We start from the raw sequence: 46,602 nt of genomic DNA, 5'->3' as shown, positions 1-46,602 counted from the left end.
GGGGGGGGGGTTCTTTTTTTTTTTTTGGGGGGGGGGGGGGGGGGGGGGGGGGGTTTTTTTTTTTTTTTTTTTTGGGGGGGGGGGCCCCCCCCCCCCCCCCCCCCCCCGCCCAGCCCGTCGCACGCGCCAACCAGGGCTTTGCGCCCTTCAAGCTTCAAAAAAAACCCTCACCCCCGCCGCGACCGCCACACACTGTCACCGATAAACAGCAACAGCCCGGTCCAGATCGCCGCAAACCCGATCGCCTTGGCCGTATCAAACGGCTCGCGGAAGAAGAACACCCCCAGCAACAACCCCAGGCTCGGCGCGATGTACTGCAGAATCCCCACCAGCGACAGCGGAATCCGCTTCACCCCGTAGGCAAACCCGATCAACGGCAGCGCCGTCACCGCACCGCCCAGAATCAGCAGCGCATCGTTCTTCCAGCCCCAGCCACTGAAGAACCCGCCGCCGTGCCCGTTCTCGCTCCACACCGCAAACCCGATCGCCGGCAGGAACAAATACAGACTCTCCACCCCCAACCCCGCCACCGGGTCCACCGAAATCAGCTTCCGCAACAACCCATACAGCCCGAACGAACACGCCAGCCCCAACGCAATCCACGGCGGCGTGCCCGCATCGTAGGTCAGCCACGCCACCCCCAACGCCGCGCAGCCCACCGCCAGCCACTGCAACCCGCGCAGCCGCTCCTTCAGCACCACCACCCCCAGCACCACGCTCACCAGCGGATTGATGAAATACCCCAGGCTCGTCTCGATCACGTGCCCCGCATTGATCGCCCAGATGTACAGCCCCCAGTTGAACGCAATGGCCACGCTGCTCAGCGCCAGCGTCGGCAGCGCCCGCTTCTGCGCCGCAATCTGCTTCCACCAGCCCGTCCCCGCACTCAGCAGCAGCCAGGCCACCACCAGCACCGTGCTCCAGATGATCCGATGCGCGATGATCTGCTGCGACGGCACCGCCTGCAGCAGGTGCCAGTAGACCGGCACCAACCCCCACAGCGTGAACGTAAACGCCGTGATCGCCAGACCGCGCCGTTGCTCCTGCAGACTGTGCTGCGGCAGCGCACTCATTTCGCGCGCGTCCGGGCCAGCGTCAGCACCAGCACGCCGACCAGAATCACCACCATCGCCGCGATGTCATGCAGCCCGAAACGCTCGTGGCCGATCAACGCGCCCAGCATCACCGCGATCACCGGATTCACATAGGCATAGCTGGCCGCCAGGGCCGGTCGCACGTTGTGCAGCAGCCACACATAGGCCGTGAACGCCACGATCGAACCGAACATGCACAGGTAGGCCACCGCCAACAGACCGTTCATGCTCGGCCACGTCGTCGGCCGCTCGCCCGTGGCCACGCCCAGCGCCACCAGCATCACCCCGCCGCACAGCATCTGCCCCGCGGCCGTCATGAACGGGTTGGGCAGGTCCAGCCCGCGCGCCCAGACCGAACCGAAGGCCCAGCCGATCGGCGCGATCAGCAGCAGGATCAACCCCTGCGGCGAGGCCGTCAGGCTGCTGCCGGCGTTGAGCCAGACCACGCCCAGGAAGCCGATCGCAATGCCCAGCCACTCGCCACGGCTGGCGTGGGTGCCGCGCATCGCCCCGAACAGCGCCATCCACAACGGCACCGAGGCCACCGCCGTGGCGGCCAGGCCCGACGACACCGTGCGCTCGGCCAGCACCACCATGCCGTTGCCCAGCACCAGCATGGTCAGGCCCATGATCGCCAGGTTGCGCCACTGGCGGCGGGTCGGCGCGGCCATCCCGCGCCAGCGCAGCACCGCGTACATCAGCGACCCGGCGATGATGAACCGGGCACCGGACACCATCGTCAGCGGCAGGGCGCCGCCCTCCAGCGCCAGCCGGATACCCAGGTAGGTGGACCCCCAGACCACATACACCAGCAACAGGGCCAGTACGACAAGGCCGCTCCGGGGAGCAGCCGCTGAGGGTTCGGGCGAAGACATGGCACACCACCATCCGGGGGAACCCGAATTCTAGGCCACTGCGCTGCCCGGTTCACGAAGGAAAACGGCAAGCTGTGTCTGCTTTGGCCTGCCGGGCCCCCGGTGTCGGGCACCTGTCGTTGACGTGCGGTAGGGTAACAAGGGTGACGCACCATCGTTTCCCAGCCAGGACACCCTCCCTGCATGAGTACTCCCTCCCCCGCCGCCGTGGCACACCCCGAGCGGGCCGCGCTGCGGCGCTCGATCTCCAACACCCTCAAAGGCTCGGCCGGCAACCTCGTCGAGTGGTATGACGTCTACGTCTACTCCGTGTTCGCGGTGTATTTCGAATCGCAGTTCTTCTCGGCCGCCGACAAGAACTCCACGATGTACGTCTGGGCGATCTTCGCCGCCACCTTCCTGATGCGCCCCATCGGTGCCTGGTACTTCGGCCGCTTCGCCGACCGCTACGGCCGGCGCCTGGCGCTGACGGTCTCGGTCACGGTGATGGCCGGCTGTTCGTTCCTCATCGCCATCACCCCCACCGCCTCGCAGATCGGCATCTGGGCGGCAGTGATCCTGCTGTTCGCGCGCCTGCTGCAGGGCTTTGCCACCGGCGGTGAATACGGCACCAGCGCCACCTACATGTCCGAGGCGGCCATTCCCGGCCGGCGCGGGTTCCTGTCTTCGTTCCACTACGTCACCCTGGTGGGCGGCCACGTACTGGCGCAGCTGACCCTGCTGGGCATGCTCACCTTCTGGGACAAGCCGCAGATTTCCGAATGGGGCTGGCGCATCGCCTTCGGCATCGGCGGCATCGCCGCCATCGTGGTGTTCTGGCTGCGCCGCAGCATGGACGAATCGCTGGGCGAGGATTCCATCGAAGCGGCCAAGGAAGGGCGGGCCAAGGCGTCCGGCTCGATGTACGAGCTGTTCGTGCACCAGTGGCGTCCGCTGCTGCTGTGCTTCCTGATCACCGCCGGTGGCACCGTGGCTTTCTACACCTACTCGGTGAACGGGCCGAAGATGATCCAGAGCGCCTTCGCCGGCACCGACGTGATGACCGGTACGCTGATCAACCTGGGCGTACTGACCTTCCTGATGGTGCTGCAGCCCATTGGCGGCTGGTTGTCCGACATCGTCGGCCGCAAGAGCCTGCTGGTGTTCTTCGGCGTGGGCGGCGTGCTGTACAGCCACTACCTGATCACGGCGCTGCCCCAGCAGCAGGATCCGCTGATGGCCTTCGTGATCCTGGCGATCGGCTTTGTGATCCTGACCGGCTACACCTCGATCAACGCGGTGGTGAAGGCCGAGCTGTTCCCCACCCACGTGCGTGCACTGGGCGTGGGCTTCGGCTATGCCATGGCCAACTCGCTGTTCGGCGGCACCGCGCCCCTGCTGTACCAGGCGGCCAAGAGCAGCGATCGGGTGGGCCAGTTCGCCTGGTATGTCACCGCGATCATCGCGGTATCGCTGGTGGTGTACGTGTTCTTCCTGAAGAACAAGGGCCCCAACTGGCTGGACGGCACCCGCACCCAGCCGTAAGCCGTTGACCGTGGCGGGCCGCACACGCGGCCCGCGCTGCAATCGCCGCCGGCCGATCGCGTACCCTTCTCCGTGACCCTGCGCCGATCATGCGGCGTGGGGCATTGGATGACGCAGCAGAGGGACGTGGCGGTGCGGGGATGGATCCTGTGGATATTGATCGGGCTGGGGCTGTTGCTCCCGGCCGTGGGCGGTGCGCGCGAATGTCGCGCCGGACAGCCGGTGCCCGACCGCCACCCCAGCAGCGTGGCCCGCGCGCCTACCGCGCTGGAGCAGCAGGCGCATGCGCTGGCCTGCCAACGATTGGAGCAGCGTGACCAACCCTTGCGGCCTTGGGTGAAACCCGTGCAGCGCGTCCTGGTCTGGCTCACAGCGGGCGCAGCGCTGCTGTGTGCAGTCGCCCTGTTCCGGCAGTGGCGCTGGAAGCATCACGGGCATGCGCGGATGTACGCCTTGGTGGCGGTGCACAGCCTGTCGGTCTTGATACTGCTTGGGACCGCGCTGGCGGTGTATCGCGGGGTCGCCCTCGGCACCGGGCGTGGGCGGCCGCGTTGGCTCTGGTACGAACTGTCACCGGTCGCTTTCACCGTGCAGCAGTGCATCCAGGTAGGCATTGCCGTCGGTCTGGTGGCCCTCGGGTGGGTCCTGCTGGCGCCCACCCGCCCGCCGCGGCGGGTCAATCCGCTGCCGCGGCGTGGCGCGCGCCGCCGCTGAGGCGCCTTAGCGGCGCGAGGCTTCGCTCTGCTCGCGCACCTTGCGGAACTCCGACCCCTGCTCCCAATGCGGCCAGCGGCGGCTGTTGGCCAGCTCGGCGCCCAGGTCGTACACCAGCAGGGTATCGGCGGCATGGCCGCTGGCATCCCAGGTCGGGGTCCACGCGTCGCACGCCTGGTGGTAGCACGCGGCGAAGTAGGCATCGCGCAGTTCACGGCCCTTCTCCACGCCACCGTCGGTCATGTCCAACCCCGGCCCGATGGTGATCGCCGGCACGCCCAGACGGGCGAAGGCGAAATGGTCGGCGCGGTAGAAGAAGCCGGCCTCCAGGTTCGGGTCCGGCGAATAGCTGCGGCCGCGGGCCTTGGCCACGCGCTCCAGGTCGCCTTCCAGCGACACCCGGCCCTTGCCCCAGGACGCGATGTCACGGGTGGGGCCATCGGGGCTGAACATCTCGATATTGAGCACCGCGGCCGTCTTGTCCAACGGCGCCAGCGGGTGGGCGGCGTAGTAACTGGCGCCCAGCAGGCCCTTCTCTTCGGCGGTAAGCGCCACGAAGTACAGCGTGCGCTGCGGCTGCGGGCCCGCGGCGAACACCCGCCCCAGCTCCAGCACGGTGGCCACGCCGGTGGCGTTGTCGATCGCACCGCGGCGGATGCGGTCGCCCTTGGCATCGGGCTGGCCAATGCCGAACGCGTCCCAATGCGCGGAGAAGATCACCGCTTCATCGGCATGCGCGCCGCCGGGCAGCTTGGCCACCACGTTGCGGGTGATGACCTGCTCGCGCTTGAGCTTGAAGTTCACCGACAGGCGCGCATCGCCGAGCGCCACCGGCTTGAACGCCGGGGTCATGGCCTTGCGCTTTTCGGCGTCGAAATCCAGGCCGGCGTCGCGGAACAGCTGTTCGGCCAGGCTGCGCTGCATCCAGCCGCGCACCGGCACGTGCTGGGCCAGCGCCTGTTCGGGGGTGCGTTCGATATCGAACAGCGGCGAGGTGCCCGAGCTCTTCACCGTGGCCCAGCCATACGCGGCCGGCGCGGTTTCATGCACGATCAGCACGCCCTGCGCGCCGCGGCGGGCGGCCTCTTCGAACTTGTAGGTCCAACGGCCGTAGTAGGTCACCGCCTTGCCATCGAACGCGCCCGGCTGGTCGGCCTCGAAGTCGGCATCGTTGATCAGCACCACGGCGATCTTGCCGTGCAGGTCCACGTCCTTGTAGTCGTTCCACTGCCGCTCGGGCGCGTCGATGCCGTAGCCGACGAACACCAGCGGCGCGTCCTTGATGGCCACCGCCTGCTGCGGGCGCAAACTCTGCAGGGTCACGTCCTCGCCATTGGCCAGAGTGCGGGTGCTGCCCTTCTGGCGCAGCTGCGCACGCACCGGGCCATCGACCTGGGCGCGCACCATCGGCACCGGCTGCACCCAGCTGCCGTCCACGCCGCCGGGCTGCAGGCCGTACTTTTTGAATTCCTCGATCAGGTACTGGACCGTGCGCTCTTCGCCCGGCGTCGCCGGGGCGCGGCCTTCGAAGGCGTCCGAGGCCAGGATGCGCACGTGCCGCGACAGTGCCTGCGGGTCGATGCCGCCGCCGGGCAGGTCATTGGCCGCGTGGGCCAGACCACCCACGAACAGGCAGGACGACAGCAGCAACATGCGCATCGGATTCACGGCAGGCACCAGCACGGAAAGCAAGGGCCTGCGAGTGTAACGTGACACCTGCATGACCGTGCACCGTCAGCGGCGATCGCGATCCAGCCAGCAGGCCAGGCCCTGCGCATTGAGCTCGATGTCCATCGCCAGCACCTGGGTCACCGCCGCGTCGTCAAGCCGGCAGCCGTGCGCCTGCGCGCGCTCCAGGTACAGCGCGGTCAGCGCCGCCACCAGGCAGCGGTGGCGGTCGGGGCGCGCATCGCACTGGTGCCCGATGTGGACCATCGCATCGATCTGCTCGACCAGGTCGGCGGCCAGCCTGGCCACGTCGTCGACGCGGCCGTAGTGGGTCAGGAACATCGCCTGCGGCGCAACCGCCAGCAGGCGCGCAATCGACTGCTTCAGCGGTTCCGGGTCGAACTGCACCGGCGAGGAGGTGGGCACGATGAACGCGCCACGGTCGCTATCCAGCTCGCGGTAGGACAGCCCGAAGGTGTCGCCGGTGAACCATGCGCGGCTGCGCGCGTCCCACACGCACAGGTGGTGGCGCGCGTGCCCCGGGGTATCGATGCAGAGCAGGCTGCGGCCAGCCAGATCCACGCGATGGCCGTCGTCGGCGATGACCACGCGGTCGGGGCTGACCGGCAGGATCGGGCCGTAGTTGTGTTCGATCTGCGTCTGCCCATACACCTCGGTCGCCCCGGCGATCAGCCGGGTTGGATCGACCATGTGCGGCGCACCGCGCGGATGCACCACCAGCCGGGCGTTCGGCAGCTGCTGCATCAGCAAGCCGGCACCGCCGGCGTGGTCCAGGTGTACGTGGGTGAGGATCAGCCAGTCCACCGCGTCCACGGCCAGCCCGGCGCGTTGCAGCGCGGCCAGCATCGCGGGCACGGCCAGCCCGGTGCCGCAGTCGATGAAGGCGGCGCGGCCGTTTTCCACGACGAGGTAGGCCGCGTCGAAACTCCCGCGTTGCATGAAGCCGGTATCGATGGTGTGGATGCTGGGGTCGAACGACATCGGATCATCCCGGACGGATTACGCCCCCATCTTAGGACGATCCGTTCGTTGGCTTCGATGCGGCTTTGGTCGCACGTCCGGCCAGCCAAGAGGTGCGCAGCAGGATGGCACCCACCAGCACCGCCAGGAAGGCTCCGTAGGCGTACAGCACCGCCAGCACCTGGCGCCAGATCGGTCCGGCGTCGGATTGCACCACGCCGATATGGTGGCCCCACAGCATCGCCGCGATGCTGAGCACGAAGGCCAGCAGCAGCGCGACCGCATCGAATGTGCGCCGCGCCGCATTGCGCGGTTGCCGCGGGAACAGCCAGTAAAGCGCACCCAGCAGCACGAACCAGGGCAGGAACAACAACAACGACAACCAGGCCATCGCAGTCTCCCCTTCAGGATGCCCGCATCATGCCACGTGCCCGAACCCGGTAGCGCCGGCCGCTGGCCGGCGCCACGTACCGCCGCGATCGCCTGGTTGCCGGCCAGCGGCCGGCACCACGGATCGCGGCGGCCGGCATTATCCGCGCAGTTCCTGCAGTGCGGCCAGCACCACGTCCACTTCGGCGTCCAGCTTGAACAGTTCGCTCTGCAGCCCATCGCCGTGTTCGGTCTGCTTGAGCACGCCGATCAGCTGCCCGGCATCGCGCGGCGAATCAAAGCCCTCGCTCTGGATCAGCAGGCTGCCATCACCGGCCAGCAGCTTGAAATAGAAGCGGCCATCCTGCTCGCGGTACTGCTTGAACAGCGGCGGTGCCGCACGCGCTTCAGTGCTGGCATCACCGGCGATGTCGCCGGCGCTGGACAGGTCACGCAGGCCCACCGCATGGCGCAGCTCCTTGAGCAGTGGAATGGCGTACTGCTCGCGCAGCTGCTGGCCGCGGCGACGCAGCAGCGCCTCGATCTTTTCCGGCTCGGCCATCAGCGCCTCGTAGCGCTCGCGCAGCGGGGTGAGCTCGGCGTCGATGCGTTCGAACAACTGCTGCTTGGCATCGCCCCAGCTGATGCCCTCGGCGAACGCCTGGGCGAACCCGGCGGTCTGTTCGGCGCTGGCGAAGGCCTGGTACATCTGGAACAGGGCAGAGCCCTCGGTGCTCTTCGGCTCGCCCGGTGCACGCGAATCGGTGAGGATGGAGAACACCAGCTTCTTCAGCTCCGCACGCGGGGCGAACAGCGGAATGGTGTTGTGGTAACTCTTGCTCATCTTGCGCCCGTCCAGGCCGGCCAGGGTGGCCACCTGTTCGTCGATCACCACCTCCGGCAACGGGAAGTACGCCTTGCCATACACGTGGTTGAAGCGCTGGGCGAAATCGCGCGCCATCTCGATGTGCTGGATCTGGTCGCGGCCCACCGGCACGCGGTTGGCCTTGAAGATCAGGATGTCGGCGGCCATCAGCACCGGGTACATGAACAGCCCGGCGCTGATCCCGGCGTCCTCGTCCAGCTGCTCTTCGCGGTTCTTGTCCACGGCCGCCTTGTAGGCGTGGGCGCGGTTGAGGATGCCCTTGCTTGCGATCGCGGTGAGGAACCACATCAGCTCGGTGGTTTCGGGAATGTCGCTCTGCCGGTAGAACCACACCTTGTCCGGGTCCAGCCCACAGGCCAGCCAGCTGGCCGCGATCTCCAGGGTCGAACGCTGGGTGCGCTCGGGTTCCTGCGCCTTGATCAGGCTGTGCAGGTCGGCCAGGAAGAAGAAGCTCTCGATCTCCGACGCCTGGCTGGCCGCGATGGCCGGGCGGATGGCGCCCACATAGTTGCCCAGGTGGGGGGTGCCGGAGGGGGTGATGCCGGTAAGAACGCGGGTGGTCATAGGGGGATCATTACGGACAGGTGAACCACGCCAGTTTACCTGCCCCGGCTCAACCCCGTTGGCAACGGTGAGCCGTTCAACCTATCACCCCAACGTGGAGCCGTGCCATGAAACGCCTGTTGCTGCCCCTGCTTGCCGTGCTGGTCCTGTGCGGCTTCCGCCCGGCCCCGCTGCCCCCGCGCCTGGAGTCGGGCCCGGTCTACCTGACCGTGCTGGACCGCGATGCGGGTACCACGCTGCCGCAGTACCGCGAGGGCAGCCAGCGCTGGATCGCCGGGGAAAAGGGCCACCGCTACAGTGTGCGGCTGCGCAACCACAGCGCCGAACGGGTGCTGGTGGTGGTGTCGGTGGATGGCCTGAACGCCATCAGCGGCGAGGTGGCCGCGCCCGGCCAGACCGGCTACGTGCTCAACCCCTGGCAGACCGCCGACATCAGCGGCTGGCGCAAATCGCAGGATGAAGTGGCGCAGTTCGTGTTCACCTCGCCCGGCAAAAGCTACGCCGGGCGCACCGGCCGCCCGGACAACATCGGGGTGATCGGCATCGCGGTGTTCCGCGAAGCAGGGGCGATACTCACCACGCCCGCGCTGAAGCCCGTGCCGGGGCGCCGCCGGTTGTCCACGCAGGACGCCGGCGCGCAGGCCGAGGCCATGGCCGACAGCGCGCGCGGTTCGCCCGCCGCGGCGCCTGCACCGGCCCAGCGGCTGGGCACCGGGCATGGTGCGCGCGAAACCTCGCAGGTGCGCGACACCACCTTCGAGCGTGCCACCGACTACCCCGTGCAGCAGACCGAGCTGCGCTATGACAGCGCCCGCAACCTGCGCGCACGCGGCATCCTGCCGGTGCAGCAGCCGCGCCAGGACGGTCCGCGTGCGTTCCCGTCGCAGTACGTGCCCGATCCGCCGGGCGACGATGGCCGTCGCTGAGGACAGCGCCCGCACAAACAAAACGGGCCGCGCGATGCGGCCCGTTTCGTTTCATACACCCGGTGAAGCTGTCGCTGGCACGTGCGTGCCGGCGTCACTTGTAATCTGGGTAGTCCTTGCGAATGGCGGTTTCGAAGTCGCGGACCTCGGTTTCGGCGCGGTCGCGGGCCCAGCCATAGCGTTCCTGCAGGCGACCGGCCAGGTATTCGGCGTTGCCTTCGGCTACCTTGAAATCGTCGTCGGTGAGGTCGCCCCACTTGGCCTGGGCCTTACCCTTGAGCTGCGTCCACTTGCCGGAAATGATGTCTTTGTTCATGGGTTCGCTTCCTTGATTGCAACGGCACCTTCGCCGCACGGACAGAATGCGATGGACGACGTTCGGTGGCGGTCAAGCGCGGATGAAACGCATGCTCACGTGATTGAACAGGTGCTGGCGGGCGGCATGCGACAGACGCGAAAAAGGCCGGGAGATCCCGGCCTTTTTCGGTCCAGCCTGATCGCGTGGATCAGTTGGTCTTGGCGGCGTCTTCGACCTTCTCGCCGGCCTTCTGCACGTCCTTGCCAGCACCGGCAACGGTGTTGCAGCCGGACAGCATGGCTACCGAGAACATCGACAACAGCATCAGTGCAATAACACGCTTCATGGGGTTCTCCTGTTTAATCTACGTCGACACCGGCAATCCGGTCCCACCTGTCAGATGAACCGGCCACCGCACGGCGGCGATGGCAGATCCTCTTCCTGATCGCGGTGACGTCGTGGCTGTTTCCAGCACCGCCGCCGCGTGAAGTGCAATCTGGCGGGAGGGGCGTGCAGCGGATGTGAACGCACCTTGGCGGCGTTCAGCAAATCGTTGGCAAACCCCGGCCGACGGAGCCTCAGTCGCGCATCAACGTGGATTTTCCGAACAGGCTTTCCACCAGGTCCACGGCCAGCACGGCGGTGCTGTTGCGGTTGTCCAGCAGCGGGTTGAGTTCGACGATGTCCAGCGAGCCCATGCGGCCGGTGTCGGCAATCATCTCCATCACCAGCTGCGCCTCGCGGTAGTTCACCCCGCCCGGCACCGTCGTGCCCACGCCCGGGGCGATGCTGGGGTCCAGGAAGTCCACGTCGAAGCTGACATGCAGGTGGGTGTTGGCGTCGATGCCCTCCAGCGCGGCCTCCATGGTGCGCTTCATGCCGGCTTCGTCGATGTAGCGCATGTCATACACATCCACCTGGTGCTGCTTGATCAGCCGCTTTTCTTCCTGGTCCACCGAGCGGATGCCGATCTGGTGCACCTGCTGCGGGCGGATCGCCGGGGCATCGCCGCCCAACCGGGTCAGCGCGTCCGGGCCCAGCCCACACAGGCAGGCCACCGGCATGCCGTGCACGTTGCCCGACGGGGTGACCTCGCTGGTGTTGAAGTCCGAATGCGCATCCAGCCACAGCACGCGCAGGGTCTTGCCCTGTTCGCGGCACCAGCGCGCCACCGCGGTGATCGAGCCGATGCCCAGGCAATGGTCGCCGCCGAGCATGATCGGCATGCGACCGGCCTGCAGCTCGGCGTAGGTGGCGTCCATCAGCGCGCGGTTCCACGCCACCACCTCGTCCAGGTGGCGATAGCCCTGCACCGGCGCGGTCCACGGGTTGCGCGGGCCGTCCAGGTTGCCCAGGTCGCGCACGTCCACGCCACGCGCAGCCAGCGCGTCGCCCAGGCCAGCGATTCGCAGGGCATCCGGGCCGAGACCGGCACCGCGATGGCCCGCGCCGATGTCGGTGGGAACGCCGATCAGGGAAACCGGGGGATACGTGGCCATGGGATGCCTCCTGCAAATGCGAAAAAAGAGTCACAGTCTAGCCAGCTCCGCACAGACCCACTCGCGGCGGTGCAGCAGGGCTGTCAACGGTTGACCATGCAGGCGCACTTCCGCACTGCGCTCTCAGCCCGTTGACATCGGACGAAGGAGAGGATCATCGAGAAGAACGGGCACGCGCATGGCTCTCGCAGTGTGTGCCATCTCGGATGTCGAACCGCTCATCACCGAAATGCCGCTCAGCGACGATGCGCGTGGCGACAAGGTCGAAACTACCGTCGCGCTGGACTACAGCGCGATCGAGCTGGACGACGGCGAGCTGCTGCACGTCTACGGCGTGCCCGGGCAGCGCTACCGGGAGCTCATGTGGCCGATGGTCTGCGAGGGCGCGCTGGGTGTGATCGTGGTCGGCCAAGGAACGGTCCTGCAGGTGTCGACGATTCAGACGGGGAGTCGCGGATATGGTGCGGTCTGGCACCTCGGCAGACGGAGCGATGCGGATCGCGTCTTGGCCAGCCACGCGTTGATGGCAGCCACTCCATATCATGGTCCACGCGGCCGTGAATCCAGACGAACCGCGTTGATGTTCCCGGTGAATGCAAAAAGGCCAGCACGGAGTGCTGGCCTTTTCGTTGAAACACCTGTTTCCAAGGCGTTTCGGGAACTCCAATATGGTGCCGCTTATCCGAATCGAACGGATGACCTACTGTTTACAAGACAGTTGCTCTACCAACTGAGCTAAAGCGGCATGGTGCGTGGGAATTCTAACGCACCCGCGCGCAGTCCAGCGAGCGTTGCTGGGCTGCACCGCTGCGCTGCCGGGCGACGCTGGCATCGGCCGGGGGCGCCAGGGTCGCGTCCAGCCACCATTGCGCGCTGCCGTCGCCACCGCTGGCGATCAGGCGGGCGTTGAAGCCGGCGGCACTCAGCGCGGCCATGCGGCGTTCGGCGCCCTCGCGGTTGCGGTACTGGCCCAGGGCAATGGCGTTGGTCTCTTCCCCGTTGGCGATGATGTAGTAGTCGCTCAGCCCGGCAGCGACGATGCGCTTGACCGTGGCCTGGGCGTCCTCGCGGCTGGCCGCCGCGGGCAGGACGACCCGGTAACGGGTGGCCCCGGCATCGGCTACCTCGCGCAGGCGCGCGCCACGCAGCGTACCGCCAGCCTTGGCCTGCGCGGCCTGGGCCGCGGCGCGGTCGGTGAACGGGCCCAGGCTCACGCACTGAGCGGGCGCGGCAGGCACGGGGGCAGGAGCTTGGGCTACGGCCGCTGCGGGCGCAGGCGGCGCGGCGGCGGGCGCAGGCGCCACCGCCGTGGCGGCGGGTGATTCGGCGGCCGGTGCCGGTGCCTGGGCAGCAACTGGCGGTAGCGGCACGGCGGCCGGCGTCACGTCATCCAGCGCCGCGGCGGCGGGCGTGCTGGCAGCGGCGGTGGCAGTGCTCGTGGGCGCGTTGGCGCCGGCGGGCAGCAGCTGCAACTGGGCCACGCCGGTGGTCGGCGGCGGCGGCGCAGGCGCCGGTTCGCCCCGCAACATCCACCACAACGCCACCCCCAGGTTGAGGATGGCCAGCACGACGATCAAGGCACGGGTCAGCATGCGGCGATCCTACCGTGTGCCTGCCGGCTGATGCACGGCCCAGCGCGCCAGGCCGTCGAGCACCAGCGCGGGCTGGTAGTGCGCGTCCTCCAGCAGCGGCATCAGCGCGGGCGCGCCGCCGCCATGCACCAGCAGCGCCGGCACGTGTCCCAACAGCCGGGCCGCCTGCGCGCGGCTGCGTTCAATCAGGGCCACCGCTGCACCGTCGCAACCGGAGGCGAGCGCGTCGGCCGTGTCATTGGCGAACTCGCTGTAGTCACCGCCCGTGGGCGGCAGCTGCACCGCGCGCGCATGCAGCGCTTCGCGCATGGTCGTGGGCGATGCAGCGATGCGGCCGCCGTGATGCAGGCCATCGGCATCCAGCAGGTCGATGGTCAACGCGGTGCCCACCCCGGCCACCACCACTGCTTCGCCGCGCTCGGCGGCGGCCAGCAGCGCCAGGAAGCGGTCCACGCCGAACTTGTCCGGGTCGGCATAGGCCACCTGCACACCCGCGCAGCGGGCCTGGGTGCGCGCCACCCGCACCTCGCGGAAGCGGCCCTGCAGGATCGCCAGCATGCTGCGGGTGAGGGTCGGCGCGGCGACGCTGGCCACGTAGGCGACGTCGCCATTGGGCAATGCCTGCAACTGCTCGGCGGGCATGGTCTCGGCCCCGTGCGGCCAGGCCTGCACATCGCCGGCGCGCACACCCTGCAGCGGCGCGAACTTGAACCGCGAATTGCCAAGGTCGAACAACCAGTCGCTCATTGCGCCCTCACGCTGACTTCGCCCGCATGCACCTGCTGCTCCACGCCGTCGATGCGCACGCGCAGCGCGCCATCGTCGGCCAATCCCAGCGCGGTACCTTCGCGCCATTGCCCGCCCTGTTCCACGCGCACGGTCTGGCCGCGCAGCAGATCCAGTTCGGCATAGCGCGGCAGGAACGGCGCCAGGCCCTCGGCGTCGAACGTCTCCAGCGCGGGCAACAGCCGCGCCAGCACCGCCGCGACCACCGCATTGCGGTCCACCGGCGCACCGGCCAGCGTGTCCAGGTCGATCCAGGGCTGGGTGATCTGGTCGGCGAAGGCGGCCGGCATGTGCACGTTGATACCGATACCGATCACCGCCCGCGCGGGGCCGGCATATTCGCCACCGCCCTCGGCGAGCAGCCCCACCAGCTTGCGCCCGTCGACCATGAGGTCGTTGGGCCACTTCAGCCGTGCCTGCACATAGCCCAGGTCGTGCAGCGCTTCGGCCACCGCGATGCCGGCCACCAGGCTCACGCCGCTCAGGCGCACCAGCCCGCCGGAGAACAGCCGCAGCACCGACAGATACACATGCGCGGCCAGCGGCGAGGCCCAGGTACGGCCGCGCCGACCCCGGCCGCCGGTCTGGCGCTCGGCCAGCAGGACGCGAACGCCCTGTTCAGGCGCGCTGCACCGCAGCAATTCGGCGTTGGTCGAGTCCACCGTCCACGCCACCTGCAGGTCGCGCACCAGGCGCTGGGCGTCCTGCGGCAGGCCGGCGCGGATCGCGTCGGCGTCCAGCGGGTCCAGCGGCCGGGTCAGGCCATAGCCCTCGCCCGCGCGTCCGTCCACTTCGACCCCGGCGGCTCTAAGTCCTTGAATCCGCTTCCAAATTGCGGCCCGGGTCACGCCCAGCTCATGCGCCAGGGCGTCGCCGGACAGGCGCCCGGCGCCCAGTTTGGCCAGCAGTTGGCGGTCGTCCACAGCAGCTTCCATCAGGTGATCGGCAAAAGTATGCGGGAAAGCCCCGCCGCTTGCCTGCCGGGAGGGGTTCCAATCACGGCCCTGAATCGGGCTAGAATCGAAGACTGACCCGTTCTTCCGGATGTCGACGATGCGCCCGTTCGCCCATTGCCTGATCCTGCTGATGGCCCCCTTGGCCGCGCATGCTTCCGATGCGCTGACCAGCACGGGGCGGGGCGGCTGTGTGTATTCCCCGGCCGAAAGCGAGCGCACCGCACCGGCCGCGGCCCCTGCCGCGCGCGCACCGGCCGTGAAGCCGAGCGCGGCCAGCGGCACCAGCAGCGGGGGTGGCGGCGACGACGACGTATTGCCGCGCCTGCGCGCGCCGAAATGGCACAGCTTCCTGCCGGGCATGTTCCGCTGATCGAACGTATGTGGGGTTGGCTGCGGCGCACGCCGCGCGCGATTGATCCGCTCCTGTGGCAGCGCAGCTGTCAGCGTGGGCCGTGGCTGCAGGGACTGGACGCACAACGCCGCGACCGGCTCGCCGGCCTGGCCGCGCGCTTCCTGCATGAGAAAACCATCAGCCCGGTGGGTGGCCTGGTCCTGGATGACAGCGATGCGGTCCTGCTGGCGGCCCTGTGCTGCCTGCCGCTGCTGGAACTGGGCGAGGTGGGCCTGCGCGGCTGGTCGCAACTGATCGTCTATCCGGACGCGTTCCGCGTCCAGCGCAGCCATGTGGACGCGGCCGGCGTGCTGCACCAGTGGGACGACGAACTGATTGGCGAATCGTGGGACAGCGGCCCGCTGATTCTGTCCTGGGCCGATATCCAGGCCGACATCGCCGATCCGCATGCCGGCTACTGCGTGGCCGTGCATGAGATGGCGCACAAGATCGATGCGCTGGACGGTGCGATCGACGGCACCCCGCCGCTGCCGCGCGAATGGCAGCGCGAATGGGCGAAGGATTTCCAGGCGGCGTATGACACGTTCTGCGCCCAGGTGGACCGTGGCCGGGAGACGCTGATCGACCCGTATGCGGCTGAAGCGCCCGAAGAGTTCTTCGCGGTGGTCACCGAATACCACTTCTCTGCGCCGGACCTGCTGGCGCAGGAGATGCCGGGCGTGGCTGCGCATCTGCGGCGGTTTTATGGGGTGTCGCCGGGGTGCCGGGTACCGACCAACGGTCGGCACCTACCCTTGCGCGGTGATCGTTGTGCGTACCGACCCGGGGATTGGCGCGGCGATCACGGCCCCGGCGGCAGCTTCACTTCGAACCGCGCACCACCCAGCTCGGGCGAGCGCTTGACCTGCAGTTCGCCGCGGTAATCCTTGATCAGATCCTGCACGATCGACAGGCCGATGCCATGGCCCTGCACGCGCTCATCGCCGCGCACGCCACGCTGCAGCACCTTGGCGATGTCTTCCGGGGCAATGCCCGGGCCATCGTCGTCCACCGACAACACCAGCCCGGCACGGCGTGCGCCCGGCGCCGGCAACGGCTTGGCGGTGAGCAGCACGCGGCGCTTGGCCCACTTGAAGGCGTTTTCCAGCAGGTTGCCGAGCAGTTCCTGCAGGTCGCCCGGCTCGCCGTGGAAACGCGCGCCTTCGTCGATATCGAATTCGCACAGCACGCCCTTGCCGGCGTAGACCTTCTCCAGTCCGCGCACGATTTCCTCGGCGTTGGACTCGATCGGCAACGGTGCCGAGAACAGCTTGTGCCCCGACGAGGCCGCGCGCGCCAGCTGGTAGGACACCAGGTTGTTCATGCGCCGCAACTGCACATCGAACTCCTGGCGCAGGTCCTGGTCCTGCGCGCCGCTGTCGAGCTGCGTACGCAGCACCGCCAGGGGCGTTTTCAGGCTGTGCGCAAGATCGGCCAGGGTGTTGCGCTGGCGCTCCAGGTTCTCGCGCTCACTTTCAATGAAGGCGTTGATGCTGTCGGTCAGCGGTTCCAGCTCGCGCGGGTGGCGCTCACTCATGCGCTCGGTCTCGCCGCGCTGGACCTTGGTCAATTCGGTGATCACGCGCCGCATCGGGCGCAGGCTCCACTGCAGAATCACGGTCTGCAGCATCAGCAGGATCAGGCCGGCGCCGCCCATCCAGAACCAGACACGGCCGCGGAATACGCGCAGCTGCGCGCCGAGGGCGCGCGAATCTTCCATCACGTAGATGGTGTAGGGGAATTCGGTGGCCGGGTCGGCGTCGGCATCCCACACCAGGCCCAGCCCGTAGCGGTACACCGAGCCCTGGCTGCCATCGATCTGGATCATCGGCAGCGGGCCCTCGAACACCTCCTGGCGCGGGGCCAGCAGGCCACCGCCCACGGTGGGCAGCATCGGGCCTTCGGCGGACATCGAGTTGCCCTTGCCACCGGGCATCACCACCTGCAGGTACAGACCGCTGCCGGGCACGTCGAAACGGGGGTCCGGCGGCTGTTCGCGGATATACAGCGAGCGGTCGCGGGTGAAGTCGATGCCGGCCGCATAGGCAGTGGCATAGTTCTTCAGCCGCTCGCGCAGGTTGGCACGCGCGGTGTCGGCGAATGCCGCATCCAACGCATAGCCGGCGATGGCCAGAAACGCCACCAGACCGACCGAGGCGGCCAACAGCTGGCGCGCCTGCAATGAGCGCGGCCGCCAGCGTTTAAAGAACCACAGACGGCCTGACATCATCCCTTCGCCCGACTAGCGGCTCAGCCCTCGTTGCGCGGAATGGCGAAGCGGTAGCCCCGGCCACGCACGGTTTCGATCGGCTTCAGTTCGCCGTCGGCATCGAGCTTCTTGCGCAGGCGGCCGATGAACACTTCCAGCACGTTGGAGTCGCGGTCGAAATCCTGCTGGTAGATATGTTCGGTGAGGTCGGCCTTGGAGACCAGTTCACCGGCATGCATCATCAGGTATTCCAGCACCTTGTACTCGTAACTGGTGAGGTCCACGTTGCTGCCGCTGACGCTGACCGTCTGCGCGGCAAGATCCAGCGCAACCGGGCCGCATTCCAGCGTGGGCTTGCTCCAGCCAGCGGCACGGCGCAGCAGCGCGTTGACGCGGGCCAGCAGTTCCTCGACATGGAACGGCTTGACCAGGTAATCGTCGGCGCCCTGCTTGAGCCCTTCGACCTTGTCCTGCCAGCTGGAGCGGGCAGTGAGGATCAGCACGGGGAATTTCTTGCCCTCATCGCGCAGCGCCTTGATCAGTTCCATGCCCGACATCTTGGGCAGGCCCAGATCGATGATGCCCACGTCGAACGGCACTTCGCGGCCCATGTACAGACCTTCCTCACCGTCCTGCGCAGCGTCGACGGCAAAACCTTCGCGCTTGAGCCGGGCGGCCAGGGTTTCCCGCAGCGGGGCTTCGTCTTCGACCAGAAGGATACGCATGAACTCTCCCTAGTGTCCTGGGTATGGCCGGGGGCCAGTGGAATACAGTTGATTACGACAACTATCCCTGTTCAGGGGTTATCGCCGCGTAGTGAAGACATATCCGATCGCGGTGCGCGGGGCTGTGAACGCGCCGGCGCGGGGTCGTCCATGTAGCGGACCCGACCACGGTCGTCCATGTATTTGACCCGGTTGATGTCGCGGCCGTCGTAGGGCACCCGTTCGGCGCCCAGGATGTGGCCGCCGGTGGTGCGCTGGACGCGGCGGACCGCATCGGACAGCGAACGTTCCGGCGCTGCCCCGCGTGCGGCCCGCACCATGCCCTCACCGCGCGCTGGATCCGGGGTCGGTTCCTGCGCCGACACACTGCCGATGGCGGCAGCGGCGCCCGTCGCCAGCAGGGCGAGGACGGCAAGACGGCGTTGGCGGGTCACGGAGAGCATCGGTTTGATCCTAGCGGAGCGCAGCGAAACGTTCAAAAGTTGTGAATCGGAGCCGCCGACCTGGGCCGGCGCTTTACGAATCTTTAGCGAATTCTTGGTTTTACGCAGTGAATCCGGTCTGAACTTTTCCGGTCGCACCTCGGCGCCGTTCATCTAAGTGAACATTGGCGGCTAAAGTGGGTGCCTTGTCAAGCCGACAAGGTGACGCGCCTCACGCGGCGACGCGTTCGGCCTGGGCGCGGGTCACCGCCAGCGCCTGCTCGATCAGCGCCCAATCGGCGCCTGCGCGGTGCGCGCCTTCGCTGAGCACCTGGCGGAACGCGCGGCCCCCGGGCTGGCCGTGGAACAGGCCAAGCAGGTGGCGGGTGATGTGCTTCAGGGCCAGGCCGCGGCCCAGCTGCGCCTCGATGTACGGGCGCATGGCACGTAGCAGCGCCTCGCGTGGCTGCAGGGCCGCACCGGTCTGGGCGGCCTCCAGCTGATGCAGCACGTAGGGGTCGTGGTAGGCCGCGCGGCCCAGCATCACCCCGTCCAGCGCCGGCAACTGCGCCTGCGCCGCCCCCACCGTGGCCAGGCCCCCGTTGAGCACGATCTGCAGCGCCGGACGGTCGGCCTTGAGCCGGTGGGCCCAGTCGTAGCGCAGCGGCGGCACTTCGCGGTTTTCCTTCGGCGACAGGCCTTTCAGCCACGCATTGCGGGCGTGCACGATGAACATCGCACTGCCCGCGTTGGCCGACTGATCGACGAAGTTACGGAAGGTTTCGTAGTCGTTGTCTTCATCCACGCCCAGCCGGCACTTCACCGTGACCGGGATATCCACCGCCGCGACCATGGCCCCCACGCACTCGGCCACCAGCGCCGGCTCGCGCATCAGGCAGGCGCCGAAGCGCCCGGCCTGGACCCGGTCGGACGGGCAGCCGCAGTTGAGATTGACCTCGTCGTAGCCCCAATCCTGGGCGATGCGCGCGGCCTGGGCCAGCAGCGCGGGGTCGCTGCCGCCCAGCTGCAGGGCCAGCGGATGCTCGCTGCCGTCGAAGCCGAGCAGGCGCTCACGGTCGCCATGGATCACCGCGTTGGCGTGCACCATCTCGGTGTACAGCCGCGCACCCGGGGCCAGCAACCGGTGGAATACCCGGCAATGGCGGTCCGTCCAGTCCATCATCGGGGCGACGGACAGGCGCAGGGAGGCGGCGTAACGCGCGGCGGCGTCGGTGGCGGGCAGGGTCATCGGGCGGAGCGTCGGATACTGCTGGCATTGCCAGCGCAATCAATAGTTTACCTGCTTGGAATGAACGTTGCCCGAGGGGGGTCCCTTGGCCGGAGCCGAATCCCGCGCTGCCAGGCACCCGCGCGACCGGCGCCTCGGGGAGAATGCACGCTCCTGCACTGCCAGATGCCCGATGACCCTGCCCCGCCCCCGAGCCTTCGACCCCACCACCGAGCAAGGCGTGCTGCGCCTGTCCATCGCCGCCTCGCTGGCGATGGCGGCCGTCGCTGTGGTGTTCGGCTTCCTGGCCAACTCCTCGCTGATCATCTTCGACGGCATCTACGGGTTGATTGACGTGGTGATGACCTGGCTGTCGCTGCTGGTGGTGCGGCTGATCAGCCTGTCGACCAACGTGGACACCCTGCAGTCGCGCTTGAACCAGCGCTTCACCATGGGCTTCTGGCACCTGGAACCGATCGTGCTGGGGGTGAGCGGCACGCTGATGATCGGCGCGGCGTTGTACGCGGCGGTCAATGCGGTGGATGCGCTGATGTCGGGCGGGCGCGAGATCGCGTTGGGGCCGGCGATCCTGTTCGCGGTGCTGTCGATCATTGCCGAGATCGGGCTTGCGGTGTTCATCCGGCGCGTCAACCGCAGCATCGGCTCGGAGTTCATCGCGCTGGACGGCAAGAACTGGGTGGTTTCGGCCAGCATGTCGGCGGCCTACCTGGTCGCCTTCATCGGCGGCTGGCTGCTGGGCGGCACGCACTGGGCCTGGCTGGTGCCCTACATCGATCCGGCCATCCTGCTGGTGGTGTGCCTGTTCGTGATGGTGGCGCCGCTGGGTACGGTGCGCCAGGCGCTGTCGGACATCCTGCTGATCACGCCGGTGGACCTGCAGGCGCACGTGGACGCGGTGGCGCGCGACATCGTGGCCCGGCACGGTTTCCTGGAGTACCGCAGCTACGTGGCCAAGGTCGGGCGTGGCGAGCAGATCGAGTTGTTCTTCGTGGTGCGCGCCGACGATCCGCCGCGTGCGCTGGTGGAGTGGGACCGGCTGCGCGATGAGATCGGCGAGGCGCTGGGCGAGGAATCCACCGACCGGTGGCTGACGATCATGTTCACCACCGATCGGGAGTGGGCGATCTAGGGCGAGTAGCGCCCGCCGTCAGGCTTTTCGCTTGCGCAGGAAGATCAGGAAGCCGTCGCCGGACACCGCCGCCTGTGCCGATGCCACGATCCGGTGGGTGATGACCATGTCGGCAGGAAAATCGGCCATGACTTCGGTCTCAATGCACGAGATATCCTCGCGCCAGTCCTCAACCGACGGCGCATCGACGAAGAACACCAGTTCGAACGCCGTAACACCGTCAGGCTGGCAAGCCACGCCGACCAGCGCGGGGAACACCTCGCCCAGCAGAGCACGGTTGACGCTGAGGATGATCTGCGCGCGTAGGCTGCTGTACATCGCGTCCCTGCCTTGTCGATTGGATGGCTGCACGGTCATGTTACTCACGCAATGCGGGCAGTCGCCGCGGCCTGCTTCCACTGCCGCGGCGACTGCCCGGTCTGCGCCTTGAAGGCGCGCGACAGCGCCGCTTCGCTGCCATACCCCACATCGATGGCAATGCGCTTGAGCGGCTGCCCCTTGCGCAATGCCTGCTGCACCAGCCGCGTGCGCCAGCCCTGCAGGTAATGGCCGGGGGTGCTGCCGATGGTATCGCGGAAGCTGTCGGCGAATGCGCTGCGGGACATGCCGGCACGCTGCGCGAGCGATTCCAGCGTCCATTCGTCGGCCGGTGCCTCGTGCATGGCCACCAGCGCGTGGCGCAGGCGCGGATGGGCCATGCCGGCGAGCAGGCCCACGCGCAGCTGGCCGCTTTCCATCAGTGCGCGCAGGATCTGGATCAACACCACTTCAAACAGGCGGTCGAGCAGCGCCTGGCGCCCGCAGCGCTGGGCGAAGGCTTCTTCGAACAACAGCGACAGGATGGGTTGCCCGCCGTAGAGCTGGTCCAACGGCAGGCAGATGACCGGTGGCAGCGCGCTGGCCACCGGGTTGTTGCCGGCGCCCTCGAACTGCAGGTGGGCGCAGGCGAAGTCGGCGCCGCGCCCGGCATCGGTAACGAAGCGATGCGCCAGCGGGCGCGGGTACAGCAGCACGCTGGGCTGGTCGATCTGCAGCACGCTGCCGTCGGCGTGCTCGACGCGGACCTGGCCCTCGCGGATGAGATGCAACTGGCCGCGTTCGCCCTCGGCGGGCAGGTCGTTGATGCCGCACAACGGACCGGCGTGGAAGACCTCGGCGGTGACCGCAAAGCGGCTGAGCAGGGATTGCAGGCGATCGACCATTTTGGACTCCTGGTCAAGTTTGACGGACGAAATGTAACCCAACGTACTCCGAGACCGGTCAAAGTACACCTGCCATCTGGCCCACCCCTTTCACGCCACAGGAAATTCCCATGTCCATCGAAAAGGTTCTGTACACCGCCACCGCCACTGCCACCGGCGGCCGCGAAGGCCACGCCACCTCGTCCGACAACGTGCTGGACGTGCAGCTGTCCACCCCGCGTGAGCTGGGCGGCGCGGGCGGCCCGGGCACCAATCCGGAACAGCTGTTCGCCGCCGGCTACTCGGCCTGCTTCCTGGGCGCACTGAAGTTCGTGGCCGGCCAGGCCAAGGTTGCGCTGCCGGCCGAGACGGCAATCACCGGCAAGGTGGGCATCGGCCAGATCCCGACCGGCTTCGGCATCGAAGTGGCGCTGGAGATCAGCGTGCCGGGCCTGCCGCGCGAGCAGGTGGAAGAGCTGGTGCAGAAGGCGCACATCGTGTGCCCGTATTCCAACGCGACCCGCGGCAACATCGACGTGACGCTGACCGTTGCCTGACGCCCCAGGTGCCGCGCCGGTGCACGGTCGGCACCGACCGCACGGATAAAAAAATGGGCGGCTGCCTGGCTCGATAGCCTGGCAACCGCCCATCCCACCGCGGTGGCTCCCGTGGGTGCGCCCACGGGATGCGTCTGGTATGGCGGCAACGACCCACGGTCGTTGCCTACCCGTTCGTGTTCGGGGTCATGATGTTGCCGGCCAGCGACCGGCACCACCCGTTATTTTTCGTTTGCGATCAGCTGCACGACGCTGGAGAAATCCAGTTTGCCGCGGCCGGCCTGGTGGTTCATCGAGTACAGGTTGCGGGCCAGTTCGCCGAGCGGGATCGACGCGCCGACGCTCATCGCCGCTTCCACCGCCAGACCCATGTCCTTGAGCATCAGGTCGCTGCCGAAACCGCCGCTGTAGCCGCGCGAGGCCGGCGCATTGTCCAGCACGCCCGGCCACGGGTTGCATACTTCGGTGGCCCAGCTGCGGCCGGTGCTGACCGCCATCATCTGCGACAGCACCTTCGGGTCCAGTCCGTGCGCGACACCAAGGGCGATCGATTCGCCGGTGACGGCCATGATCACGCCCAGCGCCATGTTGTTGCACAGCTTGGCCACCTGGCCGGCACCGCTGGCGCCCACGTGGAAGATGTTCTTGCCCATCGCCTGCAGGATCGGGCGCGCACGTTCAAGCGCCTCTTCCTCGCCACCGACGATGAAGGTCAGGGTGCCAGCCTGTGCACCGGCAGTGCCACCGGAGACCGGCGCGTCGAGCATCTGCAGGCCACGCGCCGCAGCCGCTTCGGCCACTTTGCGCGCGGTGGCCGGTGCGATGGTGCTGCAATCGATGACCAGCGCGCCGCCGGGAATGTCGCCAAGCAGGCCGTCATCGCCCAGGTACACGCCTTCGACGTGGCGGCTGGCCGGCAGCATCGAGATCACGATCTCCGCATCGGTCAGGGTGTCCAGCGCCGAATGCGCGGCGGTGGCACCGGCATCGACGGCGGCCTGCACGGCGGCAGGCACCAGGTCGAACACGCGCACGGCGTGGCCGGCCTTGGCCAGGTTGGCGGCCATCGGGCCCCCCATGTTGCCCAACCCGATGAATGCAATACGGCTCATGCGTGGCTCCTTTCAGGGACAGAGGTGCCAAGGTCGGCCAGCGGATGCGCGGCATCCGACCACGGCGAAACGAAGAAGGTATGGGCCCATTCGGCAGTGGCGTCGGCCAACGTACGCGGCTGCCACTGCGGCGTGCGGTCCTTGTCGATCAGCAGCGCGCGGATGCCCTCGGCGAAATCGCCGTGGGCGGCCGCGTGCAGCGCGGCGATGTATTCGATGCGGTAGACCTCGGCCAGCGTTGCGCCGGCGGCCAGGCGCTGCAGCTCGAACGCCAACCGCGCCGAGCCGGGTGCACCGGCAGCCAGCGTGGCCTGCGCGGCCTGCAGCCACGGGTCATCGGTCTGCAACGCGGTGATGGCCGCCACGATGGCCGGCACGTCGTCGCCGGTGCACAGCGCGTCGATAGCCACCGCATTGCGCAGCAGCGGACCGGTGGCCGCGTCACTGGCGTGCTGCTGCAGCAGCGCGGTCAGCTGCTCATGGTTGCGCCTGGCGTCGTCGCTCCAGTGCACCTCGACGAGCGCGTTGAAGACGGCCCCACGCTGCGCTTCGGCGATGTGGATGTCGGCCAGGCCGGCATAGATCGCGTCGCCCGCATTGAGTGCTGCGCCGGTCAATGCCAGGAACAGGCCACCGTTGCCCGGCACGCGCGGCAGCAGCCAGCTGCCGCCCACATCGGGGAACAGCCCGACAGTGATCTCCGGGAACGCCAGCCTGGAACGCTCGCTGACCACGCGGTGGCTGGCACCGGACATCAGCCCGATGCCGCCGCCCATCACGATGCCATGGCCCCAGCACAGGATCGGCTTGGGATAGGTGTGGATGGCGTAGTCGACGCGGTATTCGACGTCGAAGAATTCGGCGGCGTAGGCGTTGTCGCGGATGTCGGTCTTCTGCGCGTCGCGATAGTCGACCATGCTGCGATACAGGCTGTGCAGGTCACCGCCGGCGCAGAACGCCTTTTCGCCCGCGCCCTGCAGCACCACCAGCGCGATGCCGTCATCGTTGGCCCACGCGTCCAGACGCTCGCGCAGCAGGTGCGCCATCGGCAGCGAGAACCCATTGAGGGTGCGCGCTGCGTTGAGCGTGGCAATGCCGATGCGCGTGCCGTTGGCGGCCGCGCGTTCTTCGAACAGCACCGGTGCCTCGTTGCTGGCGGCCGGCGTGCTCATGCGTTCTTCCACTGCGGGGCGCGCTTTTCCAGGAAGGCGTTGACGCCCTCGGCCTGGTCGGCACGGTCGAACAGGTCCACGAACGCCTCGCGCTCGGCTACCAGGGCCGAGGCGTGGGTACCGCTACGGGTGGCCTGCACCAGGGTCTTGCACGCGGCAATGCTGGACGGGCTCTGCTTGCCGGCCTTGTGCGCCCATTCCAGCGCCAGGGCCTTGGCCTCGCCCTTGCCAACCTTCTCCTCGGCCAGGCCGATGCGCACGGCGGTATCGGCGTCGATGCGTTCGCCCAGCAGGATCATCCGCTTGGCCCAGCCCTCGCCCACCAGGCGCGGCAGGTTCTGGGTGCCACCGGCGCACGGCAGCAGGCCAACGGTGGCCTCCGGCAGCGCCACCTGGGCGTGTTCTTCGATGATGCGCAGGTCGCACGCCAACGCGCACTCCAGGCCACCGCCCATCGCGTAACCGTTGATCGCGGCGATGGACACACCCCGGAAGCCGGACAGCGCTTCGAATGCTTCACCGAACCGGCGCGCCGCTTCGCGGGCCGCGGCCTTGTCGCCGGACGCGAACTGCTTGAGATCCGCGCCAGCGGAGAAGAACTTCTCGCCGCCGCCGGTGATCACCAGCGCGTAGATGCCGTTGTCGGCATTGAGCGCGCCCACCAGGTCACGCAGCGCCGACAGGCTGTGCACGGTCCAGGTGTGGGCCGGCGGGTTGTCCAGCGTGACTACGGCGACATGGCCGTCGGCCTCGACCTTCAGGCCGGTATGATCATGCGTGCGCCAGTCGATCATCGCAGTTCCTCGTCGGTATTGAGCAGGTGGCGGGCCACGATCACACGCATGATCTCGTTGGTGCCCTCCAGGATCTGGTGCACGCGCGAATCGCGCAGCAACCGTTCAATGGGGTATTCACGGATGTAGCCGTAGCCACCGTGGATCTGCAGCGCGTCGTTGCAGATGGCGAAGCCGGCGTCCGTGGCGAAGCGCTTGGCCATCGCGCACCACACCGTGGCATCGCTGGCACCGGCATCCAGCTTGCGCGCGGCACCGTGCACCATCTGCCGGGCGGCGACCAGCTGGGTGGCCATGTCGGCCAGCTTGAACTGCAGCGCCTGGAATTCGGACAGCGCCTTGCCGAACTGGCGGCGCTCGCCCATGTAGCGGCGCGCGGCGTCCAGCGCGCCCTGGGCAGCGCCCAGCGAGCACGCGGCGATGTTGATGCGACCGCCGTCCAGACCCTTCATGGCCAGCTTGAAGCCGCTGCCTTCCTCGCCCAGCAGGTGGCTCACCGGCACGCGCACGTTTTCAAAGGTGATGCCGCGGGTGGGCTGGCTGTTCCAGCCCATCTTCTCTTCCTTGCGGCCATAGCTGATGCCGGGCAGGTCGGCCGGCACCGCGATCGCGCTGATGCCGCCTGCACCGGCGCCGCCGGTGCGCGCCATCACCACCAGCAGTTCGGTGGCACCGGCGCCGGAGATGAAGGCCTTGGCGCCATTGAGCACATAGTGGTCGCCGTCGCGCACCGCGCTGGTCTTCAGCGAGGCCGCGTCCGAACCGGCACCCGGTTCGGTCAGGCAGTACGAGGCCAGCTTGGTGCCCGCCGCCAGGTCTGCGCCCCATGCGGCACGCAGGCTCTCCTGGCCCCACTTGGCCACCATCCACGAGGCCATGTTGTGGATGCTGACATAGGCCGCCGTGGACGGATCCACATTGGCGAGCTCCTCGATGACGACGGCGGCGTCCAGACGGCTCAGGCCGCTGCCACCGACCTCGGGGTCCATGTACAGGCCACAGAACCCGAGTTCCCCTGCCTTGGCGATCGCCTCGCGCGGAAAGATGCCCTCCGCATCCCATCGCGCGGCGTGCGGCGCCAGTTCGGCCTGGGCGAAGTCACGCGCGGCCTCTCTATAGGCCTGCTGCGCTTCGTCGAGTTCCGTCGTCATCGAGTGGCTCATGGTCGAACTCCGTTGGTGCTTACTTCAGGCTGATGGTGGTGTTGACGCCATGACCCAGGGTCTCGTCGTCGAACCAACGCGAGGTGATGGTCTTGGTCTGGGTGTAGAACATCACCACCTGCTTGCCGTACGGTCCCAGGTCGCCGAGCTTGGAGGCGCGCGAACCGGTGAAGGAGAACAGCGGCACCGGCACCGGGATCGGCACGTTGATGCCCACCTGGCCCACGTCGATGTCTTCCTGGAACTTGCGGGCGGCCGCGCCGGACTGGGTGAACAGTGCGGTGCCATTGCCGTTCGGGTTGGCGTTGATGAGTTCGATGGCGTCTTCCAGGGTGTCCGCTTCCAGGATCACCAGCACCGGCCCGAAGATTTCCTCGTCGTAGATGCGCATGCCCGGGGTGACGCCGTCGAAGATGGTCGGGCCCACGAAGTTGCCCTTCTCGAAGCCATCGACCTGCGGGTTGCGGCCATCCAGCACCAGCTTGGCGCCCTGCTCCACGCCCGAGGCGATCAGCGCTTCAACACGCTCGCGCGCGGCGCAGGAGATCACCGGGCCGACATCGGTGCCGGCGACGCTGCCACCGCTGACCTTGAGGGTTTTGGCCTTGGCCACCAGGTCCGGCACCCACGCACGCGCTTCACCCACCAGCACCAGCGTGGAGGCGGCCATGCAGCGTTGGCCGGCCGCGCCGAAGGCGGCACCGACCATGGCGTTGAGGCTCTGTTCCTTGTTCGCGTCGGGCAGCACCACGGCGTGGTTCTTGGCGCCCATCATGCACTGCACGCGCTTGCCGGCCAGCGAGGCGCGGTTGTACACGTGGGTGCCGACGCGGGTGGAGCCGACGAACGACACGGCCTTGATATCGGGGTGGTCGCAGATTGCGTTGACCACGTCTTCGCCGCCGTGCACGACGTTGAGCACGCCCTTGGGAATGCCGGCTTCCAGCGCCAGTTCGACCAGGCGCATGGTGACCATCGGGTCCTGCTCGGACGGCTTGAGGATGAAGGTGTTGCCGGTGGCGATGGCCATCGGGAACATCCACAGCGGAATCATCGCCGGGAAGTTGAACGGGGTGATGCCCGCGCACACGCCCAGCGGCTGCAGCAGGGTGTAGGTGTCCACGCCGTTGGCCACGTTGTTGGCCAGCTCGCCCAACTGCAGGTTGCCGATGGCGGCCGCGTGCTCGACCACTTCCAGGCCGCGGAACACATCGCCTTCGGCGTCGGGCACGGTCTTGCCCTGCTCGGCCGACAGAATGTGGGCCAGCTCGCTCATGTGCTCGCGGATCAGCTGCTGGTACTTCAGGAAGATCCGGGCGCGGGTGCCGATCGGGGTCTTGCGCCAGGTCTTGAAGGCTTCCTTGGCCGCGGCGACGGCGGCGTCCACTTCGCTCAGGGTGGCGAACGGCACCTGGGCCAGGACGTCCTGGGTGGCCGGATTGACCACGTTCTGCCAGTGCGAGCTGGCCGATTCGATGAACTGGCCATCGATCAACATGCGGATACGGGGCGCTGCAACAGTCATGGACAATCCCGGAGGGTCGAAAGTTGTTGGCATTATTCACAGGGCCACCCTCGATTTCCGGGCTGTATACGCTTAATCTGGCCAATGCCCGCTACGATTCTTGCGAATTCTGTGAATAGCCAGCCCATCCATCGCCAGATCGGCCTGCGCCTGCTGAAGCTGCGGGAGCAGCGCGGCTACAGCCAGATCGCGCTGGCGCGGGCGCTCGGGCTGTCGGCCAGCTACCTGAATCAGATCGAGCGCAACAAGCGCCCGCTGACGCCGGCGGTGCAGCAGAAGCTGCGCGAGGTGTTGGGCGACGTTTCCGGGCTGTTCGACGTGGATGAGCCCGGCGCGTTGCAGGAAGCGCTGAGCGAGACCCTGCGCGACCTGGGCCTGGACGATGTGAGCAGCACCGAGCTGCGCGCCATGGCCGGCAACCTGCCGCAGGTGACCCAGGCCCTGCTGGACCTGCACCGCCGTCACCTGGCGTTGCGCGAGCACGCGGCCGCGCTGGAGTTCCAGCTGGGCGACGTGCATGCCGGGCAGGCGCTGCCGGCCGGCGACCAGGTGCGCGATTTTTTCAACCGCATGCACAACCACATTCCCGAGCTCGACGATCTGGCCGAGCAGCTGTTCGGCGAGTGGGGACTGGTGGCCGGGCACGTGGCGCCCCGGCTGCGCCAGCTGCTGGCCGACCGCCACGGGGTGCTGGTGGAGGTGGCGCCGCTGCAGGCCGGGCGCGAGAAGCGGGTCTACGACGGTGGCAGCCGCACGCTGTGGCTGCCCGACTATCTGGAGCCGGGCCAACAGGCGTTCCAGATGGCGGCCGAGCTGGCACTGCTGGGCTATGCGGCGCAGATCGACGCGGTGATCGCACGCGCCGGCTTCCGCGAGCCGGAGCAGGTCGCGCAGGCGCGGATCGGCATGTCCAACTACTTCGCCGGCGCGCTGGTGATGCCGTATGCGCAGTTCCTGCGCGCGGCCGAGCACAGCAGCTATGACATCGATGCGCTGGCGCACCGCTTCGGGGTGGGCTTCGAAGCGGTGTGTCATCGGCTGAGTACGCTGGCGCGGCGCAGTGCGCCGGGCCTGCCGTTCTTCTTCATCCGCGTGGACCGGGCCGGCAATGTGTCCAAGCGGCACTCGGCCACTGACTTCCACTTCTCGCAGGTGGGGGGGTCGTGCCCGCTGTGGATCGTGTACGAGGCGTTCAACCAGCCCGGACGCGTGCTGACCCAGACCGCGCGGATGCCCGACGGACGCCGCCATTTCTGGCTGGCGCGGCAGGTGAGCAGCGGCCCGATCGGGCATGGCCAGCCACGCAAGACCTTCGCGGTGGCGCTGGGCTGCGACCTGCAGCATGCCGAACGACTGATCTACTCGCGCGGGCTGGACATCCAGAGCCCCGGCAACTCGGTCTCCATCGGCCCGGGCTGCCGCGTATGCCCGCGCGAAGACTGCATGCAACGCGCGTTCGCGCAGCTGCCAGGCCGCGCGTAGCGTCGACCGTTGGTCGACTTGCCTCCGAGGCTCGGAATGTTGGCTCCGATGTGGAAAGCAGCCGACCAACGGTCGGCTCTACCGGGTGGGGTTTCCGCGCTAATCCCAGAATACCGAGAACACCTGAAAACCCTCGGTCGGTACCGGTGCCGCGGCATGCTGGCCATACGGCCAGCCTGCGCTGGCACCGTCCGATTCCAGACCGTCCAGCCAGGACAGCACGGTGGGCTCGTCGGCGGAGGTGAGGATGTGGATGTTCTCTGCTGCCGGCCACTCGGCGTCGTCTTCCAACGCCATGCCCCAGTCCTGGTGCAGGCCGACGTACACGCCCTGTACGTCCGGGCGCGCGGCGATGGCCTGGAAGCGTGCGTACAGCTCACGGATCGGCGGGCGCCCGAACTCCCATTGGTTCGGCGCAATCGACTCTTCCTGGTCGTTGCCAGTGAAATACGCATCCAGCGGGACCACCGGCAGGTGATCGGGGTCGAGCGCGTCGAGCTGTTCGAGTGTCTGCAGCAGTGCCGTGCGTGGGGTCATGCGGTTCCATCCTGGTAAGTGCGGTGCGCCGGAAAGCATAAACCGGTAATGCCGGCCGCTGGCCGGCTCCGCGCGAGGCCTGCAGGTGGCGAGCAGCCGACCAACGGTCGGCTCTACCGGACTGGAAGGGTCATGAGCAGCCGACCAACGGTCGGCTCTACCGGAATGGACGGGTTCATGAGCAGCCGACCAACGGTCGGCTCTACCGGGCATGCACGGGGCTCAGTAAATCGGTGTGACCTTCATCTGCGGCAACGGGCGCGGGGCGCCGTCGGTGAGGTCGGGGCCGAGGTCTTCCCAGGCTTGGCCCTGTTCCACCATCAGCCGCCACAGCTGCCGGGAGGCGCGCCGCTTGTCTTCCGAGCCCAGCCGGTACGACGGCGGCGGCGGGTCGCCAGTGGCCACGCTCTGGTAGGCGTCACGCCAGGCGGCCACGCGCTGCGCCGGATCGTCGGTGCGCGCGATCTCCAGCGTGTAGCGCTGGTAGGCCGAGGCCAGGTTGCGCCAGCGGATCCAGTAATGGTTCTGGAAGGAGAACCCGCAGAAGCGCTCGCCGGCCACGCTGCCCTTGGCGGCGATGCGGCTCAGCACGTCCTGCGGCATGTCCAGGTTCATGCCGCCTTCGTCGCCCTGCAGCGACACGTGCACGATGCGGTCGCGGTAGCCCGGTGCACGCGCCTGCAGCACGTCGCGCCAGTTCTGCATGGTCGATACGATCGAGAACAGGAAGCCGGACATCTCCGCGGCCGCCAGCGGGCGGGCAATGGCCTGGTAGCTGCGCTGCCAGCCTTGGCGGTTCTCGGTGGGCAGGAACACCGCCTGTTCAAGCTGCGCCCGCGCGCCATGCCTGCCGGCGTCCAGCACGCTCACCGCATCGGCATGGCGCGGATACACCAGGTTGATGCCGAACGTGGGCCAGCGCGGCAAGGCTGCGTCGAACAGATGGATGGGGAAGTTGCTGCTGATGCCGCCATCGGAGAACCAGCACACGCGGAAGGCGGTGATCACCGGGCCACAACTCTGGCCGCCACTGGTCAGGCCTTCCATGCTGTCGGCGACGTGGCGGGTGTCGTCCGGCGCGGACGCCTCCGGCTGCGGTTCACAGCGCCGCTCGCGACGCGCCGGCTCGTGCAGCGGCACCGCGCTGATCAGCAGCGGGAAACTCAGGCTCATGCGCGTGGCCACCAGCACCGGCAACTGCTCGCCGTCGATCAGGCGGTAGTACGCGCGGCCATCGACCTGTTCGGGTGCGCCGGCCTGGGCCACCAGCCACTCCACCACGCTGGCCGGGAACAACTGCGCGAATTCTTCGCGCAGGAACCAGAAATGCGCCCCGCTGAACGGCAACGTGCGCGGCTCGGTATGCGACACGCAGGTGGTGATCATCTGCAGGCTGATGGCCTGCGCGTCGGCCGGCTCGCCGGCGTACCGGGGGGCCTGGTGCAGGTCGCCGAAGGTCAGCGGCTGGCCCGGCGGTTTGCCCGACAGCGCCTGCAGGCGGTCATGCAGCCAGTCGGTCAGGGCCGGGGTGGCGGCATCGGCCTGGGTGCTGCCGTTGCACAGCCCGAGCAGGTTGCGCCGCGCCACCCGCGCCACCCGCAGCGCCGACGCCAGCACGCCCGCGCCGTAGGCACACAGCAGTGACGGCAGCAGCGTCGCCCAGACCCCGGCCACGCCGCCGGCCAGCCAGCCGATGCCGAGCAGGCCGATCAACGCGGCCAGCAGCTCCAGCGGCGCGATGGCGAATACGGCGGCCAGCAGGCAGGCGATCTTGCGCGGCAGGCTGGATTTGCCGGTGAGCATCACCAGCAGGCGGTAGGCAGTGCGCGCGCCGTGCGCGGGCTGGAACAGGCCGTAGATGAAGCCTCGCGTGGACAGTTGCACCGACACCGCCGACAGGCCGGGGAACCCCACCTGTGCGTCCACCGCCTCGCCGGCGTGGCGGCGCCGATCTCCGAGCGCCGCCGCTGCGGCCACGGCCGCGGCAATGGCTCCGGCCGAGGTGCCGCCGATGTTTTTGAAGCGGTACTCGCGTGCCAGCGACAGCACCGCGTTGGGATACACGATGCCGCTGGTGATCCCGCCCTTCATGACCAGATCGCAGTACTTGTCCGCCACGCCCGACTCCTCGCGTCCGCCTGCCCATGCGCGGCCAATCCGCGCAGGCCCCGCAGGCATCCCGGCCAAAGGCCGGCACCCAACGGGCTGATAACGACAGTATCGCCCGGGGTCTTCTCACGGCCTGAGAAGCACGGCACGGAACGCCTTACTCGGGTTTGGCACCCGACTGCGGCACGCGACGCACCTGCGACAGGTCGTAGCCCAGCGCGGCCAGCCGGGTCATCGCGGCCTTGTAGTCTGCCTCGGGGATGGTCGGGGTACGCGCCATCAGCCACATGTAGTCGCGCTTGCTGCGCCCGACGATGGTCTGCTGGTACTCCGCATCCAGGTACACGATCACGTACTCGGCCTGGATCGGCCAGATGAACTGCATGCCCCACTCAGCACCGTTGGTGCCGGGCTTCACCGTGCCGATCGGGTGCATGGTCTTCACCGGCGCATCGAAGCTGCCCTTGCGGTAACGGAAGGTGGTCTGGATGCGCCCGTCCGGGCGCATCGCATAGGACTCCACCGCATCGAATGCCTCGCGCTCGGGGCGGCTGGGAATATGCGCGATCACATACCAGTCGCCCATGAAGCGCGGCACATCCACGTGCGCCACGGGCGGAATGGGACGGGTGTTGCCGCCGCAGCCGAGCATCAGGCTGGCCAGCAGCAGTGGAACGAGGGCGCGGTAGGACATGGCAGATTCCTCATGGCAGACGGGTCACGGGCGGTCGAACAGGTAGTGGGCCACCTGCCATTGCTGGCCGTCCTGGTAGCCGAACAGCTCGGCGCAGGCCATCCAGAACATGCGCCAACGCTGCGCCCACAACGCCGCCGAGGGCGCGCCGTAACACTGACGCATGATCTCCAGCACCGCGTCGCGGTGCTGGTCCTGGTTGGCCAGCCAATGGTTGGCGGTGCGTTGGTAATGGGTGCCGTCGAGCAGCCAACGCTGCTGCAGCTGCAGGTGCTGCTGGAAGCACAGCAGCGTATCGGCGGCCGGCATCAGGCCGCCGGTGAAGAAATGCCGGCCCATCCAGTTGTCCTCGCCCTCGGTCTCGAAGGGGTACATGAGCGTGCGGTGCACGAAGATGTGCACGAACAGCTTGCCCTGCGGGCGCAGCCAGCCGTGGATGCGCTGCAGCAGTTGCTGGTAGTTGCGCATGTGCTCGAACATCTCGATGGACACGCAACGGTCAAATGCAGCCGATTCCAGCATCAGGTGGTTGGCATCGCGGGTCAGCACGGTGACGTTGTCCAGCCCGCGCAGGCGGCACTGGGCCTGGATGTGTTCGCGCTGGCTGTTGGAGTTGGACACGGCGGTGATGCGTGCGTTGGGGTAATGCTCGGCCATCCACAGGGTCAACGATCCCCAGCCGCAGCCCAGTTCCAGGATGTCCTGGCCATCGGCCAGCTGGGCGCGCTGGCCGTATAGGGCCAGCATGGCCTCTTCGGCCTGGTCCAGTGTTTCGGTGCCGGTGGGGTAGTAGCAGCTGCTGTATTTCAGGCGCTTGCCCAGACACAGTTCAAAGAAGCCGGCCGGCACTTCGTAGTGCTGGCGGTTGGCCGCATCCACGTGCAGCGCCACGGCGCTGTGCGAGAGCTCGGCGATGCGCGCGGCGAAGCGCTGCGACTGCGACTGCTGGCCACCGGCCAGTTCCTCGCGCAAACGCTGTTCGCATTGACGACGGATGCCCAGGCGCAGCAACGCGTCGGGCAGCAGGCCGCGCTCGGCCAGGCCGGTCAGGCCCGGCGCGCGGTCGGGCGTGGGCAGGTAGTCACTGGCGACATTCACGGGGACGGCTCCTTGCGGGTATTCGGTGAGCGGGAGGGAAACCACGGAAACAGCATCGACGTGGTGCGCTGGTAGTCGCGGTAGTCCTCGCCACGGCTGCGCAGCGCCTGGGCTTCGGTGAAGGGAATGCCACTGACCCAGCGCAGGAACACGTACATCACCACCGGCCCGGACCAGGCCAGCCACCACAGCGGCGAATGCACGGCCAGCAGCACGTAGGTGAACCAGTGCAGCCATTCGAAGAAGTAGTTGGGATGCCGCGAGTAACGCCAGAGCCCGTCACGGCAGGTCTTGCCCTTGTTGCCCGGGTCGGCGCGGAAGCGCGCCAGCTGGCGGTCGGCCAGCGCTTCGCCGCCCACGCTGAGCAGCCAGACCGCGATGGCGGCCAGGATCCAGCGCAGGTCATCGGGTTGGGGGTTGTGCGCCACGGCCACGAACGGCAACGCGAACAACACGATCAGTCCCGCCTGGAACTGGAAGAAGCCGAAGATCTTGCCCTGGTGCCCGTTCCAGTGGGCGCGCAGGTGCTGGTAGCGGCCGTCTTCGGGTTCGCTGCGCACGCGGTGCCACAGATGCAGCGCCAACCGCGATCCCCACACGCCGCCCAGCACCGCCAGCGCGATACGCGGTGCCGGTGCGCCGCTGCCCAGCACGGCCAGCAGCAGGGCCGACGCGCCCACGCCCTTGGCCCACAGCACATCGACCACGCCGATGTTCTGGTGGCGGCGCTGCCACCACCAGCCCCAGCACATGATCAACGCGGCATACAGCCATACCCACCACAGCAGTTTCATGCGTGTTCTCCCGCCGAATCAGAAAGGGGCTGCGACGTGCGCTGCCAGTGCCGCGCGCACGCGGCCAGCACCGGCAGCGCCAGTGACCAGCCGAGGCCCAGCAGCAACACGCCCTGCCAGCGCGGCGCAGCGAAACTCACCGCCGACCAGCCACGTGCCGCCGACAGATAGGCCAGCGGCGCCAGCAGCAGCCCGACCAACGCGGCGATGCGCAGGTGCTTCTGCAGCACCGCAAACGAGACCGGCAGGGTCATGGCGAACGCCGCCCACAAGGCCAGGATCCATACCGGGGCCACCCACGCCGGTCCATTGCCGGCCGCGTAGTGCACCCAGCCCGAGCCACCGGCCACGCCATCCACCAGCAACCCGCACAGCAGCGCCACGCCCAGCAGGCGCAGCTCCACGCCGGGCTGCGGCGACAGCGCCAGCTGGCTGGCCACGTACACACCGGCGGCCAGCAGCGCGGGCCAGCGCAGGCCGTGCTCGGCGCCGACCACCGCGCACAGCCACACCAGCTGGTTGCCGATCACGTTGGCCCAGAAGCGCATCTCAGCCGCCTTCGCCAGGCGCGGCAGGCCGGTAGCCGGGGCGCGCCATCAGCAGGTGCGACACGCCGATGGAACGTTCCAGGAAGCCGCCTTCGCAGTAGGCCAGGTAGAACTCCCACAGACGGATGAAGCGTTCGTCGAAGCCCTGCGCACGCACCGCCGGCAGCTGCGCCAGGAAGCGCTGCCGCCAGGCGCGCAGGGTGAGCGCATAGGACGTGCCGAAATCATGCTGGCCGATCAGCTGCAGGTCGCTGCTGCGGGTCTTGGCCGCCATGATCGCGTTGATCGAGGGAATGAAGCTGCCGGGAAACACGAAGCGCTTGATGTAATCCACGCTGCGCCGCGCCTGTTCGTAGCGCTGGTCTTCGATGGTGATGGCCTGCAGCAGCGCCAGGCCATCGGGCTTGAGCAGGCGGGTGAGCGTGTCGAAGTAGGTGTCCAGGTACTGCGCACCGATGGCCTCGATCATCTCGATGGAGACCAGCTTGTCGTACTGGCCGTCCAGGTCGCGGTAGTCCTTGAGCAGCAGCGTAACCTTGTCCTGCAGGCCGGCTGCTTCCACGCGCGCCTTGGCCAGGGTGTACTGCTCCACCGAGATGGTGGTGGTGGTGACGTGGCAGCCGATCTCGCCGGCCGCGTACACCGCAAATCCCCCCCAGCCGGTGCCGATTTCCATCACGTGGTCGCCCGGTTGCAGCTGCAGCTGCGCGCAGATGCGTGCCAGCTTGCGCCGCGAGGCGTCTTCCAGCGAGTCGGCCGGGCTGGCGTACAGCGCCGAGGAGTACATCAGGTCGGGCGACAGGAACAGCGAGAAGAATGGATTACCCAGGTCGTAATGCGCGGCGATGTTGCGGCGGCTGCCTTCGCGGGTGTTGCGGCGCAGCCGGTTCCAGCCCTTCAGCAGCCAGCCGCCGATGCGCGCCACGCCGCGCTCCATGCCATCGAGCAGGTCGCGGTTGCGTACCAGCAGCTGCACCAGCGCCACCAGGTCGCTGCAGCGCCAGTCGCCGCGGATGTACGACTCGCCCGCGCCCACGCTGCCCTGCGCGGCTACCGCACGGTAGAACGCAGGGTCATCCACCCACACGGTGACGCGCAGGCGGGCCGCCGGATCGCCCAGCAGTACATCGCCGGCGGCATCGCGCAGCTGCAGGCAGCCGCCGCTCAGCGGGGCGAGCTGGGCCAGCAGGCGCTCGCGCAGGAAGCGCTCCAGGGCCGTGGGCATCGGCAGCGCAACCGGGCGGGTCATGTCGTTCATGGGCGTTTTCCTGCAAGCGAAGGGTGGTCGTGGACGGGGGTGCGCTTGAGCCACAGGCGCAGGGCCTGCCAGTGGATGGCGGCCACCACCTGCACGGTCATCAGCGGAAAGCGCAGCAGCACGCCGGCCAGGCTGCGCGCGGTGATCGGGTGGCGGTGCAGCATCAGGTCGGCGTCGAACTGGCGCACGCCAGCGCGCCACACCTGCATGTGCACGTGCAGGTCGTCACCGGGCGCGGTGAAGCGCCAGCGGTAGTGGCAGTCCATGGCCATGAAGGGCGACACATGGAACTGCTTGTCGAATTCCCAGGCCAGCGCGCGGCCGCTGGCATCGGCGGCGGTCACCGGCAGCACGTAGGCGTGCCGCTCTTTCCACGGGGTGTTGGTGATCTCGGCCACGATGCAGTCCAGCGTGTGGCCGTCTTCTGCGTAGCAGTAGTAGAAGCTGACCGGGTTGAATACGTGGCCGGCGTAGCGCAGGTGGGTAAGCAGGCGGATCGGGCCGTGCGGTGCGCGTCCCAGCGCGGCGGTGATGCGCGCGCGTACCGCATCGGCCAGCGGCTGCTGCGGATCACCGAGGTAGTCGCTGCGGCGGAATTCGGCCAGGTTGCGGCGGCCTACCGACCACAGCCAGCGCCGCGCGAACAGCGTGTCGATCTCGTCCAGGTCCAGCAGCAGCTGCGCCACCGGGTAGCCGAACGCATGCGGATGCGGGGCGTGGCGGCGGTGGCGCATGCGGCCACGGTAGAGGGCGCTGGCGCTCATGCCGGTTGCACCTGGGCCAGCGGCCAGTACGACTCGGCGTCCAGCGCCTGCAACGCGTCGACCACGCGCCGTGCACTGCGGATGCCGTCTTCGTGGAAGCCCCAGCCCCAGTACGCGCCAGCAAACCAGGTGCGGCGCTGGCCCTGGATCTCGGCCCAGCGCTGCTGCGCCGCCACCATCGCGTGGTCATGCACCGGGTGCGCGTAGTGCAGCGTGCGCAGCACCTTGGCCGGATCGATGGCCGCGGTGCGGTTCAAGGTGACCACCAGCGGCGTGGGCGTATCGATGCCCTGCAGCTGGTTCATCAGGTAGCTGACCGTGCACGGCGCCAGCGGGCTGGCCGGTACATGTGCGTTCCAGGCGGCCCAGGCCTTGCGGTTGCGTGGCAGCAGGCGCGCGTCGGTATGCAGCACCACCTCGTTGGGCTGGTAGCGGATCGCGCCGAGCACGCTGCGCTCGCTCCGGTCGGCATCGGACAGCAGTGCCAGGGCCTGGTCGCTGTGGCAGGCCAGCACCAGCTGGTCGAAGCCTTCCAGCCCGGCTGCGCTGTGCACGCGTACCCCATGCTCGTGGCGCTCCACGCCGAACACGCGGCAATCCAGCCGTTCGCGAACGTGCCAACGCCGCCGCATCGCGTCGATGTAGCGCGCCGAGCCGCCCTGCACCACCCGCCACGGTGCGCGACCACTCACCTGGAGCATCTGGTGGTTGGCCATGAACTGCACCAGGTAGCGCGCCGGGAAGGCCTCCAGGCTGGCGGTGGGCGAGGACCACAGCGCCGATGCCATGGGCAGCAGGTGCTCGTCGATGAAGGTGCGCCCATAGTGGCCGGCGCGCAGGTAGTCCCCCAGTGAAGGCCCCGCATCGTCGCCGTGCAGCAACGCCGGCGCCTCGCGGTAGAACCGGCGCAGGTCGCCGAGCATGCCCCAGAAGCGCGGTGAGACCAGGTTGCGGCGCTGGCAGAACAGCCCATCCAGCGAGGTGGCGTTGTACTCCAGCCCACTGCGCTCGCTGTGCACCGAGAAGCTCATGGTGGTGGGCTGGGAGGCGACGTTGAGTTCGTCGAACAGCGCGGTGAGCAGCGGGTAGTGCAGCGGGTTGAACACGATGAAGCCGGTGTCCACCGCGTGGCTGGCGCCGTCCACCTGCACCTGGTGGGTGTGGGTGTGGCCGCCCAGGTAGTCGTTGGCCTCGAACAGCGTCACCTCGTGCTGCTGGCCCAGCCACCAGGCGCTGGCCAGGCCGGCGATGCCCGATCCGATCACGGCGATACGCATGTCAGTGCTCCGCCTTGGCCAGCACCCAGGCCGGCACCGGTTTGAGGTCGCGCACCAGGCCCAGCGCCGCCATCAGCCGCAGGCCATACCAGGTCACATCGATCTCCCACCAGTAGAAGCCCTGGCGCGCGGTGCCCGGGAAGAAGTGGTGGTTGTTGTGCCAGCCTTCGCCGAAGGTGAGCAGCGCCAGCCACAGGTTGTTGCGGCTGTCGTCACCGGTGGCGAACCGCTGGCGGCCGAAACGGTGCGCGAGCGAATTGATGGTGACCGTGGCGTGGAACAGCACTACGGTGGAGATGAAGAAGCCCCACACCAGCATCTGCCCGCCGGTGGTGCCCCAGGACGGCGCGAGGTGTTCGAGCAGCGCGCCCAGGCCGAACAGGGCGGCGGCCAGTGCGATCGGCACCAGCGTGTCGAAGCGGTCCAGCCAGCGCAGTTCCGGGTACTTGGCCAGGTCGGGGATGCGGTCCCATCGGGTGCGGAAGCCGTCGGTGGTGAGGAACCAGCCCATGTGGCTCCACCAGAAGCCATGTACGCCGGGCGAGTGCGGATCGGCCGCGGTGTCGGTATGGCGGTGGTGGGTGCGGTGGTGGGCGGCCCACCACAGCGGGCCACGCTGCACGCTGGCCGCGCCGATCACCGCGAACACGAACTGCACCGCGCGCGAGGTGCGGAAGGTGCGGTGCGAGAAGTAGCGGTGGTAGAAGGCGGTGATGGCGAACATCCGCACGGCGTACAACGCCACCGCAACGCCGACCGCCACCCACGACACCCCCACCCAGATCACCGCCAGGCAGGCCAGGTGCATCGCCGCGAACGGGATCGCGCGCAGCCAGTCCACGCGCTGCGCCACGTCCTCGGCCACCGCCGTCTCGGCACTGGTATCGAACCAGCGCCGCACGGTGGCCATCAGGCCACGGCGGGCCGTGCGGGGTGCTGCAGTGGCGGGTCCGGCCGACATGTCGCGTCTCTCCTGGCGTGCTTGTCAGGAGATACGGGAGCCAGGGCCATCCGGATGCACGGATCCGGAAAAAAAGGTTCTTCGCCCATCTGCGGAGCAGGCAGAAACGTGCCTTGACGCTTTTCAGGCGCGGCCGTCGGTGGGTCGGGCGCTGGGCCCCGATGCCCTTTCCGGCGAATGTCCTCCGGCGTCGGCCTGCGGCCGCCCCCTCCCCCTTTACTTCGCCTCCAAGGGCATCGGGGCCCAGCGCCCGACCCACCGACAGCGCCAGAAAAGCCTGGTTTCCCCTTCTACCGCAAGCCGAGCCCCGTGGCAGCCGGTGGGCTCCTGGGCAAAGTAAAGGAGGAGGCCGCCACGCGGCCGGGGGACATTTGCGCCAGGGGCCTACCGGCTGCTACGGGGCCCTCACGCTCGCGACCGCCCCGATCGAGGACGCAGCCGATCCAATCTGCGCCTTCTCTTGGATGGAAGAAGAACAAAAAAAAGCGCGTTACAGGGTGGCGATGTCGCCCTTGGCGATGATCGGGCCGGTCGGGATGCCCTGCGGCGCGCCGCTGGACGGTTCCAGCGTGATGGCCAGCACCGAACCGTTCACCAGCGCATCACGCAGCGCGTCCGGCACGGTCACCGTATGGGCGCGGTTGATGGACACCAGGCCCAGCGAACGCGGCGTGCCGCCGGCCGGGATCAGCCACAGCTCCGGGGCGCGCCCGGCCGCATCGGCGGCGGCCGGCACCGGCACCATCAGCACCTTGCCCTGGGCCTTGTCCACCGAGGCCAACCAGCCTGGGGTGCCGTCGTCGTGCAGCAGCGGGGTGACCGGCTTGGTCGCCTGCTCGGGTTCGGACGGGGTGGGCGGCGGTGTCGGGGTGACCGCCACCGGGGGGGCAACCGGGGCCACCGGTTCCAGCTGGCCGCGGCTGAACACCGCCACCAGTGCCACCACGGCAGCCAAGGCGGTCATGCCCTGCCAGAACCCGGTGCGCTGCCAGGCGCGCGGCGCGCGGGCACCCACCGCCGGCCAGCCCAGCGCGGTACGGATGCGCGGCCACACGTGCGCGGGCACCGCTTCACTGCCCAGCGCGTCGAGCATGGGCGCCAGGCGGTTTTCCCACTGGCTCACCAGCCGGGCAAAGCCGGGGTCGGTGGCGATGCGCTGCTCGGCCTCGCTGCGCTGGGCGGCATCAAGCACGCCCAGCACGTATTCCCCGGCCAGGATGTCGGCGCTGGGCGGTTGCCCGTCGTCATGCAGGTCATGGAGGTCGCGGATGTTCATCGTTCCAGGCACACCCGCAGTTGGCCCAGGCCGCGGCGGATCCAGCTTTTCACCGAGCCCAGGGGCGAGCCGATCCGGCGCGCCAGTTCCTCATAGCTGGCCCCGTCCAGGAACGCCAGCCGGATCAGCGAACGGCGGCGGGGTTCCAGGGTGTCCAGGCAGTCGTCCAGGCGCTGCCGGTCGGAGGCCTGTTCGGCCACCTGGCCCGGTTGCGGGGCGAAATCGGGGATTTCATCGGCCACCGACAGGTCGTCCAGCGGACGCGGCGGCGCGGCGCGCAGGCGGTCGATCGCGCGGTTGCGCGCCATCATCGACAGCCAGGTCATGGCCGCCGCCTTGGCGCGGTCGAACTGCGCCGCCTTGTGCCAGACACTGGTGAAGACATCCTGCAACACCTCTTCGGCGTCGCTGCGGTCGCGCAGCACATGCAGGCAGATCGCAAACAGGCGCCCGGAGGCGAGCTGATACACCGATTCGAACGCCTGGCGATCGCCGCTGGCAACCCGGACCAGCAGGTCGTCGAGGCGCCGTGCGGCACCCGTATCGGCAAGCTCCAGCTCAGGCATCGCAGGCTCAACGTCGGCAGGGAGACAGCCCGCATCGTCGTCGCTGCGCGCGCAGGGCGCAAGGGGGTCCTCATCCGGCGCATGTGGCCACCAGCGGCTGCTGCCGTGCCGCGGACAGCTCGGCGGCGCTCGCCGCCACCGGCGCCGCGGGGAATTCGACGCGTACCTGCGGGTAGCGGCCGTGTGCGTCGCGCACGTTGCCGGTGCCGCTGAACTGCAGCAGGCGCGGGCTGTTGCGCGCATACACCAGGGTCACCGCCGGGACCGCGAAGCCGAACCAGGCATCCAGCCGCATCTGCAGCTGCTCGGCCGGCTGGCCCTGCCAGGTGACAGCGCCGCTGCGCTGCAGTTTCAACGGCACCAGCCGCTGGCGGCTGGGCAGCAGGAACTGGAACGCCACCGGGCGGCCGGCCTGCAGGGTGTCCCAGTGGCCCAGCACGGCGGCATCGAAGCCGGCATCGACCACCGCATCGGGCGGGATCGCGATGGCGCGGCTGACCCGGTCGGCGCGCGCGTCTTCACGCACGTACACGGTCCGCGCCGTGGCGCTGCCCTGCAGGCCTTCCTGGTAGCCGTTGCGGGCATCCTCGAAGGCGAAATCGGGGGTCTGCGGGCTGCCCTGCGGGGTCATCCACTTGCGCGCGAACGCGCGACCGTCGGCGCAGCGGTACAGCACCAGCCGGGAGCGCGCCGTGGGCGGCCCCTGCAGCCAGTGGGTTTCGCGGTACAGCAGGCGGCCATCGGCCGGCGCATAGGCCCGCCCTTCCTGGCGCAGCACCTGCTGGGCCGCCGCCGGCAATACCGGGCACAGCAGCAGCACCAAGGACGGTAAGAGGGATCGGCGCATGCCCGGCTCCACGTGGGGGTCACCAGCAGGTACGCAGCCAGCGCCGCGGCGGATGCACTGCGGGCGGCGGGTAAACTGGGCGGCTTGTCACCGCCGCCCCTGAGCAACCCGATGCTGACGCCTACCCTGCGTTCCCCGCCCACCAGCGCAGCCGCATGACCAGCGCACTGGAAATTGCCGCCAACCTCACCGTGGCCGCCTCGATCCTGCTGGCCGGACGCAACAGCGTGCATACGTGGTGGACGGGCATCATCGGCTGCACCTTGTTCGGCCTGGTGTTCTACGAGGCCCGCCTCTATGCCGATGTCGTGCTGCAGGGCGTGTTCGTGCTCACCAGCGTGATCGGCTGGTGGCAGTGGCTGCGCGGCGACCACGGGCATGCACTGCCGATCAGCCGGGTACAGCTGCGCACGCTGGGCTGGATGCTGCCGGCCGCGGTGCTGGCCAGCATTGGCTACGGCCTGCTGCTGCATACCTGGACCGACGCCTACGCGCCGTTCCTGGATTCGGCGGTGCTGGTGCTGAGCGTGGTGGCGCAGCTGCTGATGATGCGCCGCAAGCTGGATTCGTGGTGGTTCTGGCTGCTGGTCAACAGCATCGCCATTCCGCTTTACGCCAGCCGCGGGTTGCACCTCACTGCCGTGTTGTACGCGGTGTTCTGGATCAACGCGCTGGTTTCGCTGCGGCATTGGCGGCGGTTGATGCGCGAACAGAGCGGCGCCACCGCGGCGGCCGATGCCGCGCATGGGTGAGCGTTTCGCCACCGGGTTGGTGGTGGGCAAGTTCAGCCCGCTGCACCGGGGCCACCAGGCCCTGATCGACCACGCGCTGAGCCGCTGCGACAGCGTGCTGCTGCTCAGCTGGAGCCAGCCGGAACTGCCCGGCTGTGAGGCCCACCGGCGTGAGGCGTGGCTGCAGGCGCTGTACCCGAATGTCACACGGCTGGTGCTCGACCAAGCACGGCTGGCAGCCTGCTGCGCGCGCCTGGGCGTGCCGTTGCGGCCGCTGCCGGACAACAGCGATGACGATGCCACGCAGCGTGCGTTCGTGGCCTGGGTGTGCAGCACGCTGTGGCAGCGCCGGGTGGACGCGGTGTTCACCAGCGAAGCCTACGGCGATGGATTCGCGGCCGCACTGCAGCGCCATTTCAGTGCGCAGGCCGGCATGCACTGGCCGGTGGCGCACGTGTGCCTGGACCCGGCCCGCAGCACGGTGCCGGTGTCGGGCACGGCGGTGCGGCGCGACCCGCACGCGCTGCGCGGCTTTCTCGATCCGCTCGTGTACGCAGGCTTCGTCGGTCGCATTGGCCTGCTCGGCGGCGAGTCCAGCGGCAAGACCACGCTCGCCGCCGCACTGGCCGCGCAGCTGCGGACCGTCTGGGCGGCCGAGTTCGGACGTGAGCATTGGGTGGCACGCGGCGGCGCGCTCGACTACGACGACCTGCTGCACATCGCCCAGGTGCAGGTAGCGCGCGAAGACACGCTGGCCGAACAGGCCCACCGCTGGCTGGTCTGCGACACCACGCCGCTGACCACGCTGCTGTACTGTCTGTCCATGTTCGAACGCGCCGAACCGGCGCTGCATGCGTTGGCGCAACGGCGCTATACCCACCTGTTCCTGTGCGCGCCGGATTTCCCGTTCGTACAGGATGGCACCCGGCGCGATGACGCCTTCCGGCACGCGCAGCACCGCGCGTATCTACAGGCATTGGACGCACACGCCATGCCGTGCACCGTGCTGGTCGGCTCGCTGCAGCAGCGCGTGGCGCAGGTGATGGCCGTGCTCGACGGCACGCGCGAATGTTGACGGCGCAGGACAGAGGAGTAGCATTGGCACCAGCCAAGGGATAGACCCGCGGCACCTGCAACGACATGGGGGATTCTCATGGAATATGACTATCTGGTGTTCATCGGGCGTTTCGAGCCCTTCCATAACGGCCATGCGGCCGTTGCCCGCCTCGCACTGAGCCGGGCCAAGAAGCTGATCTTCCTGGTCGGCTCTGCCGATACCCCCCGCAGCCTCCGTAACCCCTGGACCGTGGCCGAACGTGCCGTGATGATCCAGGCCGCGCTTGAAGGTGCGGGCGAGCGCTTGCTGATCCGTCCGCTCAAGGACCACCTGTACAACGAAGCGCAGTGGATCGCCGGCGTGCAACGCACGGTGGCCGAGGCGGTACGCGCCGATGGGCATGCGGGCGAAGCGAAGATCGGCCTGGTCGGGATGGACAAGGACGATTCCAGCTACTACCTGCGCGAATTCCCGCAGTGGCCGCTGGTGGATGTGCAACACACCGAGACGTTGTCGGCCACCGAACTGCGCCGCTATCTGTTTGAAGCTGGCAGCGTGGATTTCCACGGTGCGCTGCTGATGCTGCGCGGGAATGTGCCGGCGCCGGTGTATGCCATGCTCGAAGCGTTCCGCAAGAGCGGCCCGGCCTACGCCCAGCTGGTGGCCGAGTACCAGTTCATCGAGCAGTACAAGGCCGCCTGGAAAGACGCACCGTATGCGCCCACGTTCGTCACCACCGACGCGGTGGTGGTGCATTCGGGCCACGTGCTGCTGGTGCGTCGCCGTGCCGAACCCGGCAAGGGCCTGTGGGCGTTGCCCGGTGGCTTCGTCGGCCAGCAGCAGGGCCTGCTCGACAGCTGCCTGCGCGAACTGCGCGAGGAAACCCGGTTGAAGATCCCGGCGCCGGTGCTCAAGGGCTCGCTCAAGGGCCAGCATGTGTTCGACCACCCCGAACGCAGCCAGCGCGGCCGCACCATCACCCACGCCTTCCACTTTGATTTCCCCGCCGGCGAACTGCCGGCCGTGCGCGGCGGCGACGATGCCGACAAGGCGCGCTGGATCCCGGTCAGCGAAGCACTGGACATGGGGCCCAAGCTGTACGAAGACCACCTGCACATCCTGGAGTTCTTCCTGGGCCGGGGCTGATCCCGGCTTTTCCCGCCGGCGGATAGACCGCCAGTGTCACCCGACGCGAAGGAGCTTCCCGTCATGCATTACCTCGACAATCTTCTCCTCAACACCGACAGCTACAAGGCCAGCCACTGGCTGCAGTATCCGCCGGGCACCGACGCCACCTTCTTCTACGTGGAGTCGCGCGGTGGCCACTACGACCGCACGCTGTTCTTCGGCCTGCAGGCGCTGCTGAAGGACTATCTGGCCAAGCCGATCACCCACGCCGATATCGACGTGGCGCGCGATCTCTTCGCCGCCCACGGCGAGCCCTTCAACGAGGCCGGCTGGCGCTACATCGTCGATACGCACGGCGGCCTGCTGCCGATCCGCATCCGCGCCGTGCCCGAAGGCACCGTGGTGCCGGTGCACAACGCGTTGATGACGATCGAATCGACCGACCCGCAGGCGTTCTGGGTGCCGTCGTATCTTGAAACGATGCTGCTGCGCGTGTGGTACCCGGTCACGGTGGCCACCACCAGTTGGCACGCCAAGCAGACGATTCGCCAGTACCTGGAGCGCACCAGCGACGACCCGGAAGGCCAGTTGCCGTTCAAGCTGCACGACTTCGGCAGCCGTGGCGTGTCGAGCCTGGAATCGGCCGCCATCGGTGGCGCGGCGCACCTGGTCAACTTCCTCGGCACCGATACCGTCTCGGCCCTGCTGTATGCCCGTGCCTTCTACCACGAGGCCATGGCCGGTTATTCGATCCCGGCCGCCGAACACAGCACCATCACCAGCTGGGGCCGCGACAACGAAGTGGAGGCCTACCGCAACATGCTCGCCCGCTTCGCCAGCCCGGGCGCACTGGTGGCGGTGGTGTCGGACAGCTACGACATCTTCCACGCGATCACCCGGCACTGGGGCACCACCCTGCGCGAACAGGTGATCGCATCGGGCGCCACCGTGGTGATCCGCCCGGACTCGGGCGACCCGGTGGCGGTGGTGCTGCAGTGCCTGCAGCTGCTCGACGATGCGTTCGGGCACGTGGTCAACGGCAAGGGCTACAAGGTGCTCAACCACGTGCGCGTGATCCAGGGCGACGGGGTCAACCCGACCAGCATCGGCCAGA

Annotated in this window: 47 protein-coding genes, 1 tRNA gene and 3 pseudogenes (1 of these 51 running past the window's edge); 13 read left to right on the top strand and 38 right to left on the bottom strand. The window is 68.3% G+C overall.

Annotated features, from left to right (window positions below):
- Window positions 1–167 precede the first annotated feature (167 nt).
- Window positions 168–1,073 carry an EamA family transporter RarD gene (rarD, locus tag ABIA71_RS04405; RefSeq protein WP_354283423.1) on the bottom strand — a complete coding sequence of 302 codons (906 nt, stop codon included), beginning with the start codon at window positions 1,071–1,073 and terminating at the stop codon, window positions 168–170.
- Complete coding sequence (gene yedA, locus ABIA71_RS04400; protein WP_354283421.1) at window positions 1,070–1,969, bottom strand: drug/metabolite exporter YedA; 900 nt, start codon at window positions 1,967–1,969, stop codon at window positions 1,070–1,072. The genes rarD and yedA overlap by 4 nt, the downstream gene beginning before the upstream one ends.
- Window positions 1,970–2,152: 183 nt before the next feature.
- Here yedA and ABIA71_RS04395 point away from each other — a divergent pair, with 183 nt between their 5' ends.
- Both ABIA71_RS04395 and ABIA71_RS04390 read left to right on the top strand, forming a co-directional pair.
- Entirely contained in the window at window positions 2,153–3,493 is a 1,341-nt protein-coding gene (locus ABIA71_RS04395; RefSeq protein WP_128095576.1) for an MFS transporter, read from the top strand.
- A 108-nt stretch (window positions 3,494–3,601) separates the two neighbouring features.
- Window positions 3,602–4,207, top strand: coding sequence for a hypothetical protein (locus ABIA71_RS04390; protein WP_354283419.1), 606 nt, complete (start codon window positions 3,602–3,604; stop codon window positions 4,205–4,207).
- A 6-nt stretch (window positions 4,208–4,213) separates the two neighbouring features.
- On the opposite strand, the gene ABIA71_RS04385 is transcribed toward ABIA71_RS04390, so the two are convergent.
- The 4 genes from ABIA71_RS04385 to ABIA71_RS04370 all read right to left on the bottom strand — a co-directional run bounded on the left by ABIA71_RS04385 (window position 4,214) and on the right by ABIA71_RS04370 (window position 8,675).
- On the bottom strand, window positions 4,214–5,866 hold the full coding sequence (locus tag ABIA71_RS04385) for a M28 family metallopeptidase (protein WP_354283450.1): 1,653 nt from the start codon (window positions 5,864–5,866) through the stop codon (window positions 4,214–4,216).
- A gap of 75 nt (window positions 5,867–5,941) precedes the next feature.
- Complete coding sequence (locus ABIA71_RS04380) at window positions 5,942–6,877, bottom strand: MBL fold metallo-hydrolase (protein ID WP_354283417.1); 936 nt, start codon at window positions 6,875–6,877, stop codon at window positions 5,942–5,944.
- Between the two features lie 31 nt (window positions 6,878–6,908).
- Window positions 6,909–7,247: a hypothetical protein gene (locus ABIA71_RS04375; RefSeq protein WP_354283415.1), complete on the bottom strand. Its 339-nt coding sequence runs from the start codon at window positions 7,245–7,247 to the stop codon at window positions 6,909–6,911.
- 138 nt (window positions 7,248–7,385) lie between these two features.
- Window positions 7,386–8,675 carry a tryptophan--tRNA ligase gene (locus ABIA71_RS04370; protein WP_354283413.1) on the bottom strand — a complete coding sequence of 430 codons (1,290 nt, stop codon included), beginning with the start codon at window positions 8,673–8,675 and terminating at the stop codon, window positions 7,386–7,388.
- A gap of 107 nt (window positions 8,676–8,782) precedes the next feature.
- Between ABIA71_RS04370 and ABIA71_RS04365 the strand changes: the two genes are divergently transcribed.
- Window positions 8,783–9,601 (top strand): hypothetical protein, encoded by an 819-nt coding sequence (locus tag ABIA71_RS04365; RefSeq protein ID WP_354283411.1) that lies wholly within the window; start codon window positions 8,783–8,785, stop codon window positions 9,599–9,601.
- Between the two features lie 94 nt (window positions 9,602–9,695).
- On the opposite strand, the gene ABIA71_RS04360 is transcribed toward ABIA71_RS04365, so the two are convergent.
- The 3 genes from ABIA71_RS04360 to rocF form a co-directional block, all read right to left on the bottom strand.
- Window positions 9,696–9,917 (bottom strand): CsbD family protein, encoded by a 222-nt coding sequence (locus ABIA71_RS04360; RefSeq protein ID WP_038691077.1) that lies wholly within the window; start codon window positions 9,915–9,917, stop codon window positions 9,696–9,698.
- A gap of 190 nt (window positions 9,918–10,107) precedes the next feature.
- Window positions 10,108–10,245, bottom strand: coding sequence for an entericidin A/B family lipoprotein (locus ABIA71_RS04355; protein ID WP_038691079.1), 138 nt, complete (start codon window positions 10,243–10,245; stop codon window positions 10,108–10,110).
- A 232-nt stretch (window positions 10,246–10,477) separates the two neighbouring features.
- The gene (gene rocF / locus ABIA71_RS04350; protein ID WP_354283408.1) at window positions 10,478–11,398 is read right to left on the bottom strand and encodes an arginase; all 921 of its coding nucleotides are present in this window, start codon (window positions 11,396–11,398) and stop codon (window positions 10,478–10,480) included.
- Window positions 11,399–11,576: 178 nt separating this feature from the next.
- On the opposite strand from rocF, the pseudogene ABIA71_RS04345 reads away from it, so the two are divergent.
- Window positions 11,577–11,804 (top strand): annotated as a pseudogene (locus tag ABIA71_RS04345) (GTP-binding protein); the annotation flags it as partial.
- Window positions 11,805–12,067: 263 nt separating this feature from the next.
- Here the strand turns inward: ABIA71_RS04345 and ABIA71_RS04340 are convergent.
- The 4 genes from ABIA71_RS04340 to birA form a co-directional block, all read right to left on the bottom strand.
- A tRNA-Thr gene (locus tag ABIA71_RS04340) sits at window positions 12,068–12,143 on the bottom strand.
- Window positions 12,144–12,159: 16 nt separating this feature from the next.
- Window positions 12,160–12,990 (bottom strand): SPOR domain-containing protein, encoded by an 831-nt coding sequence (locus ABIA71_RS04335; protein WP_354283406.1) that lies wholly within the window; start codon window positions 12,988–12,990, stop codon window positions 12,160–12,162.
- Between the two features lie 9 nt (window positions 12,991–12,999).
- A complete protein-coding gene (locus ABIA71_RS04330; RefSeq protein WP_354283404.1) occupies window positions 13,000–13,737 on the bottom strand; it encodes a type III pantothenate kinase in 738 nt (245 codons plus the stop codon).
- Window positions 13,734–14,699 carry a bifunctional biotin--[acetyl-CoA-carboxylase] ligase/biotin operon repressor BirA gene (gene birA / locus ABIA71_RS04325; RefSeq protein ID WP_354283448.1) on the bottom strand — a complete coding sequence of 322 codons (966 nt, stop codon included), beginning with the start codon at window positions 14,697–14,699 and terminating at the stop codon, window positions 13,734–13,736. Before birA ends, ABIA71_RS04330 begins: the two co-directional genes overlap by 4 nt.
- A gap of 130 nt (window positions 14,700–14,829) precedes the next feature.
- On the opposite strand from birA, the gene ABIA71_RS04320 reads away from it, so the two are divergent.
- A complete protein-coding gene (locus ABIA71_RS04320; RefSeq protein ID WP_038692631.1) occupies window positions 14,830–15,102 on the top strand; it encodes a hypothetical protein in 273 nt (90 codons plus the stop codon).
- Window positions 15,069–15,842, top strand: a pseudogene (locus ABIA71_RS04315) (M90 family metallopeptidase); the annotation flags it as partial. The gene ABIA71_RS04320 and the pseudogene ABIA71_RS04315, both read left to right, overlap by 34 nt.
- A gap of 83 nt (window positions 15,843–15,925) precedes the next feature.
- Here ABIA71_RS04315 and ABIA71_RS04310 read toward each other — a convergent pair.
- From ABIA71_RS04310 to dusA, 5 genes and pseudogenes are all read right to left on the bottom strand, one after another.
- Window positions 15,926–17,350 carry an ATP-binding protein gene (locus ABIA71_RS04310; protein ID WP_038692635.1) on the bottom strand — a complete coding sequence of 475 codons (1,425 nt, stop codon included), beginning with the start codon at window positions 17,348–17,350 and terminating at the stop codon, window positions 15,926–15,928.
- 23 nt (window positions 17,351–17,373) lie between these two features.
- Entirely contained in the window at window positions 17,374–17,616 is a 243-nt protein-coding gene (locus tag ABIA71_RS20840) for a winged helix-turn-helix domain-containing protein (RefSeq protein ID WP_392732909.1), read from the bottom strand.
- A 162-nt stretch (window positions 17,617–17,778) separates the two neighbouring features.
- Window positions 17,779–18,057, bottom strand: a pseudogene (locus ABIA71_RS20835) (response regulator); the annotation flags it as partial.
- Between the two features lie 71 nt (window positions 18,058–18,128).
- Window positions 18,129–18,500 carry a hypothetical protein gene (locus tag ABIA71_RS04300; protein ID WP_354283446.1) on the bottom strand — a complete coding sequence of 124 codons (372 nt, stop codon included), beginning with the start codon at window positions 18,498–18,500 and terminating at the stop codon, window positions 18,129–18,131.
- A 211-nt stretch (window positions 18,501–18,711) separates the two neighbouring features.
- Window positions 18,712–19,728 (bottom strand): tRNA dihydrouridine(20/20a) synthase DusA, encoded by a 1,017-nt coding sequence (gene dusA, locus ABIA71_RS04295; RefSeq protein WP_354283401.1) that lies wholly within the window; start codon window positions 19,726–19,728, stop codon window positions 18,712–18,714.
- 172 nt (window positions 19,729–19,900) lie between these two features.
- On the opposite strand from dusA, the gene ABIA71_RS04290 reads away from it, so the two are divergent.
- The gene (locus ABIA71_RS04290) at window positions 19,901–20,857 is read left to right on the top strand and encodes a cation diffusion facilitator family transporter (protein ID WP_354283399.1); all 957 of its coding nucleotides are present in this window, start codon (window positions 19,901–19,903) and stop codon (window positions 20,855–20,857) included.
- A gap of 18 nt (window positions 20,858–20,875) precedes the next feature.
- Here the strand turns inward: ABIA71_RS04290 and ABIA71_RS04285 are convergent, their stop codons facing one another.
- Both ABIA71_RS04285 and ABIA71_RS04280 read right to left on the bottom strand, forming a co-directional pair.
- Window positions 20,876–21,214: a MafI2 family immunity protein gene (locus tag ABIA71_RS04285; RefSeq protein ID WP_128096130.1), complete on the bottom strand. Its 339-nt coding sequence runs from the start codon at window positions 21,212–21,214 to the stop codon at window positions 20,876–20,878.
- A 5-nt stretch (window positions 21,215–21,219) separates the two neighbouring features.
- Window positions 21,220–22,059: an AraC family transcriptional regulator gene (locus ABIA71_RS04280; RefSeq protein WP_354283397.1), complete on the bottom strand. Its 840-nt coding sequence runs from the start codon at window positions 22,057–22,059 to the stop codon at window positions 21,220–21,222.
- Between the two features lie 110 nt (window positions 22,060–22,169).
- On the opposite strand from ABIA71_RS04280, the gene ABIA71_RS04275 reads away from it, so the two are divergent.
- Entirely contained in the window at window positions 22,170–22,595 is a 426-nt protein-coding gene (locus tag ABIA71_RS04275) for an organic hydroperoxide resistance protein (RefSeq protein ID WP_128096132.1), read from the top strand.
- Between the two features lie 221 nt (window positions 22,596–22,816).
- On the opposite strand, the gene mmsB is transcribed toward ABIA71_RS04275, so the two are convergent.
- The 5 genes from mmsB to ABIA71_RS04250 are packed head-to-tail and all read right to left on the bottom strand — an operon-like array spanning window position 22,817 to window position 28,361.
- Window positions 22,817–23,707 (bottom strand): 3-hydroxyisobutyrate dehydrogenase, encoded by an 891-nt coding sequence (gene mmsB, locus ABIA71_RS04270; protein ID WP_038691101.1) that lies wholly within the window; start codon window positions 23,705–23,707, stop codon window positions 22,817–22,819.
- On the bottom strand, window positions 23,704–24,879 hold the full coding sequence (locus ABIA71_RS04265; RefSeq protein WP_354283395.1) for an enoyl-CoA hydratase/isomerase family protein: 1,176 nt from the start codon (window positions 24,877–24,879) through the stop codon (window positions 23,704–23,706). Before ABIA71_RS04265 ends, mmsB begins: the two co-directional genes overlap by 4 nt.
- On the bottom strand, window positions 24,876–25,673 hold the full coding sequence (locus ABIA71_RS04260; RefSeq protein WP_354283393.1) for an enoyl-CoA hydratase: 798 nt from the start codon (window positions 25,671–25,673) through the stop codon (window positions 24,876–24,878). Before ABIA71_RS04260 ends, ABIA71_RS04265 begins: the two co-directional genes overlap by 4 nt.
- Window positions 25,670–26,824, bottom strand: a complete 1,155-nt coding sequence (locus ABIA71_RS04255; RefSeq protein WP_502960906.1) for an acyl-CoA dehydrogenase family protein — start codon at window positions 26,822–26,824, stop codon at window positions 25,670–25,672. Before ABIA71_RS04255 ends, ABIA71_RS04260 begins: the two co-directional genes overlap by 4 nt.
- Before the next feature lie 31 nt (window positions 26,825–26,855).
- Window positions 26,856–28,361: a CoA-acylating methylmalonate-semialdehyde dehydrogenase gene (locus ABIA71_RS04250; protein ID WP_354283389.1), complete on the bottom strand. Its 1,506-nt coding sequence runs from the start codon at window positions 28,359–28,361 to the stop codon at window positions 26,856–26,858.
- Window positions 28,362–28,472: 111 nt separating this feature from the next.
- Here ABIA71_RS04250 and ABIA71_RS04245 point away from each other — a divergent pair, with 111 nt between their 5' ends.
- Complete coding sequence (locus ABIA71_RS04245) at window positions 28,473–29,843, top strand: helix-turn-helix domain-containing protein (RefSeq protein ID WP_354283388.1); 1,371 nt, start codon at window positions 28,473–28,475, stop codon at window positions 29,841–29,843.
- A gap of 99 nt (window positions 29,844–29,942) precedes the next feature.
- Here the strand turns inward: ABIA71_RS04245 and ABIA71_RS04240 are convergent, their stop codons facing one another.
- The 13 genes from ABIA71_RS04240 to ABIA71_RS04180 all read right to left on the bottom strand — a co-directional run bounded on the left by ABIA71_RS04240 (window position 29,943) and on the right by ABIA71_RS04180 (window position 42,572).
- Window positions 29,943–30,380, bottom strand: a complete 438-nt coding sequence (locus ABIA71_RS04240) for a YfbO family protein (RefSeq protein WP_128095772.1) — start codon at window positions 30,378–30,380, stop codon at window positions 29,943–29,945.
- 222 nt (window positions 30,381–30,602) lie between these two features.
- Window positions 30,603–32,498 (bottom strand): patatin-like phospholipase family protein, encoded by a 1,896-nt coding sequence (locus ABIA71_RS04235; protein ID WP_354283385.1) that lies wholly within the window; start codon window positions 32,496–32,498, stop codon window positions 30,603–30,605.
- Window positions 32,499–32,646: 148 nt separating this feature from the next.
- Window positions 32,647–33,183, bottom strand: a complete 537-nt coding sequence (locus ABIA71_RS04230; RefSeq protein WP_354283383.1) for a lipocalin family protein — start codon at window positions 33,181–33,183, stop codon at window positions 32,647–32,649.
- Window positions 33,184–33,207: 24 nt separating this feature from the next.
- Window positions 33,208–34,281, bottom strand: a complete 1,074-nt coding sequence (locus ABIA71_RS04225) for a cyclopropane-fatty-acyl-phospholipid synthase family protein (protein ID WP_354283381.1) — start codon at window positions 34,279–34,281, stop codon at window positions 33,208–33,210.
- A complete protein-coding gene (locus ABIA71_RS04220) occupies window positions 34,278–35,075 on the bottom strand; it encodes a DUF1295 domain-containing protein (RefSeq protein ID WP_354283379.1) in 798 nt (265 codons plus the stop codon). Before ABIA71_RS04220 ends, ABIA71_RS04225 begins: the two co-directional genes overlap by 4 nt.
- A complete protein-coding gene (locus ABIA71_RS04215; protein ID WP_354283377.1) occupies window positions 35,072–35,623 on the bottom strand; it encodes a DUF2878 domain-containing protein in 552 nt (183 codons plus the stop codon). The genes ABIA71_RS04220 and ABIA71_RS04215 overlap by 4 nt, the downstream gene beginning before the upstream one ends.
- A 1-nt stretch (window position 35,624) precedes the next feature.
- Window positions 35,625–36,881: a class I SAM-dependent methyltransferase gene (locus ABIA71_RS04210; RefSeq protein WP_354283375.1), complete on the bottom strand. Its 1,257-nt coding sequence runs from the start codon at window positions 36,879–36,881 to the stop codon at window positions 35,625–35,627.
- On the bottom strand, window positions 36,878–37,645 hold the full coding sequence (locus tag ABIA71_RS04205; RefSeq protein ID WP_354283373.1) for a DUF1365 domain-containing protein: 768 nt from the start codon (window positions 37,643–37,645) through the stop codon (window positions 36,878–36,880). Before ABIA71_RS04205 ends, ABIA71_RS04210 begins: the two co-directional genes overlap by 4 nt.
- A complete protein-coding gene (locus ABIA71_RS04200; protein WP_354283371.1) occupies window positions 37,642–38,922 on the bottom strand; it encodes an NAD(P)/FAD-dependent oxidoreductase in 1,281 nt (426 codons plus the stop codon). The genes ABIA71_RS04205 and ABIA71_RS04200 overlap by 4 nt, the downstream gene beginning before the upstream one ends.
- 1 nt (window position 38,923) lies before the next feature.
- Window positions 38,924–39,883: an acyl-CoA desaturase gene (locus ABIA71_RS04195; RefSeq protein WP_354283369.1), complete on the bottom strand. Its 960-nt coding sequence runs from the start codon at window positions 39,881–39,883 to the stop codon at window positions 38,924–38,926.
- A 490-nt stretch (window positions 39,884–40,373) separates the two neighbouring features.
- Window positions 40,374–41,159, bottom strand: a complete 786-nt coding sequence (locus tag ABIA71_RS04190; protein ID WP_354283367.1) for an anti-sigma factor — start codon at window positions 41,157–41,159, stop codon at window positions 40,374–40,376.
- Window positions 41,156–41,725, bottom strand: coding sequence for a sigma-70 family RNA polymerase sigma factor (locus ABIA71_RS04185; protein WP_128095515.1), 570 nt, complete (start codon window positions 41,723–41,725; stop codon window positions 41,156–41,158). Before ABIA71_RS04185 ends, ABIA71_RS04190 begins: the two co-directional genes overlap by 4 nt.
- Window positions 41,726–41,795: 70 nt before the next feature.
- Window positions 41,796–42,572, bottom strand: coding sequence for a hypothetical protein (locus ABIA71_RS04180; protein ID WP_354283365.1), 777 nt, complete (start codon window positions 42,570–42,572; stop codon window positions 41,796–41,798).
- Window positions 42,573–42,727: 155 nt separating this feature from the next.
- Here ABIA71_RS04180 and pnuC point away from each other — a divergent pair, with 155 nt between their 5' ends.
- From pnuC to ABIA71_RS04160, 4 genes are all read left to right on the top strand, one after another.
- A complete protein-coding gene (pnuC, locus tag ABIA71_RS04175) occupies window positions 42,728–43,324 on the top strand; it encodes a nicotinamide riboside transporter PnuC (protein ID WP_354283363.1) in 597 nt (198 codons plus the stop codon).
- Window positions 43,317–44,378, top strand: coding sequence for an AAA family ATPase (locus ABIA71_RS04170; RefSeq protein ID WP_354283361.1), 1,062 nt, complete (start codon window positions 43,317–43,319; stop codon window positions 44,376–44,378). The genes pnuC and ABIA71_RS04170 overlap by 8 nt, the downstream gene beginning before the upstream one ends.
- Window positions 44,379–44,450: 72 nt before the next feature.
- Entirely contained in the window at window positions 44,451–45,506 is a 1,056-nt protein-coding gene (locus ABIA71_RS04165) for a bifunctional nicotinamide-nucleotide adenylyltransferase/Nudix hydroxylase (RefSeq protein WP_354283444.1), read from the top strand.
- A gap of 63 nt (window positions 45,507–45,569) precedes the next feature.
- Window positions 45,570–46,602, top strand: the 5' portion of a protein-coding gene (locus tag ABIA71_RS04160) for a nicotinate phosphoribosyltransferase (RefSeq protein ID WP_354283359.1). It continues 410 nt past the right edge of the window; only the first 1,033 of its 1,443 coding nucleotides appear in the window; its start codon is at window positions 45,570–45,572; its stop codon lies beyond the right edge, outside the window.

The sequence above is a fragment of the Stenotrophomonas sp. 2619 genome, from assembly GCF_040548725.1.
Taxonomy (GTDB): Bacteria; Pseudomonadota; Gammaproteobacteria; order Xanthomonadales; family Xanthomonadaceae; genus Stenotrophomonas; species Stenotrophomonas maltophilia_AP.
Note: the sequence above shows the minus strand (reverse complement) of the source record. Positions and strands in the feature narration are given on the sequence as shown.

Excerpts from the sequence above, each read along its gene's own strand:
- ABIA71_RS04250 (WP_354283389.1), bottom strand. The coding sequence starts at position 28,361 with ATGACTGTTGCAGCGCCCCGTATCCGCATGTTGATCGATGGCCAGTTC.
- dusA (WP_354283401.1), bottom strand. The coding sequence starts at position 19,728 with ATGACCCTGCCCGCCACCGACGCCGCCGCGCGTTACGCCGCCTCCCTG.
- ABIA71_RS04285 (WP_128096130.1), bottom strand. The coding sequence starts at position 21,214 with ATGACCGTGCAGCCATCCAATCGACAAGGCAGGGACGCGATGTACAGC.
- ABIA71_RS04320 (WP_038692631.1), top strand. The coding sequence starts at position 14,830 with ATGCGCCCGTTCGCCCATTGCCTGATCCTGCTGATGGCCCCCTTGGCC.
- ABIA71_RS04365 (WP_354283411.1), top strand. The coding sequence starts at position 8,783 with ATGAAACGCCTGTTGCTGCCCCTGCTTGCCGTGCTGGTCCTGTGCGGC.
- ABIA71_RS04300 (WP_354283446.1), bottom strand. The coding sequence starts at position 18,500 with ATGCTCTCCGTGACCCGCCAACGCCGTCTTGCCGTCCTCGCCCTGCTG.
- ABIA71_RS04380 (WP_354283417.1), bottom strand. The coding sequence starts at position 6,877 with ATGTCGTTCGACCCCAGCATCCACACCATCGATACCGGCTTCATGCAA.
- ABIA71_RS04260 (WP_354283393.1), bottom strand. The coding sequence starts at position 25,673 with ATGATCGACTGGCGCACGCATGATCATACCGGCCTGAAGGTCGAGGCC.
- ABIA71_RS04335 (WP_354283406.1), bottom strand. The coding sequence starts at position 12,990 with ATGCTGACCCGTGCCTTGATCGTCGTGCTGGCCATCCTCAACCTGGGG.
- ABIA71_RS04220 (WP_354283379.1), bottom strand. The coding sequence starts at position 35,075 with ATGAAACTGCTGTGGTGGGTATGGCTGTATGCCGCGTTGATCATGTGC.
- ABIA71_RS04255 (WP_502960906.1), bottom strand. The coding sequence starts at position 26,824 with ATGACGACGGAACTCGACGAAGCGCAGCAGGCCTATAGAGAGGCCGCG.
- ABIA71_RS04240 (WP_128095772.1), bottom strand. The coding sequence starts at position 30,380 with ATGACCCCACGCACGGCACTGCTGCAGACACTCGAACAGCTCGACGCG.
- ABIA71_RS04385 (WP_354283450.1), bottom strand. The coding sequence starts at position 5,866 with ATGCGCATGTTGCTGCTGTCGTCCTGCCTGTTCGTGGGTGGTCTGGCC.
- ABIA71_RS04170 (WP_354283361.1), top strand. The coding sequence starts at position 43,317 with ATGGGTGAGCGTTTCGCCACCGGGTTGGTGGTGGGCAAGTTCAGCCCG.
- ABIA71_RS04180 (WP_354283365.1), bottom strand. The coding sequence starts at position 42,572 with ATGCGCCGATCCCTCTTACCGTCCTTGGTGCTGCTGCTGTGCCCGGTA.
- ABIA71_RS04280 (WP_354283397.1), bottom strand. The coding sequence starts at position 22,059 with ATGGTCGATCGCCTGCAATCCCTGCTCAGCCGCTTTGCGGTCACCGCC.
- rarD (WP_354283423.1), bottom strand. The coding sequence starts at position 1,073 with ATGAGTGCGCTGCCGCAGCACAGTCTGCAGGAGCAACGGCGCGGTCTG.
- ABIA71_RS04290 (WP_354283399.1), top strand. The coding sequence starts at position 19,901 with ATGACCCTGCCCCGCCCCCGAGCCTTCGACCCCACCACCGAGCAAGGC.
- ABIA71_RS04310 (WP_038692635.1), bottom strand. The coding sequence starts at position 17,350 with ATGTCAGGCCGTCTGTGGTTCTTTAAACGCTGGCGGCCGCGCTCATTG.
- ABIA71_RS04375 (WP_354283415.1), bottom strand. The coding sequence starts at position 7,247 with ATGGCCTGGTTGTCGTTGTTGTTGTTCCTGCCCTGGTTCGTGCTGCTG.
- ABIA71_RS04230 (WP_354283383.1), bottom strand. The coding sequence starts at position 33,183 with ATGTCCTACCGCGCCCTCGTTCCACTGCTGCTGGCCAGCCTGATGCTC.
- rocF (WP_354283408.1), bottom strand. The coding sequence starts at position 11,398 with ATGGCCACGTATCCCCCGGTTTCCCTGATCGGCGTTCCCACCGACATC.
- pnuC (WP_354283363.1), top strand. The coding sequence starts at position 42,728 with ATGACCAGCGCACTGGAAATTGCCGCCAACCTCACCGTGGCCGCCTCG.
- ABIA71_RS04395 (WP_128095576.1), top strand. The coding sequence starts at position 2,153 with ATGAGTACTCCCTCCCCCGCCGCCGTGGCACACCCCGAGCGGGCCGCG.
- yedA (WP_354283421.1), bottom strand. The coding sequence starts at position 1,969 with ATGTCTTCGCCCGAACCCTCAGCGGCTGCTCCCCGGAGCGGCCTTGTC.
- ABIA71_RS04215 (WP_354283377.1), bottom strand. The coding sequence starts at position 35,623 with ATGCGCTTCTGGGCCAACGTGATCGGCAACCAGCTGGTGTGGCTGTGC.
- ABIA71_RS04185 (WP_128095515.1), bottom strand. The coding sequence starts at position 41,725 with ATGCCTGAGCTGGAGCTTGCCGATACGGGTGCCGCACGGCGCCTCGAC.
- ABIA71_RS04355 (WP_038691079.1), bottom strand. The coding sequence starts at position 10,245 with ATGAAGCGTGTTATTGCACTGATGCTGTTGTCGATGTTCTCGGTAGCC.
- ABIA71_RS04330 (WP_354283404.1), bottom strand. The coding sequence starts at position 13,737 with ATGAGCGACTGGTTGTTCGACCTTGGCAATTCGCGGTTCAAGTTCGCG.
- ABIA71_RS04390 (WP_354283419.1), top strand. The coding sequence starts at position 3,602 with ATGACGCAGCAGAGGGACGTGGCGGTGCGGGGATGGATCCTGTGGATA.
- ABIA71_RS04210 (WP_354283375.1), bottom strand. The coding sequence starts at position 36,881 with ATGAACGACATGACCCGCCCGGTTGCGCTGCCGATGCCCACGGCCCTG.
- ABIA71_RS04190 (WP_354283367.1), bottom strand. The coding sequence starts at position 41,159 with ATGAACATCCGCGACCTCCATGACCTGCATGACGACGGGCAACCGCCC.
- ABIA71_RS04265 (WP_354283395.1), bottom strand. The coding sequence starts at position 24,879 with ATGAGCACGCCGGCCGCCAGCAACGAGGCACCGGTGCTGTTCGAAGAA.
- mmsB (WP_038691101.1), bottom strand. The coding sequence starts at position 23,707 with ATGAGCCGTATTGCATTCATCGGGTTGGGCAACATGGGGGGCCCGATG.
- ABIA71_RS04195 (WP_354283369.1), bottom strand. The coding sequence starts at position 39,883 with ATGTCGGCCGGACCCGCCACTGCAGCACCCCGCACGGCCCGCCGTGGC.
- ABIA71_RS04200 (WP_354283371.1), bottom strand. The coding sequence starts at position 38,922 with ATGCGTATCGCCGTGATCGGATCGGGCATCGCCGGCCTGGCCAGCGCC.
- ABIA71_RS04360 (WP_038691077.1), bottom strand. The coding sequence starts at position 9,917 with ATGAACAAAGACATCATTTCCGGCAAGTGGACGCAGCTCAAGGGTAAG.
- ABIA71_RS04275 (WP_128096132.1), top strand. The coding sequence starts at position 22,170 with ATGTCCATCGAAAAGGTTCTGTACACCGCCACCGCCACTGCCACCGGC.
- ABIA71_RS04370 (WP_354283413.1), bottom strand. The coding sequence starts at position 8,675 with ATGACCACCCGCGTTCTTACCGGCATCACCCCCTCCGGCACCCCCCAC.
- ABIA71_RS04205 (WP_354283373.1), bottom strand. The coding sequence starts at position 37,645 with ATGAGCGCCAGCGCCCTCTACCGTGGCCGCATGCGCCACCGCCGCCAC.